We start from the raw sequence: 49081 nt of genomic DNA on the forward strand, positions 1-49081 counted from the left end.
ATCCGACTTCCCTAAACCCAGAAGAGAATCTAGAAAATTCAGATAATCCGACTTCCCTAAACCCAGAAGAGAATCTAGAAAATTCAGATAATCCGACTTCTCTCAATTCCGAAGATAATCTGAATAATTCCAGCGATACAACTCTATCTGAACCAACAAATCAACTGAATAACTCCAGCAATTCTAGTCCTAGCGAAACAAGTAGTAATCCATCCGTATCTGCTGAAACTCCATCCAATGAAACGAATAGCAATTCATCCACACCCGCTAATACCTCATCCAGCGAAGCCTCGTCATCAGGTACTTCTGACTCATCTCTCCAATCCGTTGACGCCTCAGAGGAAAACTTTACCCAGCAATTTGTAGACTATTTAGGCTTACCCACTGATATCCCCTTAGTTACCCTCGCCCAAAGCCGAAATATTCTCAGCCATATCGAGAAAACGACAGGAGTTAAATCTGCACTGATTTATATCAGTTTTGTCCCGCCAGAGAGTTCTAATCAGGCAGAAAATACAACATCATTCAGCCAAAATAATCCGACTCAAACCCGTAATCCTGAAGACCAATTAGAATTACTCCTGGTTACAGCGAATGGATTACCCATTCGCAAACGAATCCCAGAAATCACTCGCCAACAAGTTCTCAACGTTGCGGATAAGTTTCGCTTAGAAGTCACCAATGTTCGTAGTCGTAAAGGCTACATTGTTCCAGGGAAACAACTTTATGATTGGCTAGTGGCTCCCATGGATGCCGAACTACAAGCCCTCGGTATCGAAAACGTAACCTTCCTAGTAGACTATGGCTTGCGCTCTATTCCTATGGCGGCTATTTACGATGGTCAACAGTTTTTGATTGAGAAATATAGTGTTGGTTTAATGCCGAGTTTAAGCCTGGTAAATCCCAACTATGCTTCCCTTGAAAACATGGAAGTTTTAGCAATGGGAGCAGCACAATTTATTGACCAAAAACCTTTACCTGCTGTTCCGGTAGAATTATCAGCTATTACCCAATCGCTGTGGCAAGGGAAATCTTTTCTTAACGAGACGTTTACGCTAGAAAATCTCAAAGCGCAACGTCAGCAGCAACCTTTTGGCATTATCCACTTAGCTACTCATGCTAATTTCCAATCGGGAGAACCGAATAACTCGTATATTCAACTTTGGGATAGGAAGCTGCGACTCAATCAATTATCTCAATTAGACTGGAATAATCCTCCCGTTGAACTCTTAGTTCTCAGTGCTTGTCGCACCGCATTGGGGAATGAGGAAGCGGAATTAGGGTTTGCTGGATTAGCGGTTCAATCGGGCGCAAAATCAGCCGTGGGCAGTTTATGGTATGTCAGTGATGAGGGAACGTTAGGATTAATGACCCAACTCTATCAAACCCTCAAACAAGCTCCGATTAAAGCCGAAGCGTTGCGACAAACTCAACTGGCAATGTTAGAGGGACAAGTCTATGTCAAAGGGGGACAACTGATTGCAGGTGATAAATCAGTCCCGTTACCACAAGAATTAGCCAGACTCGGAGACGTTAACTTTCAACATCCTTATTACTGGAGTGCGTTTACTATGGTTGGTAGTCCTTGGTAATTTGTATTATGTCATTCGTAATTCGTCATTCGTTTATGTCTTATGTCTTATGGTCGGGGCGGGTTTTGCAGCCAAGCTAGGGATAACAATTAATATTAGTCCCTAAACCCGCCCCTACAGACAAATGCTTCGTCATCACGTCTGCAACATTATTTCCCCAGCTTCCCCAGCTTCCCCAGCACCTCCTATCTAGCAGAATCCCCATCGACAAGAGGTTCGTCGATAGAAGTGCAACCGTCCCACACCCAGATATAATCCATAGGGTTTTTCTCCTGCCGGAAAAGCGGTGACACCAAATAAATAAACTCCACCCCAATAGGGATTATGCTGTGGCTGAAGACCAATGGTAAATGTGGTTCCCGGAGCAATTGGTTCGACAAAACTAACAGAAACCGTTTTGGTTTCATCATCTCTGGTCACCGATTGTAACGGCAATTGTTCGCCTTTATTTCGAGCCGTTCCGGTAAAGGCTAAAGTATCATCAAGTCGAAAACGGATAGTTTCGCTTCCTTCCCGTTGGCTAATTGTCACCTTCTGTAAGGGTTCACCCGCATTCTCTGGAAGTTCTAGGGTGAAATAATATTTAGCTCCCCATACTCCCACATGGTCAAATGTGGTGAACGCATTAATCAAGCGCGGTGATTTTTCAAAGGAAACGGTACCATCGGCTTGCTGTACAGCATGAATCGGGGCAATTGGCATTCCCCAAAAACTGGCTGTACTTAGGGTTAGGGCGATGAGAGTGGAAACGCGCATAAATAAACTGGAATGCTAGCCCAACTACTGCCACGGGCGACTTACTGTTTATGGTATTCGACGTTACAAATCTGGGGGTTGATCGCGGTTGGTCAATTCCGAGGGAGGGCGATCGCTACTCCAAGCCCACCACACTTTACCACACTGGCATTGATAGAACTCTTGCCACTTTTTGCGATAATCTTCAGTCAGGACTGGCGATTGTCGATTAATCCAAACCCGTTGGGCTTCCATAGAAGAAGCATGACAGGTGGGACAGCAGAACTCTAAGGCATGAGTGGCTGATTTTGTCCATTGCGGTGGAAATGGGGTAAAAGCGTCCATAGTCTATCGCTGGGTTGTAGCTTGAGGGGAAAGTCTGGTCTTGACAATCTCCTGTGCCTATTTTACGGGTTTACCTGCCCAGATGTTTTGTATTTTCAGGTAAGCATGAGATAGTTGGGACGATACGTGTTTTAACTTTATCCTATAAATCCTGTAAGTTTGAGTCCCTCGGCTGATGAATCCAGAGCCAGAAATTCGCCGCTTGCGTGATCTAATGCCCGCCTCTGGGCGAATGCTGACCAAAATTATCAGTAAACCGCAACAGATGGCGGTGATTGACACTCCTTTCCCGATGCCTTGGTCGAGAGATCGTCCAATCTATATTAACTTTGATCTGTGGCGTCGCTTACCCAGACCGCAACGGGATATGCTGCTCCTCAGCACCGTGAGTTGGTTGATTACTATCAAATGGTTTAAACCAGATTTATATCAAGGTGTCGTCATTGCCGGATTGTTAGGGGGAATGGTAGAACTGGTGCAAGGCGATGCGGTGGGTGTCGTCGTGGCGACTGGATTGAGTGCGATCGCGGGGAGTCAAATTTGGCGCAGCACTCGCAGTTGTCAAACCCACCTAGATGCGGATACCGATGCGATTAAAGTCGCCCTGCGGCGTGGCTATACCGAAACAGAAGCAGCACAGCATCTATTAGCAGCGATTGAATCCGTGGCTGAGATAGAAGGACGACTGAGTTTAAACTTTACCGAATTAATCCGCTCTCAAAACCTGAGAGCGATCGCGGGTATTTCCCCTGTGGGGGTTCCGGAGAGTGTAAGACAGGAATAGTTATTTGTCATTCGTCATTCGTCATTTGTCATACTCGCGCCAGTCTTATGGTCGGGGCGGGTTTTGCAGCCAAGCTAGGGATAACAATCAATATTAGTCCCTAAACCCGCCCCTACAACTCAACACTCACCCACCTAGGGGATGTTAAGTTTTGATAACGTTGGGCATCCTGTTGATGGAAGCTGATTGTTTTGAGTCATGAAATCTTGAATATTAGTTACGGTGAAGATTTAATTTTGTCCATATTTCCTGGGAATCCGCAGCGTTTCTGGCGATACCTGATCACAGTTGCTCTAGTCGCGATCGCTTATAAGGGTAGCGCTCAGTTTACATTGTCTTGGCTGGGATTGGGCGATGAGGCGTCTCCAGTGTGGGTTGGTGCGGGGATTGCTCTGGCTGCCCTTTTTTTGCAGGGAAAACGGCTGTGGGTTGGTGTGGCGATTGGTGCATTTTGGCTCAATCTGTCTCTGGGAGCCTCATTTTTGGTGTCTCTGGGTTCGGTAATCGGCTGCACGTTACAAGCTGTTGTCGGTGCGATGGGATTACGTCGCCTAAATTTTAACCCGACGTTAGAACGCCTCAAGGATGCTTATGCTCTAATTGTCTTTGGCGCAATCATTGCTCCCTTAATTAACGCCACGATTAGTACGCTAGTGAATTGCTGGGTGAATTTTATTCCGTGGCATCAATTTGGACTGAATTGGGGAACCCTTTGGTTAGGAGACAGTATGGGAATCTTAGTGTTTACCCCCTTACTGCTATTAATTGTTCAGGACTCTCCTCAGCGAATTTTGCCGCCAAATTATCCACCCCAACAGATTTTAGAAGCCGTCCTGTGCTGGAGTCTACTGGGGGTATTGAGTTGGCTAGTTTTCCAGTCTCGAACCACCTTTGCTCTCTCCGACTATCCCCTGGAATATTTACCCTTTCCCTTTGTCGTTTGGGCGGCGCTGCGATTTCGGGTGTGGGGTGCGGTTCTTGCCAGTTTAATCGTTTCGGGAATGGCAATTGGCGGTGTTCTCCAGGGGATCGGACCGTTTGTGGTGAAAACGGGAAGTACCTTAGGGGCAATTCTACTGCTACAAACGTTTATGGCAGTGGTAACAATAACTGCTTTAGTTTTAGCCGCCGCCATGTCAGAGCGTCAACAGGCAGAAGCACAACTGCGGGCTACCTTAGAACGCGATCGCTTGTTAGCCGAGATTGCCCTGCGGATTCGTCAATCCTTAGATTTAGACCAGATTTTGCAAACCACTGTTGTGGAAGTGCGGCAATTATTACAGGCAGATCGTGTCTATATCAGTTATCTAGATGAAAATAACCACAGTAAAATTGCTGCCGAATCTGTCGCCTCTGCTTATAAATCTCTGTTGGGATGGAAACTCTCAGAGAAACTGTTACAAGAAACCCAAGAATTATTTGCCCAGCGTCAAATTTTAATCCGGGATAATACAGAGCGGGTTAATGTAACGCCCTATCTCAAAGACTTTTATCAGTGCTACCAGATTAAAGCTACCCTGGCAATTCCATTAATTCTCGATGATCAGCTATTTGGACTCTTGGCAGTTCATCAATGCCATCATTCCCGTCATTGGCAATCCTTTGAGGTGAATTGGTTAAGACGATTAGCGGTTCAAGTCACCATTGCCATTCAACAAGCTCAACTTTATCAACAAGTCCAAGGGCTTAATAGTAACCTGGAAAGTCAAGTGGCGGAACGTACCCTGCAACTTGAGGAAAAAATGCAGGAATTGCAACGGCTTTACGAACTTAAAGATGTGTTTTTACAAGCGGTATCCCATGATCTACGAACATCAATGATGGGCTTAATTCTGATGTTGAAGGGAACCCAAAACAGCCCGGGTGAAACCGTTGCCCTGCCACGCCGAATTCTGGATCTGCTGATTGAAAATAGCGATCGCCAATTGACGTTGATCAATGCCTTATCTGAAGATCATTTTAACCAAGGGCGGAAAATAGAACTCCACTGTCAACCTTTATGCTTAAATGAACTCCTCAGCCAAATCCTGGCTGATTTGCAGCCGTTATTCAGCAGTAACCAGGCTCAATTAACGACGGTTATTCCCCAAACCTTACCCCCGGTTAAAGCTGATCCGACTCAACTGCGGTGTGTTTTCCAGCATCTATTGACGAATGCCCTTAAACACAACCTACCGGGGGTTAAGATTACGCTGACAGTAAGGGTTGAGAGGGATATGCTTCATTGTGCGATCGCCGATGACGGGATAGGGATGAGCAAACAGCAGTGCGATCGGCTGTTTAAACTTTATGTTCGGGGATTGTACTCTCAACACTTAACCGGAATTGGTTTAGGCTTATATTTATGTCGGCAAATTATTAATGCTCACGGGGGACAAATTAGTGTTACCAGTGTGCCAACAGAAGGATCAACTTTTAACTTTTCGCTTCCTTTCGATAGCTGCGCCATCATGAATTTGTAGGGGCGGGTTTAGGGATTAATCGTCATGGTTTCCCCCCAACTGGAGTACAAAACCCGCCCTGCCTCTAAATCGGGCTGGCTGCATTAATGTAGTGGCATGGTACAGCAACCTCTAATGATCATATAATCATTCATCATCCAAAATGGAATATAGCGTTTTCATTGGAGTTTAACCATGAACATCCCCACTGCCCTAGTCAATGAACTAAAGCTCTACCTCAAACACCGAACCGACAATGGTGATCTAGAAGCGAAAACCTTATTGACTCAAATTGAACAGTTTGCGAACTCACCCACAGCCGCAGATGAACAAGCCTTCTATTCCCAACCGCCAGAGGGATTAGATGTAGGATGTTAATATTTTCGTCATTTGTCCTTGGTCAGAGCAAGTTTTCCCGACAGATATTCAACATCCGCTGATCATTCTCACTCAGTTGACCCACAGGTTGATACTGATCAAGCTTAACGGTGTAGGGATAGGTTAAGGATTCGTAAGTGTGATCGAGATTAAGCTGGCTCCCCGTCGCCGCCACCGAGGTTTGTTGCTGATTCTCAATAGTATGAGCTAAAGCGGTTTGGTCGTAGGGGTTGACAACTCGGAGATTCATCTGTTTAGATTCTAGAGTGCCATGAAAACAGCTAAATTCAGAGTGAGGTAAGTAAAGTGCCCCAACTAGCTGTCCTTCATTGGCTTGAAACACAATATATTCTTGACCAATCTGATTGGGTTGGGAGGATTCACCGTAAAGGTACGTGCCATCTGGGATTGAAGTGGCTGAAGCGGATACAGTAGATGGATTCGTTTCCCCAGTGGAACTATCCACGGCTTGCTTGAGTTGTTCAGCGACGGCTATGGGTCTACTGGAGACATTCATTGTTAGTCCGACAGTGAGCAGTAACCCGGTTAAGGGTAAACGCCAAGAAAAAGACGGTTGACGTTGGGACTGGAAAAACTCAATGAATCGGCTAATCACCGTGGTTACCTCCTTTAAAATAATATCGAAACACCCTTAAAAAATTTGGAATTTTAGTACACAGTTGGTAGCCGCCCTAATTTGTTAAAGTAGATTTAAGCTAAAGTAGACGTTAGCAGGCATCCTTACTTTCTATCTAACCGTGAACCTGTCTCTGGTTTGCGCTGCCTTTATCCGGTTTCTCAACCGTCACAGTTCGCACGGGTAAAATTACGTGGGTTTGTAATTAGATTGAAGTATTCATCTCTCTCTAGTTAAACAATAAGGGATGATGCTTAAGTAGCGATTCCCTCGAAGGAATGAAAGTTAACTCACCCAGCAGAATGTTTTTCTACGGACACAGTATTTTCAGGAGCTTCAATCGCTAGTCTGGGGATGGCTGAAGAAATTAATATTTTTTTACAAAAAAAGTGGTAGCGAATTGTGCTACCACTTTGCTAGAATGTCGCCAACTTGGGCATTCACAAATAGTCTTTGAAAGTCTTTAAACCCGTTTAAACGGGTTTAAGCTTTGAGCCAGAACTTGAGTTCTTGGCTAAACTACAAACAAACTAACTGGCTATGTATTCCCGCACAGTGGCGTGGCGTCGTCTGAGTTGGTTTAAAGCTTGATGCTCTAACTGGCGTACCCGCTCGCGACTGAGATTGAGTTTCTGTCCGACTTTTGCCAGAGATAGTTCATTCCCATCTTCTAAGCCAAAGCGGAGTGCTAAGACTTCCCGTTGTTGGGGGGTTAATTCTGCCAGGAGATTATCTAAATCTTGGCGCAGGGATTCCTGGGTGGTGTAATGAACCGGAGTCGGTCCACTATCTTCCAACAGATCAGATAATTCGGTATCTTGGTTATCCCCTACCCGCACATCCAAGGATACGGGTTGACGAGCGATGCTCAAATATTCGCGAATTTGGGACGGTTCTAAATCCAACTCTTGACCAATCTCAGTTGGTGTGGCGTTACGCCCCAATCTCTGAGACAGTTCCCGCTGAACCTTTTTGATCTTATTCAGCTTTTCAGTAATGTGAATCGGTAACCGAATCGCACGGGCTTGTTGGGCGATGGCGCGGGTGATGGCTTGACGAATCCACCAGTAAGCATAAGTCGAGAACTTATACCCTCGCGTTGGGTCAAATTTCTCCACGCCTCGCTCTAATCCCAGGGTGCCTTCCTGAATCAAATCCAGGAATTCCATGTTACGCTTCTGATACTTTTTCGCGATCGCTACCACTAGGCGCAGATTCGCTTCGATCATTTTACGCTTAGCTCGCGTTCCCTGGTTTATAATCTTCTTAAGGGCTGATTCCTCTAAATCAACGTGATCTGCCCACTCCTGCATCGTCGGTTCGCGCTTCTTCGTTTCCGCTAAGGCTTCTTTTGCCTCCAAGAGCGGCATCATCTGCTGCACTTGCTTACCATAGACAATTTCTTGCTCATGGGTCAGTAGTGGCACGCGACCGATTTCATGCAGATAGGTGCGAACCATATCTGCCGAAAATGTGGGCTTGGTCGTTTTGGGTTTGGTGTTAACAGTGGGCATCTGTGAGTAGTGACTCCGTAAACGAGCAATAAATCTGTCGCGGATTTTGACCTCAAAAGCAAAAGCTATAGCCATCTCTCACCTTGAGGATAAGTGCGCGAAGCGGTTGTTTACATCTACTAAAAGATGTATAGACTCCTACCTGTATTGAGTTGGGCAGGAGATCGAACCGTTGATCAGGAGTTAATGCGATTGACTCAGTTGTCTCTTCGTTGATTCTGCGGCGTTTCCCAGCTTAGTAACTCTGGGCTAGGAACAGGGCGAATGCGAAGTCAGTATGAGTTTATCTTAACTCTATAGTATTACACCTTTAGACGACGGTAAAGAGGTAAAGGTTCAACATTTCGGAAAAATCATCCGCTTGTCGCATCTGCTACTTTTCCTCCTGACACCGACAGGGTTCAACAGGTTGACATTCTCTCCTAGTTACTATCATCGCCTAAAACACCGAGAAACGGATAGAGTTGAATCGGGAAATAACCGAACTAATTTGGGGATAGATATCCTCCCAATCCCCTAGTCTGGCAAGATGCCTTTTTCGTTAACGGGGAGAGTTGAGGACGTGAGGAGGTGAGCCAGGACAGATTTCCAGGAGATGAAACGCCCCTAATTTGATCAGGGTGATTAACCCTTTTTGCCTATTCTCCCCATCACTCCAGTACCAAATATTCCTCCACCTGGTCGAGATGGAAGAGTTTTTTGGGCGTAACTCGATAATCATGAATCATAGCAGGAGTGAAGCCTAAATCCAAGCCTCTATGTCAGAATATTATCATTTACTCTTTTTTCTTTGTCCTTTGTATTGCTTTTGTGCTAAGGACAATAACTCACGATTCTCAGACAACAGTCTAGGAACTACTTTCCAGAGACGTTCCCACCACACAAGTCCGCTCTAACTTCGCACCATTTACATTGACATTATCGAGTTCAGCACAAAGCAAATTCGCTCCCGTTAAATTCGCCCCTCCCAGATTCGCCCCGCGCAAATCCGCTTCCTCAAAATTGGCGTCACACAAGCTAGCGCCTTGTAAATCCGCTTGCGATAAATCCGCCCCCTTAAGATTAGCACTGTTGAGATTCGCCCCCCGCAGATCAGCGCCTCGAAAATCGACGCCCTGGAGGTTGACTCCCATAAGATTCGCGCCACTCAAAAAGGCTCCAGCAAAGGACACCTGTGTCAAATTCGCGCCCATTAAATTTGCGCCTCGGAGATTGCTCCCGCGCAAATCCGCCCCAGTCAAGTTAGCTTGCATCAGATTAGCGCCCAAACAATTCGCCCGCACATCAGCCGACACCAATTGAGCGCACAGCAGTTTAGCGCCATCAAGACGAGCGCCATTGAGATTCGCTCTCGACAAATTCGTACCCACCAGACTAGCGCCTGCCAAATTAATCTGTTCCAGTTGGCTCCCAGACAAATCTTCGTCGTCTAGATTAACACCTGAGAGCTGCTTGATTTTTCCGGCGCGAATTGCTTCGATTTCCATCAATTTTCCTGCGTGACTTAAACCTTAAGACGAAATATTTGATTGGGCTTCCTGAGGGGAATGGGAATCAAGCAACCACATCCCTGCGGCTATTTTAGGTTGATTTGCCTGTAAACTCATACCCTGTTGCATTCCCATCACCAGTAGTTCTAGAGCCTCAAGCAGTTTGGGGTCAAATACTGTACCCGCTGACGCCTGACAGTCGTTAAGTGCTTTTGCCAAAGGAGCCTCTTGAGATTGATAGTCCTTGAGCCGCTGTTGAAATGTGGTCATCAGTGCTAAAATTCTCGACTCCAAGGGAATTGCATCATAAGCCAAACCATCCGGTTGTCCTGAACCATCCCAATGTTCGCTTTGGTGAGTGATAATGCGAGCAATTGCCTGTAATTGGGGCATGACACGCAAAACCGAGGATTTGGGCATCGTCTCTTGTTGAGCTACCGTCTGTTGCTGCACCGTGGATTTTGCTGGTTCTAGGTGATCATCTACGGCTTGTAACGGCGCAAGGCGATGCAGCAATCCCGCTAATCGCAGTCGTTTGATTTGCCATGCGGGTAAATCGAGCAATTGACCCATCGCTTCACAAAGGGTTGCCACTTCCGCCGCTGCCATGGGATTAGTGACATCAGCTTGATCGATCAGCTGTGCCATCCGCAAAAATGCCTGCACTTTATTAGACACTAAATTATTATCTAAGTCTTGCTCGGCAAGGGGTAAGTTATCGAGTGGCTCATCCTCAGCTTGGTGTAATTCTTGTTCAAAGCTTTCCAGATAATCGACGACGCGAGACACAACCTGCCCAATATCATCGCGTTTTTGGCTACCGAAGGCAGCCGTGATCTGTTGTGCTTGGTCGGTGAGGCGCTGTTGTAACTGTTGATCGTAACCGCCAATGTGTGCGATCGCCAAATCCACCGTTTCCCGAACCAATTCCGGCTCAAATGTCCAGAACCCATAAAACTTGCGCTCCCGATCATCTTGGGGTGGTCCTTTACTGCCATAATCCTCAGCCGATAACTCTTGACATAAGACCATTGCTGTGTATGTCTCTGACATAATGATCAAATGCCATTCTTGAGCCACTGGATCACAAGCATCTAAATCCAATAGTCTCACATTAGAGCGCTGGCTAGTGGGATGTTCAGCAAAACCCGTTCCCCCTGTCGCCAGAATTACCACTTGAGACGACTTTTGTGCTAAATCGCCATAGCGTTCTGCCTCTTGCAGATACCATTTCCCCTGTTGAAATGCTGCAATTAGCAGAGGTTTTCCTTCTGACTCTAAGATAAAGTCTTCCAAAGCATGACACAGGGCAATCAGGGTGTTTTTGTGATAAACGCCAAAATTCAGCGGTCGTTTACCGCCGCGATGAGCTGTGTCTAACTTTTGTAATATCGAACCTTGCAGCATGATCAAACCTTGTCTGAGGGGGTTCAGGGGAAAGGGGGTGTGTAGAGACGTGCCATGGCGCGTCTTTTAGCAGGGGAGAATTTTAACCGATTATTTTATGTTGATTATGATACATTTTAGGGTTGAATTTCTCCAAGCTGTTCGAGTTAACGATAAACCGATAGAATCAACTATCCTGCTGTAACCAGTTGTTTCGGCGGCGTCTTAGCTGAGGCTTCAATCGGAGCCGCTAATGCGTCCTCTAAATCGGCACAGCCCAAGCGTTCCTCTAAAATTTTGATCACTTCGCGACCAAAATCATCGGGATTTTGCCGCCAAGCTTGCAGACAAACCTCACCAAAGAAAGAGCCTAAAGGTTCGGGATTCCAGAGTAGCTTTTTCGCTGTCCAAGGCATTAAACTCATTGGATCATAGTCTTTTTCGAGAATATTGTTCTCAAAAGCATAAGCTTCCAAATGAGTGTGGGGTTGTAATCCGATAAAGAAAATAGCGGGTTCCACCTTGTCAGCACCAAAGATTCGCTCTAACTCCCGGTGATAGGCAATGGTTTGGCGAATGGTGTCCGGTCGCTCATCTATTACATTAAAGGAATAGTTGACCGAAACCAAGTCATTAAAGCCCGCGGCTTTCAAATCTCGACAATTTTGCAGCACGGTGCGGAGGTTATACCCCATCCGCATCTTGCGAACTAATTCCTGGGAACCACTGGTAATGCCGATTTCAAAGTAGTTCATCCCGGTTTTCACCATCAAGTCGCATAATTGGGGGGTGAGATTATCTGCCCGAATGTATGCCGCCCAGTGAATGTCTGTCATCCCCGAATCAAGAATTTTCTGCAACAGTTCCACCGCATCGTCGATAAACTTCCGGGCGGGGATAAACTGAGCATCGGTAAACCAGAAGTTGCGGATACCTCGGTCATAAAGCTGGCGCATCTCGGCAACCACTTCATCAGCGGGATTGATCCGTACTTGTTTACCTTCAACGACGGTATAGATACAGTAGCAGCAGTTGTGGGGACAACCCCGTTTAGTTTGCACCCCAATATAAAAGTCGCTCTCTTGGAGATAATAATCAAATGCCGACCAGATGCTTTGGATATAGTCGTAATTACAGGCGGTTTTTTCTAGGGGAGTTGGGCGTTCATGAATCATGCGATCGCGCGGCTGCGTTTCACCCACCACATAACAGCGCTCATCAGCAAACGATTCACCCCGCAGAAGTTTCTCTAGCAGGGTTTCACCTTCGCCAACGGAGACAATTGTCCCCTTGGGTAATTTAGTCTTCAGTTGTTCATAAAATACACTCACTGCACCGCCGCCAACCATCACCCGTGCCTCTGGGTTGTAGGTACGGGCGCGTTTAAGTCCCCGGCGAATCAATCCTAAATTACGCCACAGTTCATTGTAATAGGCAGCGGCTAGGCGTAAGCCACCGATCGCCCCGCGTAACTTGACAAATGGGTTACTGGCGTAGTAGAACTCGAAGGCATTTTGCAAGGGGTTCCCCCCTCTACCGCCAACTGGCGCATAGATTTGAATATCGCGCCAGGAGAATACCAACAGCGTCGGTTGGAATTCGTCAATACAGGCGTCGAGCGATCGCGAAAAATCCAGGGGAGGTACAGTGCCTAAGTCAAAGATGCGCTGTTCTACCTCTGGAAAGAGTTTGTGAACGTGATCGGCTAAATAGACAACACCAATCGGGAAAATCGGGTTGCAGGGGAGGCGTACATAAAGAATTTTTGGTGACATGATAAATTTTATCTGGGGTAAATCGGCTTTTATGAACAGGATTGGCTCGGTTGAACTGGGCAAATCTCCAACCCAATTTGGATGAAAACCCGGTGTAGGCAGGCGTTTAAGTCCTCACCTAACGGGAGAGGATAACCAAGCCCCAGCCCAACTTGCTCAGATATTTGATTTCTTTTTCACATAACTTAACTTTACTTTAACAAGATTGGGTTCTGACCTCAAGCGTATGCTATTTTTTTTGGGGGGTTCATCGTTGAGAGTCTGAGCGAGGTAATATAAGCAGTCTTACCTGAGGGGTTCAAATTGAGGGTCTTATCCATAGGTAGAAGTTCTCATCCTCAGGGATGGGAAAAATTAGCCATTTAGCGGCGATCGCTGGGACGAGATTGGCGAAAAAGCCACACAATTGGTAGTCGGATTTACAACAGGGAAGGGAACACAAGTGCTAAGTTAGGTGAAGTAATAACAAACAGAATTCATTTAGTACCTCACTCAGCAGTTATGACTCAGATACTTGATCCCCTACCCTGTGATAATCAAACTCACATTGTCTGTTGCTACGTAAACGCCACGAGCCAGATTCAAATTGCTCGGATTACAAATATTCCCAATTGGTATTTTGAGCGTGTGGTGTTTCCGGGACAGCGCTTAGTCTTTGAAGCCCTACCCCAGGCGCTATTAGAGATTCACAGCGGCATGATGGCAAGTGCGATTCTCTCGGATACCATACCCTGTACTCGCTTGCTTGTCGCTCAAGACGGTAATCCGGCGGCGTCCTCTGACGCTAAAGCCGTTGTACCACCGACTGATGATAATAAGTCCAGTGAAGAAACAATTCCTCATAGTAGCCCAGCCAGCCAAGCGCGTTTAGCTGTGGCAACAGTTCGCTAGATAACAAAAGCCATAAAAAAACAAAGATTAAGGAGGTTGTTCAGCTGAGCAACCTCTTACGTTACGATTGGGGCAGTAAACAGGCTAAATTTGAGGCATCAAGTTGTGAATCTGCCCGACTTTATCTGGTTGTGGAAAATAGCCGCTTGGTCAATGGGTTTGTCCCTAGCCGCTTATGTGATGTTGGCGGTGACGGGCAGTGTTCTGTTCACGAAACGGTACTCTCAACACCCCAAACCGAAATGGTTGCGACCTTTACACTACATCATCGGGTGGCTTATGGTCAGTCTGGTCTTGCTGCTCCTGGGAATTGGTTTAGTGGGTACTATCGGTCATTATGGCAATCTCGGACATTCTGGACACTTGATTGCCGGATTAGCTGTCGTAGCGTTGGTTGCGGTGTCCGCGGCAAGTTCCACCCAGATTAGCCCCCAACACCCTTGGGCGCGGGCAGTTCATCTGGGAACTAATATGGTTTTATTTGTCGGATTTGCCTGGGTGTCCTATACCGGATGGCAGGTGGTGCAGAAATATTTGTGAAATGGTAGAGACGTAGCATGCTACGTCTCTTGCTAAGTCTGGGAGCAGGAGTTAATCACAGTGGAGAGGAGCGATATAATAGAAAGTCGTTAGCTCACTAGATATTGTAATCCGGTGAGACGGTTGCCACTATACCTGAGAAGGATTAGCTGGGGAGGGTGTCAATCGATAAAAAAGCCAGTAAGAAAACTATCTAACGAATAGGATAGGTGGGACATAAGTCCTGTAGAGTTTACAGGGAAACAAACTATGAACAAATTAATTGGATTAATTATCATCGCCGCTGCTCTCGTGGGAGCCGCTCTCGGTTGGCAAGGAGTATCCCTTCCCTTTTTTGGAGAACTCTTTGGCGGTGAGAACCGCACGGCTAACCAAATTATCGAGTCGGTTCCAGACACGACAGACGAGCAAGAGACAACTCAGCCAGCGGCTCAGGCTCCTACGACGATTGGAACCGCCGAGCAAGCCCCAACTAATCAGGAGACAGCTCAAGCTCCTCAAACAACAGTGGGTCAAGCGGATACAGGTGCTGATACAGCCGCTGAGGATTCCGAACCCGTTACGGCTCTCTGGTAAAGGTATTGACTAAATAAGGACTGGCTAGGGCGCGTCTGGATTTTTTTATTCTCATGAACTTTTGCAGTGATATTTTAATTGTGGGCGGTGGCGTGATTGGTTTGGCACTCGCCCTAGAGTTGAAGTGGCGGGGAGCAACAGTCACTGTATTAACCCGCGACTTTAAACAAGCAGCGACTCTAGCCGCCGCGGGTATGTTAGCCCCTCATGGGGAAGCCATTCCCGAAAGTCCGATGCGGGAGTTATGTTGGCGATCGCGATCGCTCTATTCCCAATGGTGTACTAAACTGGAACAGCTTACGGGTGTGGCAACAGGGTACTTGCCCTGCGGCATTCTCGCCCCCGTCTATGAAGATGTTTCCGCCTCTGACGCTGAGGTCGGGAATTGGTTAGATAAACAGGCGATTCATCTATATCAACCCGGATTAGGGACAGATGTGATTGGCGGTTGGTGGTATCCCGAAGACGGGCAAGTCGATAACCGCGCCTTGGCGCAAGCCCTGCGATTAGCGGCTCAAGAATTAGGGATTGATCTGCGCGAAGGCGTTACAGTTGAGGCAATTGAGCAGCAAAATCGCCGCGTTTGTAGCGTCAGAACCTCGGTTGGTGAATTTCAGGCTGACCATTATGTCTTAGCCACGGGGGCTTGGTCAAACCAACTGCTACCTGTACCCGTGTATCCGAAAAAGGGTCAGATGCTGTCGGTACAAATACCAGCCAATCCCGATCAACCCTTACCCTTGCAACGGGTGCTGTATGGACCCGATACCTATTTAGTTCCGCGTCGAGATGGGCGGTTACTGATTGGTGCAACCAGCGAGGATGTGGGATGGCAATCGGATAATACGCCATCAGGACTTCACACCTTGCTATCACGGGCAATACGGCTATATCCGCCCCTACAGGATTGGTCAATTCGGGAATGCTGGTGGGGATTTCGACCCGCCACCCCAGATGAATGTCCGATCCTCGGCGTTAGCCCTTGTGAAAACTTAACTTTAGCGACTGGACATTACCGCAACGGTATTCTCCTCGCCCCGATCACCGCCCAGCTATTGGCAGACTGGATGGAAACGCAAACTGTTGATCCGTTGTTAGAGCATTTTCGATACGATCGCTTTTATCATCAATCTTGTTCAAATTTAATGATTAGTTCTCCGATTACTCCCGTATCTCCCAAAAACACGTCAGTTACAGAACAAGCGACAACTGACCCGTTAATAATTGCAGGTCGAACATTTCACTCCCGCCTGATGACGGGTACAGGGAAATATAGCACCATTGCACAAATGCAGCAGGGGATTGCGGCGAGTGGAAGTGAAATTGTTACCGTAGCCGTGCGGCGGGTGCAAACCAAAGCCCCGGGTCATGAAGGATTGGCAGAGGCGCTGGATTGGACAAAAATCTGGATGTTACCCAATACCGCCGGCTGTAAAACCGCAGAGGAAGCGGTGCGGGTGGCGCGGTTAGGACGGGAAATGGCAAAGTTATTGGGGCAAGAGGATAATAATTTTGTCAAGTTAGAAGTGATTCCCGACCCTAAATATTTATTACCAGACCCGATTGGCACTTTGGAAGCCGCCGAGAAACTGGTGAAAGAGGGGTTTGCGGTACTGCCGTATATTAATGCTGACCCCATGTTAGCCAAACGATTGGAAGAGGTGGGCTGTGTCACAGTAATGCCCTTGGGTTCGCCGATTGGTTCAGGACAGGGGATTAAAACGGCGGCAAATATTCAAATTATTATCGAAGAAGCGGGAATTCCTGTGGTCGTAGATGCGGGAATTGGGTCGCCTAGTGAAGCGGCGCAAGCCATGGAAATGGGGGCAGATGCAATACTTGTGAATAGTGCGATCGCGTTAGCTAAAAATCCGGTGGCGATGGGGAAAGCCATGGGGATGGCGACTCAAGCGGGGCGTTTAGCATTTCTGGCGGGGCGAATTCCAATTAAAAGTTATGCCAGTGCGAGTTCACCGTTGACGGGGACAATTAATTAAGTTTTGTCATTTGTCCTTTGTCATTCGTCATTGGTCATTCGTCCTTGGGAAGTTTGAGGAGTATTTACATAACTATTAACTAAATCCCTAAACTCTGGAAGCATACTGTGATGACCGTAACTACCGCCAAATGGACGCTAGATGACTATCACCGCATGATCGAAGTTGGTCTTTTAGACAATCGTCATGTCGAACTGTTAAACGGAGAAATTATTGAAATGCCCCCGGAGAGTCCAGAACATGCTTACCTAGGAGATGAAAGTGGGACTTATCTTAGCCAACTTTTAGGCGATCGCGCTAAAGTCCGGGAAGGTCGTCCCATCACCCTACCGAACAATTCAGAACCTGAACCGGATTTGGCGATCGTCAGACCTCTGGGACTAATCTACCGCCAGCGCCATCCCTACGCTGAAGATGTCTTTTGGCTGATTGATTTCCTGATGTTCGGGTTTCGGTACAACGATTATTAGAGGGCTAGAACCGCTTTTTAGCGACTATAACAATTTCTTATCCAAATAAGAGAATATTTATACTGAGAGTTTGTTACAATTCTATAAGATGAGTAAAGAAGGTTATCATTCATGCCATATACCACAGAAGAAGGCGGACGTTTAAATAACTTTGCCCGTGAACCGAAAGTCTACCAAGCAGAACCACCAACCAAAACTGAACAACGCAACTATGTATTTATGGGAATTGCGGCTATAGTTTTAGTTAGTGGATTAATGTTCGTCGCTGTCTCTGTATCCAGCGTTAGCTAAGTTCTGCGAATCCCTAAATCGGGAACACCCCTGTTAATCCAGCGATTTTGGACTAACAATGAAGTGAAATCTGATCAAGGATTACGCGAAACATTAGTTCGATTTAGCCTAAAAAGCCAAAATCAGTAGGGTCAGGGGTTTGCTTCCCCTTGCATCGCTTGCAACGCATTCATAACACTTTGATGACTGTCTAATCTGCCTTGTTCTTGGAAAAGTTCAGCCGCTTTCTGCAAATCAGCCGTCGCTGCTTCAATGTTCTCCAATTGGAATTGAGTCAGCCCCCGATTGTAATAAGCTTCAGCAAAAGTGGGTTGCAGTTCAATTGATTTAGTATAATCAGCGATCGCGTCTTCATATTGTTCCAAGCGATTGCGGGTTAGCCCCCGATTATAATAAAGGCGAGCATTTTCGGGGTTGATTTCCAGCGCTTTGGCGTAATCGTCGAGAGCCGCTTCAGAATTGCCTAACTCGTCGTAAACATTCCCGCGACTAATATACGCTGTGTCATTTTCCGGGTTAATTTCGATCGCCTTAGTGAAATCCGCGATCGCTTTTTGATAATCCCGGCGCACAAAATAGGTATAGCCTCGGTTACTATAGGCTTGACTGAAATCGGGATTTAACTTAATCGCTTGGGTATAGTCATAAATCGCAGCGTCGTAATTACCCAGACTATGATAAGCGTAGCCACGATTATAGTAGGTATCTGCATCTTCGGGATTCAGTTGTAATGCATCGGCGAAGTCAGAAATCGCACCAGCATAATCACCCTTTTCCAATTTATCGACGCCTTGGTTATACAGTTCCACATCTGTTAACTCCTCTGACGAGGCTTCTTGCACAACCCTGATTGGCTGTTGGGCGTGAACCGCTGCGGAGAATCCCGTCAGCACAGTCATTAATCCAAAAATGGTCAGTATGCGATAGGTTGAGTTCATGTTATTTTGGTTTTTCGGTTTAATGTTAAGAGGGTTAGTGTGAGAGTTTTACAGTCTGCCGACGTAAACCTTGACAAAGTGGTTCCTGGTTAACTTTAACCCTGTTCAAGCCAACATGACCGATCTTGATCATTAGTGTACCCGGAAGATGAGACAATAAGAATGCACCAATTCAAAGGATAAAAAGATGCTCAAGACCATTGCCGCCATTTTGCTGCTAGTATTGAGCTTAAGTCTGCATGGCTGCACTGTCGGCGTTAGTGGGCTGAAAAGCTATGTCGATACGGCTGACGGTTATGAGTTTCTCTATCCGAATGGTTGGGTGCCGATTAAAGTCACTGATGGACCCGATGTCGTATTTCGGGATTTGATCGAGCCAACCGAAAATGTCAGCGTGGTGATTAACCCCGTTCCAGAGAATACAACCCTCACCGATTTAGGAACACCTGGGGAAGTCGGTTACCAACTCCAGCAAAATGTGCTTTCAGCAGCGAATTCCAATCGTCAAGTTGAATTAGTCGATGCCAAAGCTCGCGATACGGGAGACAAAACCTATTATCTTCTTGAATATAGTGTCAAACTTCCCAGTCAAGATCGACATGACCTAGCCACAGCCGTGATCAGTCATGATAAGCTCTATACCTTGAATGCTTCAACCACTGAAGAACGTTGGGATAAAGTGCAAGACTTGTTTACCCAAGTCGTTAGTTCGTTTAATGTTTACTAGATTAGGGGTTATTTGTCAAGATAAATGTAACGAATGACAAAGGACAAATGACGAATGACAAAATTCGTTTTAGCCTCCGCTTCGCCAGCACGCCGCCGTTTATTGCACAATGTTGGCATTGAACCCATCGTTTGCCAGAGTGATTTTGATGAATCTCAGGTTAAGGTTACTGATCCGGTAGAGTTGGTCAAGACGTTAGCATTGCACAAAGCCCAAACCGTTGCGCCTAAATTTAACGAGGCGCTAGTGTTAGGCTGTGATTCAGTGTTAAGCATTCAGGGTCAGATCCACGGGAAACCAGCTAATCCCCAAGAGGCGATCGCCCGGTGGCAGATGATGCGGGGTAGAGTGGGCGAACTCTATACCGGTCATGCCTTAATTGACTTATCCCAGGACAAAACAATTGTCCGTTGTGGGATAACACGAGTACACTTTGCCAATGTTAGCGATCGCGCGATTCAAGCGTATGTGGCGACAGGCGAACCGCTTAAGTGTGCGGGCTGCTTTGCGCTAGAAGGGCGTGGCGGCTTATTTGTCGAAAAACTAGACGGTTGTCATAGTAATGTTATTGGTCTGAGTTTACCCCTGTTGTATCAGATGCTGCGTGAGCTGGATTATGAGGTGACAAGCTTTTGGTAGTCATTCGTCATTCGTCATTTGTCATTTGTTGAAGAATTCTTGAATCTACAACTTCCTCATCTCCCCCAGCTTCCCATTCCCTGTTCCCTGGTGAGAAAATTTGTTCAGGTGAGGCAGAAGTTTGTTATAGTCAAAGCACTTTGAGTCTATTGTTAAGCTGATATAGCTGGAGCGGATTATGACAACCAGCGAAGAATTCAAACAGAAATTAAGGGCGGGAAACATTGGCGATGCCTTTACCCTAGCCTTGTCGGAATCGGTTGAGTTGGAAATTACGACCTGGGTGGCTTCCGCCAATTCGCCACAAACAGAGAAGCCTGCGGCTAATTCCTGTATGCGTACCCGGATTAATATTGTGGAAGGCTCCATCGATAATGAGGTAGGATCTCAATTTATCGGTAATGGTCCCTACACGGAACTACGCCAATTTCATACCCAGCAAGTTCAGGAAGGACGCCAGATTATCCAGAATAATCTGGAAAACTTGCAACAACTCTTTACCGTGTTGACTCGTGTGCAATATCAACCCCAACAGTCAACCCAGCAGCAACTTCGGGAGAACAATCCGGCGTTGTCGCCTTCGAGTCAGGATAATTTACCCTAATCTTGAATATAGAGGTTGACAAATCTGGCAGTGTCTGTATTAGTAATCGCCCAAATTGCAGGTGAATGTATTATGGCGTCGAGTGAGGACTTTAGGCAACAACTTAAAGCAGGCAAGGTTCAAGAAGCGTTTGCTGGGGCTTTGGCGGAAGCGGTTCAGTTGAAAATTACAACCTGGGTGGCGTCTGATGCATCAGAACACGCCGAAACAACCGCCCAACCCGGTTATCGCCTGCGGACTCAAATTAATACGATTGAGGGAGCGATCGCGAATGAAATTGGGGATCAGTTTATTGGCAATGGTCCCTATCGAGATCTCCTCCCCTTTCATTTAGACCAGGTGGCGCAAGGTAATCAGCTGGTTGAGAATAATCTTAAAAGTTTGCAAAAGCTATTTGAGATTTTAATCGCGCTGCAACATCACAAGACAGGGTTGAGTGAGATAGAATACCCGCCCTTATCCATTCCCCCACAAAAGACAGCCGCCCCACCGGATGCGGGAGTAGCAGCCGCCGAATTGACCGCCCAAACGCCAGATTTGGCGACTCCAGATATTCAGGAACAGGTATCTCCTGAATCAACTCCCTCGCCAGAGACAACGATAGCTTGGGAGGAACAAGAGGAAGACGAGGAAGAAGATGAGGATGACTCGGTGCTAGATTTGCTTGAGTCATTACCCCCTCCTCCACCCCCACCGCTAGAGGATCAAGAGTCCTCAATCGCTGAGGAGGATGCGAGAGATGAATTCATTGAAGCAGAACCAGAACCGCTATCGGATCGCCACGAAGCGGAGTTAGAGGAGCAAGACTGGCAAGTTCTCAACGAAGATTGGGGGACATTGGAACTTGAGGAATTGAAGTCATCCCCCTCGGCTGAACCGGATATCCCACCCCAGACAGACATTGAACCCAAACCCAGGGAACCGGAATCGGCGAAAAAAATGCCCAGTTTGGACTCCTTAGAAGAACTAAGCCAGGATACTGACGACGATACCGACTGGGATGACTGGGTAGTAGATGAACCAGAATTAGGCGATCGCTCTTTTGCCCAGATGGATACGGATGAAGACTGGGGTGACTTAGTAGAAGACTTTGACCCCTTCGCCGCCCCTCCACCTGTTGAGGAGTCTCCCTCAGAGTTAAATATTCAGGAAGACTGGGATGAATTTGCTGTTGAGGAACTTGAACCCTATTCTGATTTAACTGAGGTTGATAGTGAGATTGAATGGTCAGACTTGAGTGAAAGCCAAACCCCTGAGTCTACCAGCGATCCTCTAGAAGGGTTAGATGCTTTAGCTGAAGATTCTCAGGAAAAAGAACTGAAGTCAGAATCATCAAGTGATCCCATGGATTTGTTGGGGGATCAAAACCAAGCCGCCAAAAATGTGGATGAAAATGTGAATGAGCTCGATTATGAATTCGAGGAACTCTCCTTGGACGAATTTTCCCTGGATGATTTTGATCCCCTCAGCCATCCAGAGGAGGAGAATTGGGAGGAGAAACCCAAATCAACGCCGAAAGGAGAACCACCACCGCCTCCACCCCCTAGCCCCTTTCAGGATAAAAACCAGGAATCCTAGGGGAAGCTGGGGGAGCAATGTTCCAGAGGTAGCATGCTACGTCTGGGAGCTGAGGAGAGATTCCGACTACGTAGAGCGATACAATTGAATGTTGAGTCACGAAGGTTTCCATTTTGGGGAAATTTCGGTAGATGATTGGATGACTGAACAGGTGTTCTAAAAAGGTGTGGGTTGATGACCAATCGCAATCGACAAGAGCATTCAGATGTACCCGCCTCTAAAACCCGAGGCAATAATTCGGGTGTGAATCGAAACATCAATCACTTCTTGCAGTCGTTAGGTGACACACTGATTGACTTCACAGCGCTAGAAGTGAATACGATCGTGGTAGATCATATTAGTGGTCATAAGTTTATTGCTTGGGAAGCGTACCGGGATATTTATCCAATTTCGCCGGATTATTTAGAACAACTTGGTATCCACGAGTCATTACGCGATCGCTACTTGGAGTTACGCACCAGTCTAGAACGGGAGTATCGGGGACTGTTGCATGATCCAACCTCGGAACTTCATGATCCGACGGTGTATGAGCCGGATAACTCCAGTTTCGCCAATGACTTTGAGCGTACTCCCACTCGTCTCCCTAATCCCCTGGATCTGAAAAGTCCAGAGACAATTATTTCCATTCAACGACTTTTAGGGAATTGTCGTTTTTTACGGGGGTTGCGTAAACTGGCGGAACTCAAAGCAGCTTTGGATGATCGGAATCAGACGGTACTACGTTTAGTTTCTCAACAACCTGATCAAGTTGAGATGATTCAACGGATGATCGCCACGGATACTATCTGCGCTCAAACCGTGATTCAACTCGATGGCGATGTGATCAATCGCTATGATCAATCCCTGTTTCACCATCCCCAGAAAGAGATTATTCTACAAATTCACCGAGAGGGAGTCATCGCCAGTGAACGACAATGGCGGGGACTGTTGGAGTTTATTATTGGTCTAATCAAAGCTACACTACATAAGTCATAAGGTATAGCGCTGCACGCAGGGAAAAGGAAACAGGGTTTGACGTTTATGAATCAGCATCCTCGTTTAGCATCGCCGTCTCACCTGCTTTCTCCACGTCAGAATTTAACGATCGCCTCTTGTATCCAAATTGAGGTAGAACGCATTTCCCGCTCTCAGGTTCTGTTTCACGGAGTTCGCTTCACGTTAGATAAAGAGAGTTTACAACACATTCAACAGGCTCAACAGATGGGGAATTCCTTGAAGTTTTCCCGTCAATTGCTCACAGATTTACGATATTACGCTCTCATTGATGACGAAAACCGTTGGCAATCGGGATTAACGTTTTGTACTTACTATCAGCGAGGAAACTCCCAAGAGGCGCTGATGCGAAGTGTGATTGGTATGGATGGTGATATTATTCATCAAATCCAGCGCAATTGTCTAGAACGTCCCAAGTTTTCCCATCAGATTTCAGCGGCACATTATTGGTTAATTGAACAAGTGATGCATCAGTTGCGTTTCGGTACATTTTTGCCGTTAACTCGGTTAATCAATGGACTAGCTTTGGGATTGGCGTTGCTGATTGCTATGCTGCTAGTGATTCCCTTTATCCCAGTTTTCCTGAATAGCCCTTGGATGCTAATCGCTGTTTTAATAATGGTGGGGTTATTTTATATTGGTTTTCGACGCCTATTTTATTTATTGCAACCAAAAGCAAGGCGCTGGATGATGCGGCGAATTGTGGCTGGATTTCTCTCCTCAAAACCCCGATCAAAGCGATTAGCTAGGCGACTTTTAAGCGGGTTGTTTTCCTAGAACACCGATCCAGTAATCGAAATCGATGGGAGTCTTCCGGAAAAACTGTAACCTAATGTAGTGAATATCCCCTCTTTTGACAAAGGGCGGGTTTTGTTGAAAGATTATTGGTAGATACCCAAATTAAACGGCTAAACCCGCCCCTACAATGTTCTCTAACAAATGACAAATGACAAATGACCCTAAAAAACATACTCCACTTCCACAATTTCTGTATATTCAAACTCATTCGGACTGGGTTTAACTAAATCATAGCCAACGCCTCCAAGTTCCATGCGATCGCGATCGCACTCGGGTTTCGGTGAATTGTAAACCAGGACGTATTCTCGACCAATATAGGGTTCCATCTCTTGCGCCACCTCTCCTCGCCATTGAGTCTTGGTGACTAACACAACTAACTGATTGGCTAAAGTGGGAAGAGTTTGGGCAATTTGGCGGCGGTAAATTTCATCTAAACTGCCAAAGGGTGAATCCATAACGATGGGAAATGTGCTACTATCGGGTCCCATCAGCGCCTGTTCTTGAATCCAATCCCGCACCCGATCAATAATTCCCCCAATAAATGAAAGGCTGAGAATTTGGTTTTCTCCCGTAGACGCCGCCACGAGTTCTTCGTTTCCAGAGGTTTTTTCCACTAAGGTTAATTCATAGTTCTGATTCAGTTTAGGGAGATAGGGGGTAAACGAAATCCCGGTAAAAATCTCCTGAACTCGCTTTTCTAAAGACGTGCGAAACTCATTATCTAGTCGGTTTCTAACTTCATTTAATCGTTCAATCGCGTCCTGAGTTGCCACAATCCGTCGTTGCGCCAAGGCTTGCTTTGCCTCATTCATTTGATGTTTGGAAATTTGCTTGGCGATGGCTTGGATATCAGTGGCTAACTGTTCAATTTGCTGCTGATTTGCTCCCTTTTCTAAGGTTAAATCCCGAAGGGTGATATCAATTTCATCTCGGCGCTTTTGCAGTTTGCTAATATCCTCATCTGGAAAGGTGAGCAGCTTTTTTCTAATATCATCCAGTTGAGTTTCAATGCGAGAAAGTTCCGCTCGTTCTTGAGCTATAATTACCTGTTGCTGATCCACATCTGCCCAAAAATCGGGGATTTGCCGTTCAATTTCACCAACCTGTACCCCTAAGCGAATCGCCGTTTCTTCCACATCAGCTAATCCAGCTTTCTCCTTCCAAGCCGCAACCTGTTGATAGGCTGGGGTTCCTTCCTGTAATTCTGTACCACAGATACAGCGCTGGCTGTGCAGCAAATCCTGGACAAATTGCTGTTTAATGCCAACGGGGAGTTCGCCGCGCGATCGCAAGTCTTCGACAATGGAGTGAAACGCTGTGATCACTGGGGATAATAACACAGTATAGCTACGTATAGACAGGGCGCGTTTGAGGTTATCTTTTGCCTGTTTAAGCTGGTCTCGATGTAATTTTTGTTGTGCTTCTAGTTCATCCCGTAGCTGTTGCAACTCTTGAGCGCCACCGAGTTCTAATAAGCGACTACTCCAGGTTTGCTTTAATTCATCGTGGTGGGCTAATTCCTGCTCTATTTCGACTTGGCGATTTGCCAGGTTGTGACTTTTTTGTTCCAGTTGCTTTTGTTCTTTGAGTAGTTTTTTTGTTTGCGAATCGCCGATTAACGATAATTCAGATTCCAAGGTTTTTCTGGCTTCTTTGAGATGCTTAATTGAGCGATTTAACACCTCAACCCCAAGCAACGTCTTCGTCGCTTCAGCAATGTCGGCTTTTTTATCAGATCGGGCAATTTGCTCGATTCGTTCCCCATCAAAAAAGAAGTATTGATGTAAACTTGCAGGTAAGATGCGCCCGATGATATCCTCTGGCAGTTGTTGCGGTAGGAGCCAGCGACCATCATCATCGGCAATTTGCAGGTATAGTTCACTTTTACCCTGTTCCACTCCCGCTTCCGTCTTGTAAGCACGGCAGAGTCGCTTTGCCTGATAGCGTTTATTCTGATGCTCAAACCCAATTTCTACCCAACATTCTACCGATTCCTTTAGATCAGCTTCACTAATTGCCCGTTTGTTCACCAGTTGTTCTTGAGAGGCAAACGCCGCCGTGAATTTCTCGTACAGAACCCAGGTGAAGCCATTTAATAGCGTCGTCTTGCCAGCACCATTGTTACCATGAATCACCGTCGTATTGCGATCGCCAGTTGCCAGAGTTATTTCGGGTGTCTTTCCATAAAACTGGCGAAAATTGCACAGCCGGATTGACCTCAGCTTCATTGCACTTCTTCCTTGACAATTCTCAAGATGTCATCATTGATATGGCGGGGGGTCTTCATATAAAGTTTATCTTTTTCGGCTTGCAACACTCTCTCTATAATCTGACGTACCTCTGGCGACGCACTGGTAATCGGTTCTTGTACGTCAAACAGCGCCGCATTTCGATTATAGGCGGAACGCTTTTCCGATAAAATTCTGGAGATGGCTTGAGTGGCTATGTCCGGATATTTAAATGTCATCACCTGATCGGGGGTTGACGAAAATTAAAATTATTATTAATATTACCTTTTTTCTAGATTGATTTTTGACAGTTGTGTTGCATTTACAGCTTTGTTAAGCTATTGTAATATGTAGTATGTTTAAGCAGGGTGTTTGTTAGTAAAGAATTATGCATTTATTTAAACAATCGCCACCTCGTATGTCTTTAAGGAGTAAAGTTGAAAACTGACTTGAGAACTTTGCTCATATTCGGCAATTTGTCCAGAGTAAGGATATAGGATTTCTGGTAAAACTCTGTGATTATTAAGCTTCATCAGCATTGTACCTTGTATCGATATCACTCTCTACTATAACAATCCCAGACTGAATGGTGGGTAGGCTGGGTTGGTTATAACCACATAAAGATTCATCAAAATCATCTGAATACAAACCGATTGAGGCACAGACGATCCCCTGATTTTCCCAGGAGTCTATGCCACATCCTGATTGTCCAAATTAGTAATAACAGTCGAGACCTTTGATGAAAAAACCAATTGTCGCTCTAGGATTTACTGTCTTTTCCTTCATGTTGCCCACACAGGCTTCAGCGGCTACATTCAGCAAAATGTATGTCTTTGGGGATAGTCTCTCTGACCCGGGTAATATTTTCAATGCCACAACAGCCGCTAATAACCCTGACGAAATACTTCCTGGATTTGAAATACCTGCTAATGTTGAAATACCGCCCGTTGCACCTCCTGTTCCTCCCTACGACAAGGACGGACGGTTTTCTAATGATTTAGTTTGGAGCGATTATTTAGCAAAGGCTTTGGACATAGAACTCACACCTTCTACGGAATTATCCGTGCTGTTTCACGATTTGGCTATCCCTTCTCCGATCACAATCATTAACGGTCAACCTCAAGTTAGCCCATATTTTAATGGTGCGACGGCTACCAACAGCGTGAACTTCGCCTTCGGTGGAGCGCAAACTGGAACTCAAGGGGTAGGTGAGTCGGGTGAACTGATACCGGGAATATTAACTCAGGTTGATTGGTTTGAAGATGATCTAGCGGTAGCGGATCAACCAGCCGATCAGGACGCACTCTATATTGTATGGGGAGGTCCTAATGATTACCAGCTTGTATCTGAAGCCGACCCAATGGAAACAGTCGGGAATTTAGCGGAAGCGGTACAAACACTCTATGATTTAGGAGCTCGTAATTTCTTTGTACCTAACTTGCCAGATTTGGGTAAAACCCCTCGCGTACTTAGCATGGGTGATGATATATCCATGAATCTTACCCAATTATCTCAAATCCATAACACCCTATTAAACAGAAGTCTTGGTGATTTGAGTCAATTGAATAATATCAATATTGCACAGCTTGATGCTTTTTCTCTCCTGAATAAAACCATTGCCAATCCCGAAGAATTTGGTTTTACGAATGTCACCGACTCTTGCATCGAACCCCTTGGCGATGATGGTAAATTAGATGGAACACAAGCTTTTGAAGTCTGTAACAATCCAGATGAGTATTTGTTTTGGGATGGTATTCACCCAACCACAGTTGCCCATGCACAACTCGCTAACGATGCACTAGAAGCCCTAGATTCAGAACCTCAGTCGGTTCCTGAACCGGGTTCGTCCGCCGCATTTGGATTGTTGGGACTCGGTTGGTTCGTTCACAAGCAATTCAAGAAATCTCAGGCAAACTCTAAAACCAAAGAGGAGAGCAAGTAATCCTGTAGAGACGTTGGTTACAGCCAACGTCTCTATATTTCAGATAATAAAGGTATCTGCTTGGGTTTTGGTTCTTGGCAATCTGGCTGGGACGTTTGATAAAAGTTGCGAGCGTAAATAACTTGAGTTAAAAGTTGCCAACCTTTCCGAGAAAACAAAGCGGGAAATAACAGGGGAAGCGCCTGATCAAATTTCCCTTGCTTGAAGCCCACCAAACTCCAGTACAACGTCAAAAAATCCTGAATATCTGGCAACGAGGGCAGAGAATCATGATACTTTGGATGGACAAATTTATAAATTTTTTCTTTAATCGAGATATGCTTTTGCAGGCGCTGTTGCAGGGAAAATTTGAGATGATTCCCTTGATGCCATAATGTCCGGTAGGCTAAATGCTGATTCACTAAGATGGCATCTCCATATTGGGCAATTTTCACCCATGAGTCAATATCATCGTAGTTCACTTCAAAGCTGGAATCCCATCCCCCGGATTTGACAAAGGCATCTTTGCGAAAGGCAACTTGTACAGGTGTCCCAAAGGGCAGTTGCTCTAAAAGCATCCGATAATGAACCTCAGACTGAGGTACATAATCAATGTTGCGATCGCTGATTGGTTGGGTACGTGATACTTCTCTACCATTCTGGTTGACTTGTATCGCTTGACTAGAACAGAGAACCGCTTGGGAGTATCTGGCGATCGCGTTGGTTAGTTCCTGGATACAATTGGGGGCAAGATAGTCATCATCGTCAATGGGTTTAATCCAATCCCCTTGAGCTAGCTTAACGGCGGCGTTCATCGTGGCGCAATGTCCCAAGTTAACTGGATTGCGGTGATAAACCACGCGATTACCTAAACTACGGATGTATGCCTCTGTACCATCTGAGGAACCATCGTCAGCAACAATCACTTCACAGGGTAACGTTTGTGCCAATGCTGATTCAATGGCTCGTTTCAGCATAGACAAACGGTTGTAGGTGGTGATGACAATCGTAAATTTAAACACAATGCAAGATCCGCCTCGACTTATCGACCATTATCTAACAGGTTTTATTAAATTCCCATAAAGCCAGGATAAAGATTTAGGTATTTTCCACAATATTGATTGATACTCATACTTAAGTAATTTAGCTCTTTCCAGAGAATAATTTCCATTCACAGTGAATCTATCTACGTAGAATCACTGATATTTCAACAGTTAAGAAATAACCTTACGCTTTTTTGGTAGGATTAGCATCAGCCATTTTGCTGAAAAATAAGTACTCAGTAGTAGAACCCCACTAACCTTGAACCTGAAGACACGGAGTTGACGCTTGTTAACATTTCTTCATGATTCTTGTGGTGATGGGGAGATGGGGGAGCCATGTAGAGACTCCTCATGCTACGTCTGGGAGATGGGGAAGCCATGTAGAGACTCCTCATGCTACGTCTGGGAGATGGGGAAGCGAGAGCACTTAACCCTTTTGCCTCTGTCTCCTGCTTTTTGTCCCATAACTGATGAATTGAGCAAAAAAAGTAACGAATTTAACTTAAAATACAACTAAGGGGGTTGTGATGATTCACGTTATCCCTGCTTACTTACGTCTGGCACGCCCAAAGTGAGTCTCTGCCAGGGATACAAGGATGCTGTTAGCTCTCTTCAGAAAACCTTGGAGGTTACACCATGAAAGTATTCACATCAATTAATATGACTGATACCAGTTCTTTAAGACTTGAAGCAAGTCAACACTATGTTTTAGAAAAAATCAATCAATTTCTAATTTTTCCTTTGATTAAATTCTGTAAATTTTGTGTCTATTATGGAAATTTTATCACCCACGCGAATTATTTAGAGTAATCAGAAGCCAGTTAAAGTTAAACCCTTATTAATTGGCTGGACAAGTATTTTGGGTGCGACGCTTCCAGATCCAACCTGGCTCAGGTTCACTAATTTCTATCCAACCGTCTTCTTCTTTTCCAGTCAGAGTAAGTTGAGTATCTTTTGGGAAAACCGTCCCCGTTTTCTGGCGTCCAGACAACGAGCGTAAATTAGTGGGTGCGGTAACAATGATACAACTCTGGGTAGGTTCAGGTTCAGGTGAATGGGTTGGCGGTTTTGGTAAAGGTGGATTTGTGGCTTCAGGTTGAAGTTGATTTTGGGTGAGTTCTACATTGTTTGGCGGCGTCGTTGGCGATGTTGATAATCGGTTAATTCCCGCAATCGCGATCGCGCCTAGAGCAAAAGCGCCTACGCCAATTAATATGGATAAGCTGCGAGGCGAGTCAGCAATAGGACTTTGGGAAGACGAGGAACTGACAGGCGATGGGGAATGATTCACCGGAGCAACCGTTACTGTCTTCTGGTCGGAATTCGCGGCGCGAGGTACTGGGATAGTGGATGGCGGAGCAGTAGGAGTAGGATTAGCGTGATGGGATACTTTCAGGGAAGGTTTTGCCAGTTTCCCGAGAAAACGAAAGGTTTGAGTCAGATAAAAACGTCCTTTATGGTTGACCAAGACTGCCCAATTTTGGGGGGCGTGAGGATGGGTGAGTGCCTGAAGTGCTTGCAGCGCCTCAGTTGCCGACTGATAGCGATACTTAAAATAGTGGCGCACCATCTTGGTCACGATAATGGCTAACCCTTGACTAACTTCAGCATATTGTTGCCAGATGATCTCTCCCGTCTGTTGATCTTCAACCAACTGAGTTGGACTTAATCCCGTCAGCGCTTGGATAGCAATCATGCCTAACGCATAAATATCACTGTTGGGACGGGGTCTACCTTGTCCCTGTTCACTCGGCATATAACCGGGCGTACCAATACCCACAGTATCACTGACGGCGGCTTGAGCCATGATCGATGGCATTTGCACTTGCTTCACCGCGCCAAAGTCAACCAGAACCAGCTTATGATCTATCGCGCGGCGGATTAAATTATCCGGTTTGATATCTCGATGGATAACATGATTACTATGGACGAATTCCAGGATGGATAAAACTTCTTGTAACAGTTGAATCACCTGGTCTTCCTGCCAACGTTGACCCGGTTGCAGTTCCACACTCAGGGGATGTCCGGCAATGAAATCCTGGACTAGGTAAAACTCTTGGTTATCCTCAAAGTAAGCTAACAACCGGGGAATCTGGTCATGAGTACCAAGCTTTTCCAGGGTTTCAGCTTCTCCATTAAACAGGCGTCTGGCAGTTTGCAGAAAGTCAGGTTCACTGGTGGCAGGTTTGAGGTGTTTAACCACACAAGTCGGGTTGCCAGGTCGGTGGGTGTCTTGTGCTAGATAAGTATGACCAAATCCACCTTGCCCTAGAACCTGAACCACTTGGTAACGTTGGTCTAGTAATGCGCCTATCATTATAATGTTGAATATTGTCCGGACGTAAACGTTGCGCCTAATCAGCTTTTCAGGTAGAAGCTGTGTAATCCGGATTGCAGGGTTTTATCTCATCCGATCGGAACGGGGATTTGACTGTATGCTAAAAAGACATAGCATGGCACGTCTCTATCCAAAACAAGTAACTCATGGGAAAAAATACTGCATTTTAGGCGATCAGTCTAAGGCGGGACATGATCACCCCTACCGGGTGTTCCTAAATCAATGCACTAAGATTAATCTACGGGATTAGGATTATCGAAAAACGTTTTTCGCCCCATATTCGCTTCCAGGACGTATCTTAAGTATGGCTGAACTCAAACTGCGCCTGCACCAAGGAAAAACCGAAAAAACTGTGACAGTAAATCAGGATGTATTTACTATTGGTCGCTTACCGGAGTGCGACCTAACCTTACCCTACGAAGGGGTATCCCGATATCATGCTCGGTTGTTGAAAACGGCAACCGACAATTGGATGATTAAGGATATGGGGAGCAAAAACGGGACGTTACTGAACGAACGTCAGATTACCTCGCCGCAACTGGTGAAAAACGGCGATGTGATTTGGTTGGGGGATGTCAGCCTTGTGGTTGTTTTAGCGGCTCCGTCTCGACGAACCAACACCGTCCCACCAGTGGAACAGATACCCGCAGAAGCCACTATCCTTCGCAGTGTCAAAGAATTGCAACAGCAATGGATACAAGCGAAAGATAAAGGGGATGAGCTTAGCGTCAAGGAAACAACCATTGCTCGGCTGAAGGACTTGGTCGAGATAGCCAAGGGTTTAAGTGGGGCTGAATCCATCGAAGCCATTTTCTCACGGGTAAAGGATGTGGTCTTTCGCTATCTTGAAAGCATCGAACGGATTGCTTTATTGGTGGATGTAACCGGTTCAAGGCAACTGGAATTACTCAATGCGGCATCCAGAAACGTCAATCAGCAGCAAAGTTTAGCCGAGTCCAGCCATTGGATTAGTCGGAGTATCTGTCAAAAAGTCTTTACCGAAAAAGTGGCGATTCAAACCGCCGATGCTCAAGCTGACCAACGCTTTGAGGGAGAAGTCAGTATCCTGTACAAAGGAATTCGCAGTGCGATCGCGGTTCCCCTTTGGGATGAAAATAAGGTAGTTGGGGTACTATATGCCGATGCCCATCACTCGTCAACCCATTGGACGCAAGAAGGGGAAGAAGACCTCAGCTTTTTTTCCACTCTAGCCAACCTGGTAGCATCGAGTGTACAACGCTGGCTCTTGACCCAAAAACTCACCAGCGAAGAAATGATTCGCCAACGGCTAGAACGCTATCACTCCCCCGCCGTGGTTCAGCAACTGATTGCCTATCGCACATTACCTGATGGTCGTTTACCCGCCGCTGAAAGCGAAATCAGTATCCTATTTGCCGATATTGTCGGCTTTACAGCACTCTCAGAACGCTTAAGTCCAGTCCAGATTGCTCAATTGCTCAATAGTTTATTTGAGGAGATGCTACAAGAACTCTTTGCCTTTAATGGCACCCTCGATAAATATATTGGCGATTGCATTATGGCATTTTTTGGCGCTCCCGAATCTCAACCGGATCATGCTGACCGCGCCTTGGCGACGGCGAAGGGAATGCTGCATCGTTTAGATGGACTAAATACGAATGGAGTATTACTCGAACCCATACAATTACGGATTGCTGTGAATAGTGGAAAAGCCGTAGTGGGAGATGTAGGGAGTTCTCAACGGGTCGAATATACTGCCTTAGGCGCAACCATTAACCTGGCGGCGCGAATGGAAGCGATTTGTCCGCCTGGGGAATGTGTCCTGAGTCAAGATACCTATGCCTTACTGACGCACAAGCAAGGCTTGAAACTAATGGACGAGTATCGCTTCAAAGGGATTGATCGACCTGTACAAGTTTATCAAACCCAGCTACAGCCTTGAATAGACGTGCAGGGGTAGTGGCGTGACCCAGCTAAAATGGTGCATTAGTATCGGGGAAAACGGATCTAATAATGAGAAACCCCGCCAGGGACGCGATCGCTCTCCAAATATCTGGATGAGTCCACAACCACCCGCCAACAAGAATTTGAGAACACCCCGTCAGGGACATTAAAGTAACTGACTAAACCTCGAATCCGCTTGTAAGGTTTTCAGCACCTGCTTAATCTCCTGAGTGCGGTCTTTTTTCACAATTAATGTCACCCCTCCATCGCGCACAACCACCACATCTTCTAAGCCAATCGTCACAATCACCTCATCCTGATCACTGGTATAAAGAATTGCGCCTTGGGTATCTTTCCCAATATGAGTTGCCAGTTCCACATTCGCCGCCTCTCCCTTGTGCAACCGTTCTAAAGCATTCCAATCTCCCAAATCATCCCAACCAAACGCAACCGGGAGAACATAAGCCAGTTTGGTTTTCTCCATTAAGGCATAATCAATACTGGTTTTAGTTAGTTGAGAATAAGCATCAATCCCCTGTTTCTGTAACGGATTGATAATATCAGCCGCATAAGTGTTTAATTCCGCTAATACGACACCAGCACGGAAAATAAACATGCCACCATTCCAGCTAAATTTCCCCGTCGCCAGAAATTTCTCGGCTGTTTCTCGGTCTGGCTTTTCTGTGAATCGAGCCACCCGATAAATTGGTAAATCATTAAAGGTTCCGGCGGGTTCTCCTTGTTCGATATAACCGTAACCTGTAGATGGGTAGTCGGGAGCAATTCCTAAGGTGACAATCGCCGCTGCAGTCGCCGCTAACTGAGTCGCCGCCTCAATTGTCTGCTGAAACGCCTGCTGGTCTGCAATCCAATGGTCTGCTGGAAAAAAGCCGATCACCGCATCTTCTCCATAGTGACGCACAATTTCTAAGGTTGCCCACGCCACAGCAGGTGCAGTATCCCGCCCTTCGGGTTCAGCTAATATATGCTCGTTATTAAGTTGGGGTAACTGTTGTTTCACCCCATCAGCTAATTGAGCCGATGTGATCACCCAGACATGGGCTGAATCCCCCGCCAATTGACTGAGACGGTCAGCCGTGGTCTGTAATAAACTCTTGCCACTACCATCTAAACTTAAGAACTGCTTAGGTCGGTGTTTGCGGCTGAGGGGCCAAAACCGTTCACCTTTGCCGCCAGCTAAAATTACAGGTATTAATTGACTCATTGTCCATGCTATTCTGATTGTCTGCTACATCCTAGCCTGGGAGAGCGGAGGGGCGGAGGGAGCTGGGGAAGCTGGGGAGTTAACTATGACCTTGAGCGAAGCGAAGGGTCAAAACTCACGGGGGAGTGGGCTGGGTAACGCTATAATCCAGCAATAGATTCGGTGAACGTCATAGAATCCAGAACAGTTGGTGTGTGGTGAGGGTAAAAAAACGTGTCGAACAGTTCCCAAACTAGCTGGGGCTTTCAAGTCTCCCATCCAAAAAGTTATCCGCGATCGCACGGCGACCCCGATGTCGCTGAAAATGATACTGGGAGTTCCCCGCCTCCTCCACCGCCAGATGGTGATGGCGGAGAGTCCCATTCCGATGATCATTCAAATAAATCCAGTGGTGGTCGCTATATGCGCTGGTTCCTGTGGAGTGCGGCGTTTATCTTAACCGCTACAGTATCTGCTACCTTGGGCGCAACGGTTGCCCTAATTACCCCTCTGTCCCCCTTAATCGTGCCGCAAAAGTTTGTCCCTGGCGCGAAAGAAAATTCCTGGCGACAAGCGTTTCGCTATGATTTAGCCCGCCCCGTCAACATCCTGGTCATGGGAATTGACCGCGTTTCCGATAGTGACAAAAACCCCTCCGACGTTTTCAGTGGTCGCAGCGATACTATGCTGCTGTTACGCCTCGACTCGACAGAAGAATCCGTCACCATGCTATCCATTCCTCGGGACACCCAAGTGGAACTTCCGGAGGTAGGACTTGCCAAAATCAATGATGCCAATGTGGAAGGGGGTGCCGCGTTAGCTGCACGGGTGGTGAGCCGTACTCTGAATAATGTACCCGTTGATCGCTATGTGCGGGTGACTACAGATGCATTTCGGGAACTGGTAGACCTGCTGGGGGGAGTTGAGGTGTTTGTTCCCTATCCGATGCAGTATGAGGATATAACCCAGGATTTGTACATTGATTTAGAACCGGGATGGCAAACCTTAAATGGAGACCAAGCCGAACAGTTTGCTCGATTTCGTAAAGATAACTATGGCGACATTGGTCGAGTCCAGCGCCAACAGACCCTGCTCAAGGCGCTGCGTCAACGGTTGCTCAGCCCCAAGGCGCTACCGCGTTTACCCCAAATCATTCGGGTGATGCAGCAATATATTGATACCAATCTCAGCTTGGAAGAAATGCTGGCGCTGGTGAGTTTTGGCTTAGATTTGGACAAAGATGATTTTAAAATGGTACTCTTGCCCGGTCGCTTCAGCAATCCAGAGGAATATGTTGCCAGCTATTGGATTATGGATTCTGCCGGACGCGATCGCGTTATGCAACAATATTTTCAGCAAACCATTGACTGGAGTTCATCGGAGATTCGGCGTTCTCCCCAACGGTTGCGAATTGCGATTCAAAATGCCACAGATGACCCGCAATTAGCTCACGAAGTTGCTCGATATTTGGCGAAAAACGACTTCTATAATGTCTACATCATACAGGATTGGCCCGATCAGGTACGCGAGACTCAGATTATTGTGCAACAAGGCGATTTGAAAGCAGCAACCACCTTGAAAAGGGTTTTGCAACTCGGTCACGTCGAAGCCTCTTCCACAGGAGATATTGAATCCGATTTAACCATTCGTGTGGGTGAGGATTGGTTGATTCGGCATCCAGAAGAGGAGGAATAATGCAGGGGGAGCTGGGGGAGCAATGTAGAGACGCGCCATGGCGCGTCTGTGTCTGTGTGTAGGGGCGGGTTTCACTACTATCGTTTTTTGCCCACCCTAATGCCACTAAACCCGCCCTGTCTAAAGTGATGCAACGGATGGCGCCAGTGCAAGAGGGTACACCTCAGCTTTGGGAATTGGTTGAGCAAATTGTGGCGGACTGTATTAAAGCGGGTTATTTACAAAATGCGCGATCGCTCTCCACTAAGAGTCAAGTAGACTAGATCATAAGACATCCTCCGTCGCAGGAAACTCCGTGTCCCTTCGCTTCGCTCGAGGGCAAGCTTTAGACCGGAGAGGAATGCGCGGTAGCGACTTGAGTCGCCTACTGCCCTTAAGTATGGTGAGGGTCATTGATGTATCTCTGAATGTTTTCAGCACGCTCCGTTGCCTGCAGTTGAGAAAAAATGGCTATTTGTCCACAAAGAAGGAAGGTTATGGCTAAGAACAAAAAGCCTAGGGGTGTACAGCAAATGCGACTACATCCTGACGAAGAAACGAAAGCAATTTTGGAGTATCTATGTGAACAATCAGGAAAACTCTATAATATGGGTGTGTATTTTGCCCGTCAAACATTTTTTAAGGCAGGCAAACTCCTGACTGGAAAGCATGCCCTCGAACGAAGTGAAGGGTTTGACTTGATTTACTCCGACGGTGTATTCTACCTGGAAGCTTCCTACGAACTACCCAAACAGGAAACATTAGTAGGTATTGATGACCAAGCATTAGCAATTGACTTAGGTACGGTAGACAATCTGGCTGCCTGTGTTGACACCCTGAGTAACTCTTTCCTGATTGATGCCCGTGCCATGAAAGCATTTAATCAGTATTGGAATAAACAGGTTTCGACCTCCCTGCCTAAGTTTGGCGAAAAACCAGACGGGTGGAAAGCATTACTGAGACGAATAAAGCGTGGTTTGTATCGCAGCAGCGATAGCTCAATTGTCAATGCCGATTTAAACGGCAGTGCCAATATTTTAAGAAAAGTAGCCAGAAAGTTAGGAATTGACCTAATCCGAATGGGTAGGCGGTGTTTGGCGACCGTAGCGAGAGTAAGATTGTGCCCTTTACCACAGTCTAATCTGTCAGCAGAATCCCCGTCACTTTAGTGCGGGGAATGTCAATATGTCTATTGTTGTGGCTCAAAATCTGAGCAAAGTCTATCCCGTAGCGGTCAAACAACCCGGTATTAAGGGAACTCTAACCCACTTTTTGCGCCGAAAGTACCGCTCAGTCGTTGCTGTACAAAACGTTTCCTTTGAAATTGGCATGGGGGAAGTGGTGGGATTTCTCGGTCCCAATGGTGCCGGTAAAACCACGACCTTGAAAATGCTCACCGGACTCGTTCACCCTTCAGGGGGTGAGGTGAAGGTGGCGGGTCATCAGCCATTTCAGCGGGAATCCAACTTTTTGCAGCAGATTACCCTAGTTATGGGTCAAAAGCAACAACTGCTTTGGGACTTACCCGCCTTGGATTCCCTGAGAATCAACGCCGCCGTTTATGGAATTTCTGACAACCAGTTTCAACGTCGCGTCGGGGAACTGGCAGAAATGTTATCTTTAGAAGCCAAACTCACGCAACCCGTGCGGAAACTCTCCCTCGGAGAACGCATGAAAGCTGAATTGCTGGCGGCGCTTTTACATCAACCCCAAGTCTTATTCTTGGATGAACCTACATTGGGATTGGATGTTAATGCACAATTAGCGGTGCGGAATTTCTTACGTGAGTACAACCAGCGCACGGGAGCCACCGTTTTATTGACCAGTCACTACATGGCAGATATTACGGCGCTGTGTCAGCGAGTGCTGCTAATTTATGAAGGGCAGATGATTTATGATGGCAGCTTGGAGGGACTCCTCAATCGCTTTGCGCCCTATCGGGAGGTGAAAGTAGAACTGGCTCAACCCTTGTCAAAAGAAGAATTATCAGGTTATGCAGAAATAGAAGCGGTAGATGGGTTAGCAGTACGTTTCCTCGTGCAGCGTGAAAAGCTGACAAGTACCGTAGCTCGAATTTTGGCGGATTTAGAGGTGATAGATTTAACTGTTAGTGACCCCCCCATCGAAGAAGTCATCGGTCGGGTTTTCCGAGCCGGAGTTGTTTCGTGATTTTTGGTCATTGGTCATTGGTCATTGGTCATTGGTCATTTGTCATTTGTCATTTGTCATTTGTCCAGAAATTAATCATTTGGACAGGGCGGGTTTAGTGACATTAGGGTTGGCAAAAAACGATAGTAGTGAAACCCGCCCCTACCTAGAAAACTTTTTTATAGTCATTAATTATTTACCTTCCCCATCTCCCCCACCACAATACTGATTCAGCAGCGTCTAATTACTATGAAGCGATTAATTAATACCAGTAAAATATTTTTGTCTGTTTACTATGCTCACATGTTGGAATACCGAGCAGAGCTTTTTTTTTGGATACTTTCCAACAGCTTGCCGCTGATTCTTATGGGGGTTTGGATGCAGGCATCTCAAGCTGGGGGGTTTGAGCTAACTCCTGAAGAATTTATGCGTTACTTCCTATCCGTTTTTATCGTTCGCCAGTTTACTGTGGTGTGGATGATTTTTGATTTTGAAAGGGAAGTGGTAGAGGGCAGACTATCTCCTAAACTCCTGCAACCCATTGATCCTGTATGGCATCATGTTGCAGGTCATCTATCTGAACGCTTTGTTCGCCTACCTTTATCGATTATACTTTTAGGTTTGTTCTTTCTCCTCTATCCCCCAGCATTTTGGTTACCTGGTTTGGGTGATACACTATTATTTATATTCATCACAGCCATGGCATTTGCCCTACGATTTTTAATCCAATATACCTTTGCCTTATTTGCATTTTGGACAGAGCGAGCCACTTCACTAGAACAATTTTGGTATTTATTCTATTTGTTTCTGTCAGGAATGATGGCACCGTTGGAAGTTTTTCCCCCGACAGTCCGAGCCGTTGCCGAGTGGACACCTTTCCCTTACTTGGCTCATTTTCCCGCCGCGTTGTTAGTTGGGCTACCTGTTAATATTGTCCAAGGAATTTTGGTTATGGTGGGTTGGGGATTATTATTTTTTGGCGTCAATCGCTGGTTGTGGCGCAAGGGATTGAAGCAGTATTCAGGAATGGGAGCTTGAGATGGGCGGAGGTGCAGGGAGGCTGGGAGCCTGGGGAAGTAGAGACGTGCCATGGCACGTCTGGAAGATGAGGGTGGGTTGAGTAACATTAGGGTGGCAATAAAAGATAATAGCCAAACCCGCCCCTACACATCGGTCAGGGCGGGTTTTGAACAAACGTTATTATCCACAGCTAAAAGAAAGTTCCTAAACCCGCCCCTACAAACTATTTTCCCTGAGCAAAGTTAAGGGTTTCCTAATCTCCAATCACTATTTTTGATCAAATTTGGCAACTGCATTTTGGAAGGATTCCTGTAAATCCAGCCAAGCGGCTTCTACTCCAGTTTTGATATCTTCCCAAGCATCTTGACTAGCCGCCTGGAGTTCTTCCAGTTTCTTTTGTACGGCAACCTGTTTGGTTTGCAATTCCTCAATCTGGCTAGTGTACTGAATCTTAGCATCAGCTTGGGCTTGGGCTGCCTTGGCTTTCATTTCGTCAACCTGAGCATTTAGCTTGTTTAACTCAGCTTGCACTTTTTCTCGGTATAGTGTCTGTTGCTGGTCTGGTTCGGTAGCCATAAGAATACCTCATTAACGTCAAAAACTTACCTAAATATACCTCGAAAAGGCTGGATTAAACCATAAATTTTTAATTCCTCTTTTATTATTGAGTGATTCGTCTGGTTCATTCATCTATCTTTTGAATGATATAATCCAGCTCTGTCTTCTATCTAGGGAGATAACTAATTTAGTGTAGCGTCTGATACGCTCATTTGAAATAGGGGTGATGCACTTGCCCCGATTTGTTTGCAGTGACTATCCAACGGGAAAATGGTAGACCAAGCTCTAAGCCAACAAACCCATGCCGATTCCTACAAACACCGGGGTCGGAACTGGTGGAACAAGCTCACCGCCTTAATTGCATGGGCGAATATCCTGCTGGCATTATTCAATCTCAGCTATATCCCATTGCGGGATGTTTATGTGCGAGAATTTCCTAAGATTGTGACATTCTATGACCCGGTTAAAAGTATTGAGCCTCATCCGGATACCCAACGCTACCTCAATACCGTTGATGCTTTAACCGTACAACTCTCCCAACAGGGACTGCAAGCACCGCCAACCGAGCAAGTCTTGCAAGAGTTGCGCCAACAAAGTAATGACCTGATTGAAGAGAACCCATTTTTGGCAGCCAACAAGTTTGGTACATTCGCTAAACTGAAGCGGCGAATGCGCGATCATTTGAATACGGAATCAGCCAAGCAAGCCTTTGCGCGATTTTGGCGACAGGAGTATCTGGTGCAAGTGGGCTGGGAAAACGCCCTCTCATTCTTTAACAGCGATATTCGACCGCTACTGAACAGTAATTATTTTCGACCCACCGACGAAAATGGTCAACTCGTTGATAACTTCTGGCGTATTGACCTCTATTTTATTGCCTTTTTTGGGATTGAGCTTTTATTCCGTACCTTCTTCATGTCTCGACGCCAAGAGAAGTTGACATGGGGAGATGCCCTCTGGCGGCGCTGGTACGACATGCTGCTGCTACTTCCCACCTGGCGCTGGTTACGGATTATTCCGGTATCCGTGCGATCGCATCAATCGGGATTGTTCAATATGGAGCGAATTTTAGCACAAGTCACCCATGAACCAGCTGCGTATTTGGCAGATCGGGTATCGATGTTTTTGATGGTGCGACTGATTAATCAAACCAAAGAATCTGTTGACAAAGGAGATATGGCGCGTGCCATCTTGCAACCTGAGACGTATGTCCAAGTTAGCGATATTAATAAAATTGATGCGATTACAGACAGACTTTTAGAACTCTCGATTTATAAAGTCTTACCTCAAATTCAACCCGATTTACAGGCATTATTGCATCATAGTCTCAAAGGAGCGCTGCAACAATCAGATTTTTACACCGGATTGCGACAAGTACCGGGCATGAAAGGGTTGCCCAAAGAGGTTATGGAAAACCTGGCTAATTATTTAGCCCAAGCCACTTATGAAGTCATAGCCACCTCCTACTCTGATCTGCAAGGGCGACAACTATTTGACCAACTAAGTCATAATTTTAAGTACGCCCTGCGGGAAGAACTACAGGATGAGGCAACCCAGTTAGAACTTCAGTCGTTGCTGTCTGATTTGTTAGAAGAATTTAAGATTAATTATGTGCAACGTTCAACTGATGAAGATCCCGAAGCCACTTTAGAAGAAGCCGATCAACTGCGTCAAGAGATGGAAAATCCCCAAATTCAGTAGTTTTTCACATTCCGCATGTCAAGTTCTTCCCTACGCCCAAATGGGCGTAGATGCTAGTATTTAAAAGGATAATAAAGACAGCGATCGCGAGTGGTCACTATGACATCGACGAAACTCTCTGGTCAAGTAGCAATTCCCCGCTTAGAAAACGGCGACAAACTCAACCGTTTTGAATTTGAGCATCGCTATTCAGCTATACCTGATCTGAAAAAATTTGTTCAAGACTTGGCATCACGTAAGTAGGTGTTAGGCGCTAGGTTTTAGGTGTTAAGTTATATAGAGTAGAAACGCGATCGCAATGGATTATCCTGATATCGATATTGCCCCTCTGATTGATCATGCCCTCCTCTCGCCCACGGCGACACCCGAACAGGTGGAAAAATGGTGTCGTGAAGCTGATCGATTTCAGTTTGCCACAGTCTGTGTCTATCCAGTGTACGTCAAACTCGCGGCTGAACTCTTACATAACAAAGCCCCCAACGTCTGTACCGTGATTGGCTTTCCCAGTGGCGCTACCACAACTGCGGCTAAACTCTACGAAGCCCAAGAAGCAGTAGAAAATGGCGCAACGGAACTCGATGTCGTGCTTCATTTAGGGGCATTAAAAACCGGGAACACTGACGCTATCTATCGCGAAATTGCCCCAATCTGCGAGGAAACTGGTCAAACCGTCAAAGTGATCTTGGAAACAACGCTTTTAACTGATAACGAAAAACAACTCGCCGCCGAAATTTGCATTGATGCTGGGGCGCAATATCTCAAAACCAGTACAGGTTGGCATGGAGGTGCAACGGTGTCGGATGTCAAATTTTTGAAAGACTTGACAAAAGGACAAATAGGAATTAAGGCTTCAGGAGGTATCCGCACCATCGAACAAGCGTTAGATTTAGTCATAGCCGGAGCAACCCGATTAGGAACCTCTCGTGGACCAGAGTTGTTGCAACAGCGTGAGAGAAAAGACAAGGAATGAGGTTTAAGTATGTAGGGGCGGGTTTAACCAATAACGTGGCGACTCAAACCATTAACGTAACTAAACCCGCCCCCACCAAATCCGAGAGTCTTGACATGACACGAATGACAAATGACAAATGACTAAAACCTATAACGCCACGGGGATTAACCTGAAAAGTATGCCGCTAGGTGAAGCCGATCGCTTAGTCACAATTTTAACGCCAGAGTGGGGATTGATTCGGGTAGTGGCACCAGGTTCCCGCAAACAGAACTCAAAATTGGCGGGTAGAATGGGTTTGTTTGTGGTGAATCAGTTACTGATTTACAAAGGGCGATCGCTTGATAAAATTACTCAAGCTGAAACATTGGAATCCTATCCAGGATTGGCGAAGGATTTAGGCAAGCTGGCGGCAAGTCAGTACCTAGCAGAGTTAGTCTTGTGTCATGCTTTAAGTGAGCAACCCCAAGCCGAATTGTACGCTTTGTTTAATGAGCATCTGCGGCGATTGGAACAGTTACCCCGATTAAGCAGCAGTCCCTCCGGTGCGTCCCTAATTTTGGCACACCTTTGTCATGGGATTTTTCACCTATTGGCTTTGGCGGGGATTGCGCCGCAAGTGCAACAGTGTTGTATTTCTCAGCACCAGATTCAGCCGGATTTTACTGATCCGAATTGGCAAGTGGGGTTTAGTGTGGAGGCAGGTGGAACCTATCGTTTAGCGGTAGAGATGTCTCAACCTCAGAAGGTGTTCCATCCCGTTGCTAACCGCAGCCATGGAGTCACACAATCCCCTCTACCACGGTTGACCTGTAAACTGAATGCCGTTGAATTAACGATTGTACAACAGCTAGCGGCGGCTGAGTTATCCCAGACGTCCCTAGACGCGATCGCGCCCCTCTGGGTAAAAGTGGAGCGCATGTTACGGGATTATGCCCAGTATCACTTTGGTCGTTCCATTCGTTCAGCTACGTTAGTAGACGCCTTGGCGATGTCTGCCGAATCATCGGTTATTATTTAAAGCCTAGCTGATCAACGCCGTAGGGGCGACCCGCCGCACATAATTCACACCACCGAGCCATTAATTTGCTCGGGTCGCCCACCCTCCACAGGGTATCGGCAATGAGCTGATCCGCGCATCTTGAGCCAAGGGCGAGTCGAGACAGGTTAATTGTCACACCGCCATAGTTTTGCAGCGAGTCGCCCCTACAACCCCGCCAACTATGCCTGAATAGAGGCGAGCGCTGGGTAGTTCACATGAGATGATAGAGAAAGTGTAGTGTATTACAAAACTTATCAAACTATTTTAAGTGGACGATTCACCCATTGGGGTTGATCAGCCACAGCAGCCAACTGAAGAGTAAAGAATGCGATTATCTGAATCTGAATCCAAACGAGTTAACCAACATCCTGCCCAAAAAAATTCATCGTCTGCGACTAAGCGCAATTATCGAGAACCTCACCAGCCGCCGCGTCAAACAGAGAACGTCCCAGCGAAAACGCCTGAACCGACGGCTGAACCAGGCAAACAGGGGTTTGTACCCGTTCTGAAAAATGGTAATTTCTTAACCTTGTGGAGTGGTCAGGTTTTTTCTCAGCTTGCCGATAAAATCTATCTGGTGTTGATGATTGCCTTGATTGCTAGCCACTTTCAGGCGGCGGGAACCAGCATCAGTGGTTGGGTTTCAGCCTTGATGATTGCTTTTACGATTCCGGCTGTCCTGTTTGGTTCCTTGGCGGGGGTGTTCGTGGATCGCTGGTCAAAAAAGGCGGTACTTGTCTCGACGAATCTGCTGCGAGGTGTCTTGGTTTGGTCAGTTCCGGCGGTGTTATGGCTGACTCAGGATTGGAGTCCCATCTATAAGTTGCCCGTTGGCTTCTATGGCTTGTTAATTATCACATTCTTAGTTTCTACCTTAACCCAATTTTTTGCCCCGGCTGAACAAGCGGTTATTCCGTTGATTGTCAAGCGTCGTCATTTGCTCTCGGCGAATTCCCTTTATACCACGACGATGATGGCATCCTTGATTATTGGATTTGCCGTAGGTGATCCCCTATTAGCGTTGACCGATAAATTGGTGGCGCAGTTAGGGATTGACTGGCAATTTGGCAAGGAATTCGTCGTTGGTGGGGGGTATGCGATCGCGGGATTGTTGCTGCTAGTGCTGAAAACCGGTGAAAACACTGAACCTACTGAAGGTGAAACCCCCCACGTTTTTGCCGATATCTGGGAGGGACTGCTTTACCTCAAACGGCAACGGCGCGTCCGCAATGCCATGATTCAATTAGTGATTTTATTCTCCATTTTCGCCGCCTTAGCCGTGTTAGCGGTACGACTCGCCGAAACCCTTCCAGGGATGAAAGCCTCCCAATTTGGCTTCTTGTTGGCAATGGGCGGTATGGGAATGGCTGCTGGTGCGGCAATTCTGGGACATTGGGGTCAGCATTTTACCCACAATCGCTTGAGTCTCTATGGATCGATGGGCATGTCGGCGGCGTTGGTGGGTTTATCTGTGTTTACTCATAGTCTCTGGATGGCGTTAGGAATGACCGTCTTGTTGGGAATGTGTGGGGCGATGGTGGGGATTCCCATGCAAACCACGATTCAAGCCGAAACCCCGGAAGAGATGCGGGGAAAGGTTTTTGGGCTGCAAAATAATGGCGTGAATATTGCCCTGAGTCTGCCCTTAGCCTTAGCGGGTTTAGCCGAAACCTGGCTGGGTTTAGCTCCCGTCTTATTTAGTTTAGCCATAATTGCGATCGCGGGAGGGTGCTTAAACTGGTATATTTCCGGTACAGGATCAGCGATGTTAACCCACGCTGACAAATAGAGACTCACGATTCAACTTGAATGCATATCGCCTGGATCGGAAAAAAATCACCCTTTTGTGGCAATGTCACTTACGGTCGAGAAGTTACTAACGCTTTACTCGACCGGGGATACCAAGTTAGTTTTCTCCATTTTGCCCACGACGAAACCGCCGCAGATCCGCTGTGTTCGGGTTGTCAGGAGGTATCCCTCCCTTGCTTGTATAAATCCCAAGTTTATACGATTCCCTCACCCAAAGCGAGTAAGGTGCTAAAACAGGCTCTACAGCAACTCCGCCCGGATTTAGTCCATGCATCTCTCACTTTGTCTCCCTTAGATTTTCTGCTTCCAGAAATCTGTGAAGACCTGAATTTACCCCTCGTTGCCACATTTCATCCCCCCTTTGATGGCAAACGCCGCAATTTAAAATCGGGAACCCAATTGGTTGCTTATCAACTCTATGCCCCGTTTCTGGCACACTATGATCGGGTGATTATCTTTTCTCAACTGCAACGGGATTTGCTGGTGCGTTTGGGAGTTCCTCGCCATAAACTTGCCGTAATTCCCAATGGAGTTGATGTGCAGAAATATGCTCCTGGCACATCGAGTTTGAAAGTCCGATTTGATGCCCAACGCCTATTTGTTTATCAAGGTCGCATTGCTACAGAAAAAAATGTAGAGGCTTTACTCAAGGCGTGGAAACAGTCGCAAATGGGCGATGGCTGTAAGCTTTTGATTGTCGGGAATGGACCTCTAGTTCCCACGTTAAGACCTTTTTATGATAGATACGATGGGATTCTCTGGTTAGGATTTGTGGCAGATGAACAGCAGCGGATTGAGATTCTGCAAGCCGCCGATGTATTTATTTTGCCGTCGTTATTAGAAGGACTCTCCTTATCATTACTCGAAGCCATGGCTTGTGGTTTGGCTTGTGTCGCCACCGATGCGGGGGCGGATGGTGAGGTGTTAGAAGGTGGCGCGGGGATTATTCTCAATACCCATCGGGTCACGTCTCAATTGAATACCCTTTTGCCCTTGTTACGAGATCATACGGAATGGACAACACTTCTGGGTCAAAAAGCTAGAGCTAGAGTTTTAGAACGCTATACCCTGAGTGGGAATATTAGTCAATTAGAAATTTTATATAAAGAGGTATTGAAAGGGACTCAGGCTTGCGTTACTCATCCTAGTCCCTCCTCCTTATGAGCAATGCCAATTCGGGAGAGTGGGAGAGCTGGGGGAGCTGGGGGAGCAATGTTCCAGACGTAGCATGCTACGTCTGGGAGCAGGGGAAGCAGGGGGCAAATGACAAATGACAAATGACAAATGAGCTAAATCACTCTGTTGGATGAGTCTAATGGGTGATGTTGAAGTCGTTACTTCTGCCATATCTTAAAGAAAGGTTACATCTTCCCCAGCTTCCAGACGTGCCGTGGCACTGCATTGCCTCCTCATACCAAATCCACCTTTATACATTTATACCTTGAGTCCTATTGCCTGTTGCCTGTTGCCTTGTCCCCACCATACAGGGGGGTAGTTGACCCGAAGCATCAACCAACCACTTGGTCAAGATTGCGCTACAATGTAAAGTAGTGTTAAGTAAAGTAACCAGATATTCATCAACTTAATCTTTACAATTACAAAGCTAGCGACCTCGATCCGTCAAAGAGGAATAACAGTGACTCAGACAGCACCAAATCCCAAGAAAAGCCAGTTGAATCGTTCTTCTATTGCCAAGCCTGTCGAACTCAAACAGGATGTCGATGTTGCATTCTATCTCCCTGGCGCTGAAGCCGACACTTATGCACAAGATGCAGGTTCCTCTCCCCAATCTGGAACCGAGAACTCCAAAAAAGGCTGGCTATCTGGAGGAAAAGGGCTGTTTTTAGGCATCGGCATTGGTGTCCTCTTAGCGTTAGGGGCTACTCGTTTAGTCTCGTCTCAACAGTCAGACGCACCAACAGCAGAACCTCCCGTCGCCACATCATCTGCCCCTAGTCAAAGCGTAACTGTAGCCCAAGTGACATCCGAGAGTGTCAACCGCAGCTTAGACGCCACCGGAAGTGTCGCCGCGTTTGAAATGAGTCCCGTTATGTCTCAGGCGACAGGCTTACAAATTCAACAGGTGTTAGTGGAACAAGGGCAGGTTGTCAAAGCTGGACAGTTATTAGCCCGCCTCGATGATTCGGTACTCCAAGCACAATTAAGTCAAGCCCAAGCCTCCGTCGCCCAAGCTGAAGCCCGCCTCGCGGAACTCCGGGCGGGTTCCCGTAACGAAGAAATTGCCCGTGCTAAAGAGGCGGTGAGAAGCGCTGAATCTGCTGTTACAGCCGCCGAGTCAGACTTAGAATTAGCCAGAACCCGGGTTGATCGCAATAAAATCCTGCAAGCTGAAGGTGCCATTGCCCGCGATCGCTTAGATGAAGTCTACAATCAAGAACGCAGCACCCGTTCCCAACTCGAACAGGCACAAGCCCGGTTACGAGAAGCCAACCAGCAACTTGCTCAACTCCAAGCTGGACCTAGGCGGGAAGTGATTACCCAAGCCGAAGCCCAACTAGCACAGGCACAGGCACAGGTACAATCCACGATCGCACAACTTAACAACACCCGCATCGTTGCTCCTGTGAGTGGTAAGATAGCCGAACGCAATGCCCGTGTGGGAGATGTCACCTCTGGCTCCCAAACTCTATTTAAAATCATTGAAAATGGGCGTCTAGAACTAATTGTTAATGTTCCAGAAACTCAACTTGCTCAAATTCAACCGGGACAATCGGTAACGATTACCTCAGATGCGGATAGTAGTTTACAACTGTCGGGTAAAGTTCGGGAAATTGACCCGATGATTGATGAAGCATCCCGTCAGGCGCAGGTGAAGATCGATTTACCCACCTCAGCCACCTTAAAACCGGGGATGTTTTTACGGGCGTCGATTACCACCTCAGCCGCCCCAGGGTTAACTTTACCTGCCAAAGCTATCTTGCCTCAAAGTGACGGTAGTGCGATCGCCTATATCGTGCAACCCGATAATACTGTTAAAGCCCAGTATGTCGAGGTAGGCGAACTTCTGAGTGATAATCGGGTGGAAATTAAAAGCGGGTTGTCTCCTAGCGATCGCGTTGTGGTTAAAGGTGCGGCGTATCTCAAAGATGGGGATAACGTGAATGTTGTCAACTGATTGGGTGAATAGTCCTAAACAATTACGGGAAAACATTCTCATCCCGTAACCATCCCATTACTCTATTTTTATTGGGATCGTATCGTACTCGATGTTAGGGCAGTTTTAGATACAGCGCTTTTTGTGTAATAAAGTAATCTCACTTGTACTAGAACAGAAGTTTGGCACGATTAACCCAGTAATTATGAATAAACTGGAACAATTGACATAAGACAAATGACGATCCTCACCGTTAACTTTAATTGTCCCCACCTACTTACGAACGAGT

47 protein-coding genes and 1 pseudogene are annotated in these 49081 nt (G+C 46.5%); 33 read left to right on the top strand and 15 right to left on the bottom strand.

Annotation, left to right across the window (positions count from 1 at the left end; all coding sequences use genetic code 11):
• Positions 1-1592 (top strand): CHAT domain-containing protein (locus ACLFWI_RS01595; RefSeq protein ID WP_446411443.1); only part of this gene is annotated, 1592 nt, incomplete at its 5' end.
• 189 nt (positions 1593-1781) lie between these two features.
• On the opposite strand, the gene ACLFWI_RS01600 is transcribed toward ACLFWI_RS01595, so the two are convergent.
• Together ACLFWI_RS01600 and ACLFWI_RS01605 are read right to left on the bottom strand one after the other, a co-directional pair.
• Positions 1782-2348 (bottom strand): DUF2808 domain-containing protein, encoded by a 567-nt coding sequence (locus tag ACLFWI_RS01600; RefSeq protein ID WP_446411444.1) that lies wholly within the window; start codon positions 2346-2348, stop codon positions 1782-1784.
• Positions 2349-2411: 63 nt separating this feature from the next.
• The gene (locus tag ACLFWI_RS01605) at positions 2412-2672 is read right to left on the bottom strand and encodes a hypothetical protein (RefSeq protein ID WP_446376585.1); all 261 of its coding nucleotides are present in this window, start codon (positions 2670-2672) and stop codon (positions 2412-2414) included.
• A gap of 175 nt (positions 2673-2847) precedes the next feature.
• Between ACLFWI_RS01605 and ACLFWI_RS01610 the strand changes: the two genes are divergently transcribed.
• The 3 genes from ACLFWI_RS01610 to ACLFWI_RS01620 all read left to right on the top strand — a co-directional run bounded on the left by ACLFWI_RS01610 (position 2848) and on the right by ACLFWI_RS01620 (position 6275).
• The gene (locus ACLFWI_RS01610; RefSeq protein ID WP_446411445.1) at positions 2848-3456 is read left to right on the top strand and encodes a DUF3318 domain-containing protein; all 609 of its coding nucleotides are present in this window, start codon (positions 2848-2850) and stop codon (positions 3454-3456) included.
• Positions 3457-3662: 206 nt separating this feature from the next.
• A complete protein-coding gene (locus ACLFWI_RS01615) occupies positions 3663-5918 on the top strand; it encodes an MASE1 domain-containing protein (protein WP_446411446.1) in 2256 nt (751 codons plus the stop codon).
• A gap of 174 nt (positions 5919-6092) precedes the next feature.
• Positions 6093-6275 (top strand): hypothetical protein, encoded by a 183-nt coding sequence (locus ACLFWI_RS01620; protein WP_446411447.1) that lies wholly within the window; start codon positions 6093-6095, stop codon positions 6273-6275.
• 22 nt (positions 6276-6297) lie between these two features.
• Here ACLFWI_RS01620 and ACLFWI_RS01625 read toward each other — a convergent pair whose 3' ends face one another.
• The 5 genes from ACLFWI_RS01625 to ACLFWI_RS01645 all read right to left on the bottom strand — a co-directional run bounded on the left by ACLFWI_RS01625 (position 6298) and on the right by ACLFWI_RS01645 (position 13077).
• Entirely contained in the window at positions 6298-6891 is a 594-nt protein-coding gene (locus ACLFWI_RS01625) for a hypothetical protein (RefSeq protein ID WP_446411448.1), read from the bottom strand.
• A gap of 551 nt (positions 6892-7442) precedes the next feature.
• On the bottom strand, positions 7443-8426 hold the full coding sequence (locus tag ACLFWI_RS01630) for an RNA polymerase sigma factor, RpoD/SigA family (protein WP_446411482.1): 984 nt from the start codon (positions 8424-8426) through the stop codon (positions 7443-7445).
• Positions 8427-9274: 848 nt separating this feature from the next.
• Complete coding sequence (locus tag ACLFWI_RS01635; protein ID WP_446411449.1) at positions 9275-9913, bottom strand: pentapeptide repeat-containing protein; 639 nt, start codon at positions 9911-9913, stop codon at positions 9275-9277.
• Positions 9914-9937: 24 nt separating this feature from the next.
• Positions 9938-11323 carry a DICT sensory domain-containing protein gene (locus tag ACLFWI_RS01640; RefSeq protein ID WP_446411450.1) on the bottom strand — a complete coding sequence of 462 codons (1386 nt, stop codon included), beginning with the start codon at positions 11321-11323 and terminating at the stop codon, positions 9938-9940.
• A 170-nt stretch (positions 11324-11493) separates the two neighbouring features.
• A complete protein-coding gene (locus tag ACLFWI_RS01645; RefSeq protein ID WP_446411451.1) occupies positions 11494-13077 on the bottom strand; it encodes a photosystem II high light acclimation radical SAM protein in 1584 nt (527 codons plus the stop codon).
• Positions 13078-13578: 501 nt separating this feature from the next.
• On the opposite strand from ACLFWI_RS01645, the gene ACLFWI_RS01650 reads away from it, so the two are divergent.
• The 6 genes and pseudogenes from ACLFWI_RS01650 (at position 13579) to psb34 (ending at position 17842) form a co-directional block, all read left to right on the top strand.
• Positions 13579-13968, top strand: coding sequence for a DUF1830 domain-containing protein (locus ACLFWI_RS01650; RefSeq protein WP_446411452.1), 390 nt, complete (start codon positions 13579-13581; stop codon positions 13966-13968).
• A 105-nt stretch (positions 13969-14073) separates the two neighbouring features.
• Complete coding sequence (locus ACLFWI_RS01655; protein ID WP_446406787.1) at positions 14074-14508, top strand: DUF4079 domain-containing protein; 435 nt, start codon at positions 14074-14076, stop codon at positions 14506-14508.
• Positions 14509-14757: 249 nt separating this feature from the next.
• Positions 14758-15084, top strand: a complete 327-nt coding sequence (locus ACLFWI_RS01660) for a hypothetical protein (protein WP_446406788.1) — start codon at positions 14758-14760, stop codon at positions 15082-15084.
• Between the two features lie 53 nt (positions 15085-15137).
• Positions 15138-17081 (top strand): glycine oxidase ThiO, encoded by a 1944-nt coding sequence (gene thiO, locus ACLFWI_RS01665; RefSeq protein ID WP_446411453.1) that lies wholly within the window; start codon positions 15138-15140, stop codon positions 17079-17081.
• A 110-nt stretch (positions 17082-17191) separates the two neighbouring features.
• Positions 17192-17518: pseudogene (locus tag ACLFWI_RS01670) on the top strand (Uma2 family endonuclease); the annotation flags it as partial.
• Between the two features lie 144 nt (positions 17519-17662).
• Positions 17663-17842: a photosystem II assembly protein Psb34 gene (psb34, locus tag ACLFWI_RS01675; RefSeq protein WP_446411454.1), complete on the top strand. Its 180-nt coding sequence runs from the start codon at positions 17663-17665 to the stop codon at positions 17840-17842.
• A 131-nt stretch (positions 17843-17973) separates the two neighbouring features.
• Here psb34 and ACLFWI_RS01680 read toward each other — a convergent pair whose 3' ends face one another.
• Positions 17974-18780 carry a tetratricopeptide repeat protein gene (locus ACLFWI_RS01680; protein ID WP_446411455.1) on the bottom strand — a complete coding sequence of 269 codons (807 nt, stop codon included), beginning with the start codon at positions 18778-18780 and terminating at the stop codon, positions 17974-17976.
• 187 nt (positions 18781-18967) lie between these two features.
• Between ACLFWI_RS01680 and psbP the strand changes: the two genes are divergently transcribed.
• From psbP to ACLFWI_RS01710, 6 genes are all read left to right on the top strand, one after another.
• Positions 18968-19507, top strand: coding sequence for a photosystem II reaction center PsbP (psbP, locus tag ACLFWI_RS01685; RefSeq protein WP_446406793.1), 540 nt, complete (start codon positions 18968-18970; stop codon positions 19505-19507).
• 54 nt (positions 19508-19561) lie between these two features.
• Complete coding sequence (locus ACLFWI_RS01690) at positions 19562-20146, top strand: Maf family protein (protein ID WP_446411456.1); 585 nt, start codon at positions 19562-19564, stop codon at positions 20144-20146.
• Between the two features lie 178 nt (positions 20147-20324).
• Entirely contained in the window at positions 20325-20750 is a 426-nt protein-coding gene (locus tag ACLFWI_RS01695; protein WP_446411457.1) for a hypothetical protein, read from the top strand.
• A gap of 15 nt (positions 20751-20765) precedes the next feature.
• Positions 20766-22328 carry a hypothetical protein gene (locus ACLFWI_RS01700; protein ID WP_446411458.1) on the top strand — a complete coding sequence of 521 codons (1563 nt, stop codon included), beginning with the start codon at positions 20766-20768 and terminating at the stop codon, positions 22326-22328.
• A gap of 174 nt (positions 22329-22502) precedes the next feature.
• Positions 22503-23303 (top strand): hypothetical protein, encoded by an 801-nt coding sequence (locus ACLFWI_RS01705; protein WP_446411459.1) that lies wholly within the window; start codon positions 22503-22505, stop codon positions 23301-23303.
• Between the two features lie 45 nt (positions 23304-23348).
• Positions 23349-24098 carry a hypothetical protein gene (locus ACLFWI_RS01710; protein ID WP_446411460.1) on the top strand — a complete coding sequence of 250 codons (750 nt, stop codon included), beginning with the start codon at positions 23349-23351 and terminating at the stop codon, positions 24096-24098.
• Between the two features lie 182 nt (positions 24099-24280).
• On the opposite strand, the gene ACLFWI_RS01715 is transcribed toward ACLFWI_RS01710, so the two are convergent.
• From ACLFWI_RS01715 to ACLFWI_RS01725, 3 genes are all read right to left on the bottom strand, one after another.
• Positions 24281-26347 carry an AAA family ATPase gene (locus ACLFWI_RS01715; RefSeq protein ID WP_446411461.1) on the bottom strand — a complete coding sequence of 689 codons (2067 nt, stop codon included), beginning with the start codon at positions 26345-26347 and terminating at the stop codon, positions 24281-24283.
• Positions 26344-26586 (bottom strand): hypothetical protein, encoded by a 243-nt coding sequence (locus tag ACLFWI_RS01720; RefSeq protein WP_446411462.1) that lies wholly within the window; start codon positions 26584-26586, stop codon positions 26344-26346. The genes ACLFWI_RS01715 and ACLFWI_RS01720 overlap by 4 nt, the downstream gene beginning before the upstream one ends.
• A gap of 159 nt (positions 26587-26745) precedes the next feature.
• Positions 26746-26880 (bottom strand): hypothetical protein, encoded by a 135-nt coding sequence (locus tag ACLFWI_RS01725; protein ID WP_446411463.1) that lies wholly within the window; start codon positions 26878-26880, stop codon positions 26746-26748.
• 206 nt (positions 26881-27086) lie between these two features.
• Between ACLFWI_RS01725 and ACLFWI_RS01730 the strand changes: the two genes are divergently transcribed.
• On the top strand, positions 27087-28289 hold the full coding sequence (locus ACLFWI_RS01730; protein ID WP_446411464.1) for an SGNH/GDSL hydrolase family protein: 1203 nt from the start codon (positions 27087-27089) through the stop codon (positions 28287-28289).
• Between the two features lie 32 nt (positions 28290-28321).
• Here ACLFWI_RS01730 and ACLFWI_RS01735 read toward each other — a convergent pair whose 3' ends face one another.
• Together ACLFWI_RS01735 and ACLFWI_RS01740 are read right to left on the bottom strand one after the other, a co-directional pair.
• Complete coding sequence (locus ACLFWI_RS01735; RefSeq protein WP_446411465.1) at positions 28322-29290, bottom strand: glycosyltransferase family 2 protein; 969 nt, start codon at positions 29288-29290, stop codon at positions 28322-28324.
• An 859-nt stretch (positions 29291-30149) separates the two neighbouring features.
• The gene (locus ACLFWI_RS01740) at positions 30150-31628 is read right to left on the bottom strand and encodes a protein kinase domain-containing protein (RefSeq protein ID WP_446411466.1); all 1479 of its coding nucleotides are present in this window, start codon (positions 31626-31628) and stop codon (positions 30150-30152) included.
• Between the two features lie 136 nt (positions 31629-31764).
• Here ACLFWI_RS01740 and ACLFWI_RS01745 point away from each other — a divergent pair, with 136 nt between their 5' ends.
• From ACLFWI_RS01745 to ACLFWI_RS01755, 3 genes are read left to right on the top strand one after another with little or no spacing between them, the layout of a single operon-like run.
• The gene (locus tag ACLFWI_RS01745) at positions 31765-31899 is read left to right on the top strand and encodes a hypothetical protein (protein ID WP_446411467.1); all 135 of its coding nucleotides are present in this window, start codon (positions 31765-31767) and stop codon (positions 31897-31899) included.
• Between the two features lie 54 nt (positions 31900-31953).
• Positions 31954-33570 (top strand): adenylate/guanylate cyclase domain-containing protein, encoded by a 1617-nt coding sequence (locus tag ACLFWI_RS01750; RefSeq protein WP_446411468.1) that lies wholly within the window; start codon positions 31954-31956, stop codon positions 33568-33570.
• Positions 33571-33592: 22 nt separating this feature from the next.
• A complete protein-coding gene (locus tag ACLFWI_RS01755) occupies positions 33593-33742 on the top strand; it encodes a hypothetical protein (protein ID WP_446411469.1) in 150 nt (49 codons plus the stop codon).
• Here the strand turns inward: ACLFWI_RS01755 and ACLFWI_RS01760 are convergent.
• On the bottom strand, positions 33739-34797 hold the full coding sequence (locus ACLFWI_RS01760; RefSeq protein WP_446411470.1) for a mannose-1-phosphate guanylyltransferase: 1059 nt from the start codon (positions 34795-34797) through the stop codon (positions 33739-33741). The genes ACLFWI_RS01755 and ACLFWI_RS01760 overlap by 4 nt on opposite strands.
• Before the next feature lie 213 nt (positions 34798-35010).
• Between ACLFWI_RS01760 and ACLFWI_RS01765 the strand changes: the two genes are divergently transcribed.
• The 6 genes from ACLFWI_RS01765 (at position 35011) to ACLFWI_RS01790 (ending at position 39864) form a co-directional block, all read left to right on the top strand.
• Complete coding sequence (locus ACLFWI_RS01765) at positions 35011-36471, top strand: LCP family protein (RefSeq protein ID WP_446411471.1); 1461 nt, start codon at positions 35011-35013, stop codon at positions 36469-36471.
• 137 nt (positions 36472-36608) lie between these two features.
• Positions 36609-36734 (top strand): hypothetical protein, encoded by a 126-nt coding sequence (locus ACLFWI_RS01770; protein ID WP_446411472.1) that lies wholly within the window; start codon positions 36609-36611, stop codon positions 36732-36734.
• Positions 36735-36947: 213 nt separating this feature from the next.
• A complete protein-coding gene (locus tag ACLFWI_RS01775; RefSeq protein WP_446411473.1) occupies positions 36948-37619 on the top strand; it encodes a hypothetical protein in 672 nt (223 codons plus the stop codon).
• Positions 37620-37635: 16 nt separating this feature from the next.
• Positions 37636-38619: an ABC transporter ATP-binding protein gene (locus ACLFWI_RS01780; protein ID WP_446411474.1), complete on the top strand. Its 984-nt coding sequence runs from the start codon at positions 37636-37638 to the stop codon at positions 38617-38619.
• Between the two features lie 228 nt (positions 38620-38847).
• Positions 38848-39636 carry an ABC transporter permease gene (locus ACLFWI_RS01785; RefSeq protein ID WP_446411475.1) on the top strand — a complete coding sequence of 263 codons (789 nt, stop codon included), beginning with the start codon at positions 38848-38850 and terminating at the stop codon, positions 39634-39636.
• A gap of 51 nt (positions 39637-39687) precedes the next feature.
• Positions 39688-39864 (top strand): hypothetical protein, encoded by a 177-nt coding sequence (locus ACLFWI_RS01790; RefSeq protein WP_446411476.1) that lies wholly within the window; start codon positions 39688-39690, stop codon positions 39862-39864.
• 21 nt (positions 39865-39885) lie between these two features.
• Here the strand turns inward: ACLFWI_RS01790 and ACLFWI_RS01795 are convergent, their stop codons facing one another.
• Positions 39886-40194, bottom strand: coding sequence for a hypothetical protein (locus tag ACLFWI_RS01795; protein WP_446411477.1), 309 nt, complete (start codon positions 40192-40194; stop codon positions 39886-39888).
• Between the two features lie 252 nt (positions 40195-40446).
• On the opposite strand from ACLFWI_RS01795, the gene ACLFWI_RS01800 reads away from it, so the two are divergent.
• From ACLFWI_RS01800 to ACLFWI_RS01830, 7 genes are all read left to right on the top strand, one after another.
• Positions 40447-41877 carry a hypothetical protein gene (locus tag ACLFWI_RS01800; protein ID WP_446411478.1) on the top strand — a complete coding sequence of 477 codons (1431 nt, stop codon included), beginning with the start codon at positions 40447-40449 and terminating at the stop codon, positions 41875-41877.
• A gap of 99 nt (positions 41878-41976) precedes the next feature.
• A complete protein-coding gene (locus ACLFWI_RS01805; RefSeq protein ID WP_446407167.1) occupies positions 41977-42120 on the top strand; it encodes a hypothetical protein in 144 nt (47 codons plus the stop codon).
• A gap of 49 nt (positions 42121-42169) precedes the next feature.
• A complete protein-coding gene (deoC, locus tag ACLFWI_RS01810) occupies positions 42170-42847 on the top strand; it encodes a deoxyribose-phosphate aldolase (RefSeq protein WP_446411483.1) in 678 nt (225 codons plus the stop codon).
• Positions 42848-42965: 118 nt separating this feature from the next.
• Positions 42966-43847, top strand: coding sequence for a DNA repair protein RecO (recO, locus tag ACLFWI_RS01815; RefSeq protein ID WP_446407166.1), 882 nt, complete (start codon positions 42966-42968; stop codon positions 43845-43847).
• 346 nt (positions 43848-44193) lie between these two features.
• Positions 44194-45657: an MFS transporter gene (locus ACLFWI_RS01820; RefSeq protein ID WP_446411479.1), complete on the top strand. Its 1464-nt coding sequence runs from the start codon at positions 44194-44196 to the stop codon at positions 45655-45657.
• Positions 45658-45677: 20 nt separating this feature from the next.
• Entirely contained in the window at positions 45678-46841 is a 1164-nt protein-coding gene (locus tag ACLFWI_RS01825; RefSeq protein ID WP_446411480.1) for a glycosyltransferase family 4 protein, read from the top strand.
• A 472-nt stretch (positions 46842-47313) separates the two neighbouring features.
• Positions 47314-48813, top strand: coding sequence for an efflux RND transporter periplasmic adaptor subunit (locus ACLFWI_RS01830; protein WP_446411481.1), 1500 nt, complete (start codon positions 47314-47316; stop codon positions 48811-48813).
• The last annotated feature ends 268 nt before the right edge of the window (positions 48814-49081 follow it).

The sequence above is a fragment of the Coleofasciculus sp. genome (assembly GCF_046539235.1).
GTDB lineage: Bacteria > Cyanobacteriota > Cyanobacteriia > Cyanobacteriales > Coleofasciculaceae > Coleofasciculus.

Excerpts from the sequence above, each read along its gene's own strand:
- ACLFWI_RS01600 (WP_446411444.1), bottom strand. The coding sequence starts at position 2,348 with ATGCGCGTTTCCACTCTCATCGCCCTAACCCTAAGTACAGCCAGTTTT.
- ACLFWI_RS01605 (WP_446376585.1), bottom strand. The coding sequence starts at position 2,672 with ATGGACGCTTTTACCCCATTTCCACCGCAATGGACAAAATCAGCCACT.
- ACLFWI_RS01610 (WP_446411445.1), top strand. The coding sequence starts at position 2,848 with ATGAATCCAGAGCCAGAAATTCGCCGCTTGCGTGATCTAATGCCCGCC.
- ACLFWI_RS01620 (WP_446411447.1), top strand. The coding sequence starts at position 6,093 with ATGAACATCCCCACTGCCCTAGTCAATGAACTAAAGCTCTACCTCAAA.
- ACLFWI_RS01630 (WP_446411482.1), bottom strand. The coding sequence starts at position 8,426 with ATGCCCACTGTTAACACCAAACCCAAAACGACCAAGCCCACATTTTCG.
- ACLFWI_RS01635 (WP_446411449.1), bottom strand. The coding sequence starts at position 9,913 with ATGGAAATCGAAGCAATTCGCGCCGGAAAAATCAAGCAGCTCTCAGGT.
- ACLFWI_RS01640 (WP_446411450.1), bottom strand. The coding sequence starts at position 11,323 with ATGCTGCAAGGTTCGATATTACAAAAGTTAGACACAGCTCATCGCGGC.
- ACLFWI_RS01645 (WP_446411451.1), bottom strand. The coding sequence starts at position 13,077 with ATGTCACCAAAAATTCTTTATGTACGCCTCCCCTGCAACCCGATTTTC.
- ACLFWI_RS01650 (WP_446411452.1), top strand. The coding sequence starts at position 13,579 with ATGACTCAGATACTTGATCCCCTACCCTGTGATAATCAAACTCACATT.
- ACLFWI_RS01660 (WP_446406788.1), top strand. The coding sequence starts at position 14,758 with ATGAACAAATTAATTGGATTAATTATCATCGCCGCTGCTCTCGTGGGA.
- thiO (WP_446411453.1), top strand. The coding sequence starts at position 15,138 with ATGAACTTTTGCAGTGATATTTTAATTGTGGGCGGTGGCGTGATTGGT.
- psb34 (WP_446411454.1), top strand. The coding sequence starts at position 17,663 with ATGCCATATACCACAGAAGAAGGCGGACGTTTAAATAACTTTGCCCGT.
- ACLFWI_RS01680 (WP_446411455.1), bottom strand. The coding sequence starts at position 18,780 with ATGAACTCAACCTATCGCATACTGACCATTTTTGGATTAATGACTGTG.
- psbP (WP_446406793.1), top strand. The coding sequence starts at position 18,968 with ATGCTCAAGACCATTGCCGCCATTTTGCTGCTAGTATTGAGCTTAAGT.
- ACLFWI_RS01690 (WP_446411456.1), top strand. The coding sequence starts at position 19,562 with ATGACAAAATTCGTTTTAGCCTCCGCTTCGCCAGCACGCCGCCGTTTA.
- ACLFWI_RS01695 (WP_446411457.1), top strand. The coding sequence starts at position 20,325 with ATGACAACCAGCGAAGAATTCAAACAGAAATTAAGGGCGGGAAACATT.
- ACLFWI_RS01705 (WP_446411459.1), top strand. The coding sequence starts at position 22,503 with ATGACCAATCGCAATCGACAAGAGCATTCAGATGTACCCGCCTCTAAA.
- ACLFWI_RS01710 (WP_446411460.1), top strand. The coding sequence starts at position 23,349 with ATGAATCAGCATCCTCGTTTAGCATCGCCGTCTCACCTGCTTTCTCCA.
- ACLFWI_RS01715 (WP_446411461.1), bottom strand. The coding sequence starts at position 26,347 with ATGAAGCTGAGGTCAATCCGGCTGTGCAATTTTCGCCAGTTTTATGGA.
- ACLFWI_RS01720 (WP_446411462.1), bottom strand. The coding sequence starts at position 26,586 with ATGACATTTAAATATCCGGACATAGCCACTCAAGCCATCTCCAGAATT.
- ACLFWI_RS01725 (WP_446411463.1), bottom strand. The coding sequence starts at position 26,880 with ATGAAGCTTAATAATCACAGAGTTTTACCAGAAATCCTATATCCTTAC.
- ACLFWI_RS01730 (WP_446411464.1), top strand. The coding sequence starts at position 27,087 with ATGAAAAAACCAATTGTCGCTCTAGGATTTACTGTCTTTTCCTTCATG.
- ACLFWI_RS01740 (WP_446411466.1), bottom strand. The coding sequence starts at position 31,628 with ATGATAGGCGCATTACTAGACCAACGTTACCAAGTGGTTCAGGTTCTA.
- ACLFWI_RS01745 (WP_446411467.1), top strand. The coding sequence starts at position 31,765 with ATGGCACGTCTCTATCCAAAACAAGTAACTCATGGGAAAAAATACTGC.
- ACLFWI_RS01750 (WP_446411468.1), top strand. The coding sequence starts at position 31,954 with ATGGCTGAACTCAAACTGCGCCTGCACCAAGGAAAAACCGAAAAAACT.
- ACLFWI_RS01760 (WP_446411470.1), bottom strand. The coding sequence starts at position 34,797 with ATGAGTCAATTAATACCTGTAATTTTAGCTGGCGGCAAAGGTGAACGG.
- ACLFWI_RS01770 (WP_446411472.1), top strand. The coding sequence starts at position 36,609 with ATGGCGCCAGTGCAAGAGGGTACACCTCAGCTTTGGGAATTGGTTGAG.
- ACLFWI_RS01775 (WP_446411473.1), top strand. The coding sequence starts at position 36,948 with ATGGCTAAGAACAAAAAGCCTAGGGGTGTACAGCAAATGCGACTACAT.
- ACLFWI_RS01780 (WP_446411474.1), top strand. The coding sequence starts at position 37,636 with ATGTCTATTGTTGTGGCTCAAAATCTGAGCAAAGTCTATCCCGTAGCG.
- ACLFWI_RS01785 (WP_446411475.1), top strand. The coding sequence starts at position 38,848 with ATGAAGCGATTAATTAATACCAGTAAAATATTTTTGTCTGTTTACTAT.
- ACLFWI_RS01790 (WP_446411476.1), top strand. The coding sequence starts at position 39,688 with ATGGCACGTCTGGAAGATGAGGGTGGGTTGAGTAACATTAGGGTGGCA.
- ACLFWI_RS01795 (WP_446411477.1), bottom strand. The coding sequence starts at position 40,194 with ATGGCTACCGAACCAGACCAGCAACAGACACTATACCGAGAAAAAGTG.
- ACLFWI_RS01800 (WP_446411478.1), top strand. The coding sequence starts at position 40,447 with ATGGTAGACCAAGCTCTAAGCCAACAAACCCATGCCGATTCCTACAAA.
- ACLFWI_RS01805 (WP_446407167.1), top strand. The coding sequence starts at position 41,977 with ATGACATCGACGAAACTCTCTGGTCAAGTAGCAATTCCCCGCTTAGAA.
- recO (WP_446407166.1), top strand. The coding sequence starts at position 42,966 with ATGACTAAAACCTATAACGCCACGGGGATTAACCTGAAAAGTATGCCG.
- ACLFWI_RS01820 (WP_446411479.1), top strand. The coding sequence starts at position 44,194 with ATGCGATTATCTGAATCTGAATCCAAACGAGTTAACCAACATCCTGCC.
- ACLFWI_RS01825 (WP_446411480.1), top strand. The coding sequence starts at position 45,678 with ATGCATATCGCCTGGATCGGAAAAAAATCACCCTTTTGTGGCAATGTC.